We start from the raw sequence: 56,196 nt of genomic DNA, 5'->3' as shown, positions 1-56,196 counted from the left end.
GCGACGCCCGCCCCGACCTCTACGCCCGCGAGGCCGCGACCGGCAAGCTCTGGCTCTACCCGGGCCGCACCGCCGCCCTCGGCGCGCGCACCCTGGTCGGCTCCACCGGCTGGAAGGTCGTCTCCGAGTTCGTCGGCGTCGGCGACGTCACCGGCGACGCCCGCGCCGACCTCGTCACCACCAGCACCTCCGGCTACATCGGAGAGACCTGCCGAGGCGTCGGCTGCCAGATCACCCGCCCGGGCCGCGGCGACGGCACCCTCGACCCCGGCGAGGTCTCCGACCCGTACTGGTTCGGCCTGAACGGCACGTTCTGACCCCGAGACCGGGTCACCTTCACCGGAGCGGGCCTTCCGCACCAGCGGGGGCCCGCTCAGGCGGGTGTGGACTCTCCGCCGCCGTGCCGGGCCGCTGACACTCAGGCATCCGGCGCCACGGCCGTCAGTACCGCCAGCATTTCCTTATGGCGTCGTATACTGGCTGATTTTCCGTACATGTACAGGAAGGGCCATTGCGGGCCGGTGTAATGGGCCGGGGTGAGGCCGACCATCTTGCTGAGGCCGCTGGCCATGGTGAGAGCCGAGATCGCCAGCCCGGCAAGTCCCAAGGCATTGGCAGGATCGACGGCGGTCGACGCCACGGTCACAGCGAGACCGCCGGCACTCATGGAGGTGGCCGCCGGATGGCTGATCCATTCCTTCACCCCGACCGGGAATTCGCCGTCCATGACCTGCTTCCTGATCTTTTCGACGATGATGCCGTCTACCTTCTGCAGCCCTCTTTCCTCGATGTCGTCCCGTACGGTTCTGAGCCATTTAACCAGGTCGGAACGACCACTGCTCCCCATGAATTGATTCAGATTCTGCGGCCCGCCCCTGAAGTCCATCCGCCGCAGCATGTCCAGCACCTGGAGCGTGGTCTCCTCCAGGCGGCGCTGTGAAGCGGCGGAGCGTTTGGAGGGCTCAGCCGCATTCTGTCCCGACGGCTGGAAGCCGCCCAGCGTCCTTTCGGCCAGCCGGGCGCTTCCCAAAGTCTTGGCGAACACCCTGTCCGCCGGGCTCATGAGAAACGTGATGCTGTCCTGATGGGCGAATCTGGCGGCCTGCCCGTGGTTGTAGGCGTCGCGGAGCACGCTGATCGCGGCCATTCGCGGATCACCCGCAAATCTCCTGGCCGTCTCCAGGGTGCCAAGAGGTATTTTCCGATGGGCATCGTTCCTCGCGATGATGCGATCCCATTTCTGGATCTGATCGGGATGCTCGTCCACATACCGCGTGGCCCAGTCGCGACCTTCCTCCGGTGGCGCCAGCAGCACCCTCCTGTCCAGCGGATCGCTCGCCGCGTCCTCGACGCAGATCGACTTGATGACCCCGTCGATCTCATCGTTCCACTGGGCACCGCCCCACGGATGCCGATCCCGGAGCGGCCGGGACAGCAGCCAGTCCTCTCGCGCAACTACCCTGATGTTGCCCTTCTCCAGATACTTGATGAACTCCTTGGGCGTGATCGAGCACCGAGGGTCTTTCAGGAGGGCGCTCGAGGGACCCCAAAGATAGAGGGGATCACTCGAAGCGACCATGCAACGCAGGTCCTTGTAGCCTTTGATCTCGTATTCATTGATATGACAGAAGGTCGGAAGAACGGGAGAATCACTCACTGCCCGCCCCCTTCTTCGTCGATCACGATCCGCCTGAAGGCATCGGGGTTCTCCGGGTCGTACGGCCCGTCGGTGACAGCGAAAATAAACAATTCCGCTTCCCCGTCGTTCCTCACGGCATGAGAGACGGACGGAGGGACAGCAACCGCCACCGCCCCGGGCCCAGGAAAGGTCCGCCGACTTCTCTCCGATCCCGGACCGGAGTCCCAGTGCAGCGACCATCGATCCCTGGCGACGATGACGAGCAGTTCGTTGCGCGCCAGATGGTAATGATTCCCGCGAACGTGATGCGGCCGGAGCGATGTGACGTGTATGTCCTCGGCAGAGCTCAGGGACCGCAACAACTCACCACCCACCGAGAAACTGTTCCCTCGCTCATCCCCTCGGTCCGGCATCTCGCTGATGATCAAGAGAGAGTCGCTCCGCATCGACGCGTTCACCTTCCGGGAAATCCCACTCCGAGCCGCCCTGCCCACCGGACCAGGCCGCGGGCCGGCCGGACCAGTGACCAGGCTAGGAGTTCGGCCGGATGCTCGTTGCAGAAGGCGCCAAGTCGGCGACCAGAGGAGCCCGTTCTCACCAGCCCAAGCGTCCCGGGCAGGCCGCACACCAGTCCCACGAGAGCGGCATCCGCGCCCCGCCGGACCTACGCGTCGGCGGCGCCGACGACACCGAAGGGCCGGTGGCGCACCGGGTCACCGCCGCGAGCCCGTGGACACTTCGATGCCCGCTAAATCTCGTTGAGCCCGCACCTTGCATTCGTGTTGGCTAGCGGCACCGAACTGTCCGTACCGCAGGTGTCCGCTGGGCTGTAGCAGGGAGTCAAACGTGCAGGACGATGGTGTCGACCCCGTTGCTCACAATCGGGCAGCCTGGGACAAATATGTCCAGGAGGGCATCGAGTGGTCGAGGCCGGTGAGTGCCGAGGATGTGGCGCGCGCCCGCATGGGCGACTGGTCGATCGTTCTCATCGGCCGTGAGCCCGTCGACCGCTCCTGGCTGTCGACGGACCTGACCGGCAAGGACGTGCTGTGCCTGGCCTCCGGCGGTGGCCAGCAGGGCCCGATCCTCGCCGCCGCGGGGGCGCGGGTCACCGTATTCGACAACTCACCCCGCCAGCTGGGCCAGGACCGGATGGTGGCGGCGCGCGACGGACTCGAGCTGCGCACCGTCCTGGGTGACATGCGCGACCTCAGCGCCTTCGGTGACGCAACATTCGACGTCGTATTCCATCCGGTCTCCAACCTGTTCGTACCGGACTTGGCACCGGTGTGGCGTGAGTGCTTCCGCGTCCTGCGACCGGGTGGAACTCTGCTCGCGGGCTTCATCAACCCTGATGTGTACTTGTTCGACCACGAGGCGCTCGACGAGCGCGGCGAGCTGATCGTCGTGCACAGGCTGCCCTACAGCGATGTCACGCAGTACTCCGCCGAGGAACGCGCCACGAAGTTCGGCGCGGATGCCGCTCTCGAATACAGCCACACCCTCACCGACCAGATCGGCGGGCAACTCGCCGAGGGGTTCGTCCTCACCGGCTTCGCGGAAGCGCCGCACCAATCCGACGCATCCGCTCACTACATGTCGAACTATTTCGCGACGCTGGCGGTCAAGCCGGGCTGACCCAGCCGTCGGGCCGGCCGGGACGGCCGTGTCTCCGAACGGCCGGGGAGCGCTGTGCCGGCTCGCCCCCACCAGCTTCGCCGAGCCGGTATGCCTCGTGCTGAGTCCAGGCACGTCGGCGTGGGTCTTCAACCGTCCGTTGAAAGCTCTGCGGCTTGGGCATGTCCTACAGGGGCAAGAGGTCCGGAGCACGAAAATGCCTCCCATCCGCGCTGTATGCGCAGGTGAGAGGCATGATCACAAACCTTACTTCTTCTTGCCCTGGTTCTTGACCGCCTCGATCGCCGCCGCGGCCGCCTCGGGGTCGAGGTACGTGCCGCCGGGGACGACCGGCTTGAAGTCGGCGTCGAGCTCGTAGGCGAGCGGGATGCCCGTGGGGATGTTCAGGCCCGCGATGTCGGCGTCGGAGACGCCGTCCAGGTGCTTGACCAGGGCGCGCAGCGAGTTGCCGTGGGCGGCGACCAGGACCGTGCGGCCGGCCAGCAGGTCCGGGACGATGCCGTCGTACCAGTACGGGAGCATCCGCTGGACGACGTCCTTCAGGCACTCCGTGCGCGGGCGCAGCTCCGGCGGGATCGTCGCGTAGCGCGGGTCGCCGGACTGGGAGAACTCGGTGCCGTCCTCGAGCGGCGGCGGCGGGGTGTCGTACGAGCGGCGCCACAGCATGAACTGCTCCTCGCCGAACTCGGCGAGGGTCTGGGCCTTGTCCTTGCCCTGCAGGGCACCGTAGTGGCGCTCGTTCAGGCGCCAGGAGCGGTGGACCGGGATCCAGTGGCGGTCCGCGGACTCCAGGGCGAGCTGCGCCGTGCGGATCGCGCGCTTCTGGAGGGACGTGTGGACCACGTCGGGGAGAAGGTCGGCGTCCTTCAGGAGCTCGCCACCGCGGACTGCCTCCTTCTCGCCCTTCTCGTTGAGGTTCACGTCCACCCAGCCGGTGAACAGGTTCTTCGCGTTCCACTCGCTCTCGCCGTGGCGGAGGAGGATCAGCTTGTACGGTGCGTCGGCCATGGCCTTGAGCCTACCTAACGAAACCGGGGCCGGTCCGAGTGTGGCCTTGGCCCCATCGGGCCGTCCGGTGGGTGGTGGGAGAGGCGGCCGGGCGCTTGTCTAAATTAAGGTGAACTCTTCCACAACCTATTGCCACATCCACCTGTCCCATCAGCGCAGGTGTAGCGGTTCAGATGAGGAGCACAGAAACGTGACCGTGCGTTCCTTTGCGCGGCGGATGCGTCCGCGAGTCGAGCGGAAGGCCGCCGAGCGAGTCTGGCAGCTGCGGACGATGCGGCGACGCCGCAGAGCAGCGGTCACGGACCCCGTGCTGCGTCCCATCGACGTGCGCGGCCAGCAGCTCTACGGGCGGGTCGTGACGGAGTTCACGGCCGCCGGTGCCGCCGCCTCCAACCTCGACCTGGTGGTCGCCGCGCTGGAGAAGGCGAACATCTCCTTCTTCCTGGTGCCGACCGCCCGGACCCGCCACATCGTCGGCGTCAACTCCGTGGACCGCGCGCGCTTCATCGCGGCACTCGAGAAGCTGTACGAGGGCAAGGCCGTGTTCATCGGCCGGCCGGTGCCCGGCGGGCAGCTCAAGCACCCCGCGATGTTCCTGGACGGTGTTCTGCCCTCCGGACTGCGCACGGCACCCGTGCTGCGCGTCGGAGAGAACCTCCTCGGCCCTAAGGGCCAGCTGCTGGCCGGCCCCGAGCTGGCCTGCGACGTGGAGTTCTGGGAGGACGGCGGCCGCCTGCTGGCCACCGAGGCGGGCGAGGCCCGGCTCGCCAAGGTGCAGCCGCAGGCCTCCGAGGACATATTCGGTGAGTCCCTGATCGCGCCGCGCAACAACGGCATCACCGACGTTCTGCCCGCCTCCGAGCAGAAGCCGGTCATGGTGAAGGTCGGCGAGCGGGAGCTGCCGAGCTTCGCCCCGCTGACCCTGGACCCTGTGAATCGCGTCACGTTCCCCGTCGACGTCGTCTACACCTGGGTCGACGGCGAGGAGCCCGCGATGCGGGCCAAGCGCGCCAAGTACCAGGACCGCGGCACCGCCGAGATCCTGGACAAGGAGACCAACGCCTCCCGCTACACCAGCCACGACGAGCTGAAGTACTCGCTGCGCTCGCTCGCGATGTACGCCGACTTCGTGCGGCACATCTACATCGTCACCGACGGCCAGAAGCCGCACTGGCTGGACGACACCGCCGAGGGCATCACGGTCGTCGACCACCGCGACATCTTCCCCGCGGACGTCCTGCCGGTGTTCAACTCGCACGCGATCGAGACCCGGCTGCACCACATCCCGGGCCTGTCCGAGCACTACCTGTACTTCAACGACGACGTGTTCGCCGGCCGCCGGATCACCCCGGAGCACTTCTTCCACGGCAGCGGCCTGCTGCGCGTCCCGGTGTCCCCGCTCAAGATCGGTGTCGGCAAGCCGCACGCCGAGGAGACGGCCACCAACTCCGCCAGCAAGAACGTGCGCGCGCTGCTGATGGAGAAGTTCGGGAAGATGACCACGAACAACTTCATGCACACCCCGCTCCCGCAGCACCGCGGCACGCTCCTGGAGCTGGAGGAGCTGTTCCCCGAGGACATGCAGCGCACCACGGCGTCCCGCTTCCGCTCCCCGTCGGACATCGCCGTGACGGCTCCGATGCTCTACAACTACTCGCTGATCAAGGGCAGCGGTGTGCCGGGCAAGTTCGGCTTCCGCTACGTCAACATCAGCCGCCCCGACGCCGAGAAGCGGCTGGAGGACCTGAAGGCGACCCGCCGGTTCGACTTCTTCTGCCTCAACGACGTCGACGTGGCACCGGAGGAGCGCGAGCAGGTGCACGTGCGGATGTCCGAGTTCCTGGAGAACTACTTCCCGTTCCCCAGCCCCTTCGAGAAGCGGAACTGACGGACCGAGACCATGGAGATACGTCACCGCCTGCCGGCACCCGCGGGCATGCGGGCCGCCCGGGACCTGCTGCTCCGCCTCCGGCTGTGGCTGGCCGCCCGGCTGTGGGTGCTGCGCGGGTCCCGCTCGCGCCGCCGCCTGCGGCGCACGGTCCCCGGGCTGCGCAAGGTCGCCTTCGGACCGTCGCGGCTGTACGGGTCCATGGTCACGGGCTACACCGCCGCCGACGCCGCCGAGGCGGACCTGGAACAGGTCTGCACGCTGCTGGAGGCGGCCGGTGTGCCGTACTTCCTGGTCCCCTCCGGCCACGGCGGCGGCGCCCCGCGCCAGGTGGTCGGGGTCGCGCAGGAGCACCGCGGCGCCGTCCTGGCCCGCGCCCTGCAGAGCTTCGCGGGCACGGCGGCCTACGTCGCTGCCGTCGCGGCCGACGGCAGCGTGTCGAGCGCGGTGCTGTGGGCCGACGGCAGGCTGCCGCGGGCGCTGCGCGGCGCCTCGGTCCTGCGGACCGGCCTGGTGCGGCTCGGCCCGGCCGGGCAGGTGCTCAGCGGGCTGGAGTCGGGCTGCGACATCGAGTTCTGGCGGCACGGCCGGGACCTGGGCGGCGAGCCCGCCCATCTGACCGTGCCCGGCGACCGGCTGGAGGACGTCTACGGCGCAGCCCTGGTCGCCCCGCGCCGCAACCCGGTCTCCGAGGTCCTCCCGGAGTCCGCGCAGAAGCCGGCCGAGGCGGAGGGGCACCGCCGCGCCGTGCCGACGTTCGCCGCGTTCGCCGAGCCGGGCATCGACGACGTGCTGTTCCCCGTCGACGCCGTCTACACCTGGGTCGACGGCAACGACCCGGCGATGGCCGCCAAGCGCCGCGCCCACCAGGAGCGGTCCGACAACGTCATCGCCGCGCGCGAGACCGGCGACTCCCGCTACACCAGCCACGACGAGCTGAAGTACGCCCTGCGCTCGCTGGAGATGTACGCCGGCTTCGTCCGGCACGTGTACCTGGTGACCGACTCCCAGGTGCCGGCCTGGCTGGACCCGGAGGCCGAGGGCATCACGGTCGTCGACCACCGGGACATCCTCCCGGCGGACGCGCTGCCGGTGTTCAACTCGCACGCGATCGAGAGCCGCCTGCACCACATAGCGGGCCTGTCGGACCAGTTCCTGTACTTCAACGACGACGTGTTCATCAACCGCCCCGTGGGAGCCGAGCACTTCTTCCACGGCAGCGGTATCGCGCGGATCCCGTTCTCGCCGCTGAAGCTCGGGGTGGGCGCTCCGCATCCCCTGGAGCCCGCGCCGAACTCGGCGGGCAAGAACACCCGTGAGGTGATCAAGCGGTTCCACGGGCGGCAGATCACCCAGAAGTCCCTGCACACCCCGCATCCCCAACTGCTTTCGGTGATGCGGGAGATGGAGGGCCTCGGCATCGAGGAGCTGGAGCGCACCTCGTACTCCCGGTTCCGCTCCACCTCGGACGTCGCGCCCGCGTCGACCCTTCACCACCACTGGGCGATCGCGACCGGGCGGGCCGTGCCGGCGGAGTACCTCTTCCGCTATGTGCAGCTGGGCTCGCCCGACATGAAGCAGCGGCTGGCGCGGCTCGCGGCGGGCGAGGACGTCGACTTCTTCTGTCTGAACGACGTGGACACGCCTCCGGCGGCCCGTGCGGCGGCCCAGAAGGCGATCCGGTCCTTCCTCGAGCGCAAGTACCCGTTCCCCAGCCGGTTCGAGAAGAAGCCGGTGGTGGGAGCGCAGGCGCTGCCGCGCGACAGGGCGGCGAGGGTCAGGCGCTGAGGGGGGCGTCCCCCCAGCTGCCCCTGAGGGGCGGTTGGTCTGCGGGCCGCCCCGCCGCCGTTCGCGCAGTTCCCCGCGCCCCTGTTTGGGGTGGCTGGTCTGCGTGGTTCGCCTGCGGGGCGTGCGTGGCTGGTCGCGCAGTTCCTCGCGCCCCTGTTTGGGGTGGCTGACCTGCGTGGTTCGCCTGCGGGGCGTGCGTGGCCGTTCGCGCAGTTCCCCGCGCCCCTTATGGGGTGGCTGGTCTGCGTCGTTTGGCTGCCGGCCCGCCTGTTGCTGGTCGCGCAGTTCCTCGCGCCCCTTATGGGGTGGCTGGTCGCGCTCACGCGGCGGAGCCGCACATCGATACAGCCCCGCGCCCCATGGGCGGCACGGGTGGGCGCTGGGGGTCCCCTCCAGGGGAGGCACCTTGCAGCGCCGGGTGCGGATGACGATCTGACCTCAGCCGTGACGCCCGCCCCACGATTGACGCCCCCCGTCAATTCGGTGGCATTCGCGGCAGCCGAATTCGTAAGTTGTGGCTGCTGCTTGAGCCGCTTACAGCCGTGGGGGATACGCAATGTCACCAGCCTCGTTGAGACGTGCCGTGCGGGAGTCGGTCTCCGGCCTCCCACCCGCGTTCTGGTGGCTGTGGACCAGCACGCTGGTCAACCGGCTGGGCGCGTTCGTCGCCACGTACATGGCGCTCTACCTCACGCTCGACCGCGGCTACTCCGCCTCGTACGCCGGTCTGGCCGCCGCCCTGCACGGGCTCGGCGGTGTGATCTCCTCGCTGGGCGCGGGCGTGATGACGGACCGGCTGGGCCGCAGGCCCACACTGCTGATCGCCCAGACCTCCACCGCCTTCTCGGTCGCCCTGCTCGGCTTCATGCACCACCCCGCCGCCATCGCCGCCGTGGCCTTCCTGGTCGGCATGGCCTCCAACGCCTCCCGGCCCGCCGTGCAGGCGATGATGGCGGACATCGTGCGTCCCGAGGACCGGGTCCGCGCGTTCTCCCTCAACTACTGGGCGATCAACCTCGGCTTCGCCGTCTCCTCGGCGGGCGCGGGCTTCATCGCCGAGGTCAGCTATCTCGCCGGTTTCCTCATCGAGGGGGCCATGACCCTGGCCTGCGCGATCGTGGTCTTCCTGAAGCTGCCGGAGTCACGGCCCGCGAGGACGGCCGGGGAGCAGGGCAAGGACGACGAGGTCGGCCTCGGCACGGTGCTGCGCGACGGCCGTTTCATGGGCGTCGTCGGGCTGTCCTTCCTGGTCGCGCTGATCTTCCAGCAGGGCGCGGTCGGCCTGCCCGTCGCCATGGGCGAGGCCGGCTTCACGCCCGCCGACTACGGCCTGGCCATCGCCGTGAACGGCGTGCTGATCGTCGCCCTCCAGATCCCGGTCACCCGCTTCATCGAACACCGCGACCCGCAGTGGCTGCTGGTGGTGTCGTCGCTGCTCGCGGGCTACGGCTTCGCGCTGACGGCCTTCGCTGGCTCGGTGGCCGCCTTCGCCCTGACGGTGTGCGTCTGGACCCTCGCCGAGATCGTCAACGCGCCCACCCAGACCGGCGTCGTCGTCCGTCTCTCCCCGGTGCACGGCCGCGGCCGCTACCAGGGCATGTACACGATGTCCTGGTCCGTCGCCGCGCTGGTCGCCCCGCTGATGTCCGGTGTCTTCCTCGACCACCTCGGCGCGGAGTGGCTCTGGGGCGCCTGCGCGGTGATCGGCACGATCGCGGCGGCGGGCTACTGGCTCCTGATGCGCTCGCTGCCCCAGGAGCCCGCCTCGGCGGAGCCGAAGCCCGTGGCCGTACGCCCGCTGCCGGACACCCTCCCGGACGGCGAGCCGAGCACCACGCCTAGCTGAGCCCCCACACCCGGCCGAGCCCCCTCACCCGGCGCCGGGAAGGCGGACATGACGAGGCCCCCGGTGCCGCACACCGGGGGCCTCGCGTTTCTCGACGCTGGTCAGCCGCACTGGCAGGGATTGCCCGACTGGCAGCCGCAGCCGCAGCCCGAGCCGCAGCCGCAGGCGCCGATCACCATGAGGTTCCGGATCTCGGCGGGCTGCTCGGTCGCGCGTTCCTGCGTGGGGTCGGGCGTGCCACTGGACGTACCGGGGGCTTCGGCCATGGTCCCTCCTATGGGCTGGTGGCTTTACCCATTGCATGCCCGCGCCACCGGGCGCATCAACGGCGCACGGAGGCGAAACCGCCGGGCCGCGTCCCCGCCCGCCGGCTAGGCCGCGTCCCCGCCCGCCGGCTGGATCTCCGGCTGGCTGTCCTGCTGGAACTCGTCCGCGTGCTCACCCGTCACCAGGAACACCACGCGCTTGGCCACGGACACCGCGTGGTCGGCGAACCGCTCGTAGTAGCGGCCGAGCAGGGTGACGTCGACGGCCGTCTCGATGCCGTGCTTCCAGCGGTCGTCCATCAGGTGCTGGAAGAGCGTGCGGTGCAGCAGGTCCATCGCGTCGTCGTCCTGCTCCAGCTGCAGCGCCAGGTCGATGTCCTTGGTGACGATGACCTCGGCCGCCTTCGCCATCAGGCGCTGCGCGAGCTGGCCCATCTCCAGAATCGTGGCGTGCAGGTCCTGCGGCACGGCCCGCTCGGGGAAGCGCAGCCGGGCCAGCTTCGCCACGTGCTGGGCGAGGTCGCCGGAGCGCTCCAGATCGGCGGACATGCGCAGCGAGGTCACCACGATCCGCAGGTCCGTCGCCACCGGCTGCTGGCGAGCCAGCAGCGCTATGGCGCGGGCCTCCAGGTCGTGCTGGAGCTCGTCGACCTTCTTGTCGGCCTCGATCACATGCTCGGCCAGCTTCAGGTCGGCGTCGAGCATGGCCGTGGTGGCGCGTCCGATCGCCGACCCGACCAGCCGGGCCATCTCGACCAGACCGTCGCCGATCGAGTCCAGTTCCTCGTGGTACGCGTCCCGCATCAGGGTTCCCTCTCGTGCGTCTTCCAGGGGGTGGCGCCCCCGCGGCCACCCGGGGCCCGGCCCCGGGTGGCCGCGAGCACCGGCCCCGCGATCTCATGGGGGCTCGCCCCCGCGGTCGCTCAACAGTTCCCAGGGGGTTCCGCCCCTACGTTCCCACGTTCGGCCCTGTACGCGTCCGTTTCGGCCACCCCAAATGAATCAGCACTGGCTCCAAGGTGAACTCTGGGCGACGAGTGTTCGAGGTCGCATATCCATGGCTGTGGCCATACCGTTCGCCATGCCTAACCTGGACGCATGGACGTGAACGCGGCGGTCGCCGCAGCGGCAGCGATCGCCGGGGTGCTCACCGGCGTCATCGCCATGCTGGCGTTCCGCTGGAGCGAACGCGACCTGAGCCGGCCCACCAGGACCTCTCTGCACACCGACCCCGTGCTCCCGCCGGGCGTCGACACCGTGCTGTCGGTGCTGCGCTCCTCGGCCGTCGTCCTCGACGAGGCGGACGCCGTGGTCAAGGCGAGCTCCGCGGCGTACGCCCTCGGTCTGGTGCGCGGCGGCAAGCTCGCGGTGGAGCCGATGCTCCAGATGGCCCGCGACACCCGCAGGGACGGCGAGATACGGCAGGTGGAGCTGGACCTCCCCAAGCGCGGCAGCGGCCGCGGCGAGGCACTCGCGGTCTCCGCCCGGGTCGCCCCGCTCGGCTCCCGTCTGGTGCTGCTGCTCGTCGAGGACCTCACCGAGGCCCGGCGCATAGAAGCGGTCCGGCGGGACTTCGTCGCGAACGTCAGCCATGAGCTCAAGACCCCGGTCGGTGCGCTCTCCCTGCTCTCCGAGGCCGTCATGGACGCCTCCGACGACCCCGAGGCCGTCCAGCGCTTCGCGGGCCGTATGCAGATCGAGGCGACCCGGCTGACCAACCTGGTCCAGGAACTGATCGACCTCTCCCGGGTGCAGAACGACGACCCGCTGGAGGACGCCGAGCCGGTCCGGGTGGACGAACTGGTCGCCGAGGCCATCGACCGCTGCCGCCACCAGGCGGGCACCAAGCAGATCACCATGGCCGCCGGCGGCCACGCGGACCTGCATGTGTGGGGTCATCGCGGCCAGCTCGCGGCCGCCCTCGGCAACCTCGTGGAGAACGCCGTCAACTACTCGCCCGCCCGTACCCGCGTCGGCATAGCCGCCCGCCGGGTGAACGGGGTCGGCGGCGAATCGATCGAGATCGCCGTGACCGACCAGGGCATCGGCATCTCCGACAAGGACAAGGAGCGCATCTTCGAGCGCTTCTATCGCGTGGACCCCGCCCGCTCCCGCGCCACCGGCGGTACGGGTCTGGGCCTCGCGATCGTCAAACACGTGGCCGCCTCACACGGCGGGGAGGTCACGGTGTGGAGCTCGGAGGGACAGGGCTCCACGTTCACCCTGCGACTGCCGGAGGCGGGCGCCGCCCGCGACCGCGCGCACCAGCACCCCGCCCTCGACGACGAGAGCGACCCGGGCGCGCCGGGACACACGGCCCACACGTCCCGCACCACGTCTTCCCCTTCCCCCGAGTCAACCGCGTACCAGACGCTTTCCGCCCCGGAGGTCCTTCCGTGACCCGAGTGCTCGTCGTCGAGGACGAGGAGTCCTTCTCCGACGCCCTGTCGTACATGCTCCGCAAGGAGGGCTTCGAGGTCGCAGTCGCGACCACGGGCCCCGACGGACTCGACGAGTTCGAGCGCAACGGCGCCGACCTCGTCCTCCTCGACCTGATGCTGCCCGGCCTGCCGGGCACGGAGGTGTGCCGTCAGTTGCGCGGCCGCTCCAACGTCCCCGTGATCATGGTGACCGCCAAGGACAGCGAGATCGACAAGGTCGTCGGCCTGGAGATAGGGGCCGACGACTACGTCACCAAGCCCTTCTCCTCCCGCGAGCTGGTCGCCCGCATCCGCGCGGTGCTGCGCCGCCGCGGCGAGCCGGAGGAGGTGGCCCCGGCCGCCCTGGAGGCCGGCCCGGTCCGCATGGACGTCGACCGCCACGTGGTGACGGTGTCGGGCTCCAAGGTCGACCTCCCGCTGAAGGAGTTCGACCTGCTGGAGATGCTGCTGCGCAACGCCGGCCGGGTGCTGACCCGTATGCAGCTGATCGACCGCGTCTGGGGCGCCGACTACGTCGGTGACACCAAGACCCTCGACGTCCACGTCAAGCGCCTGCGCGCCAAGATCGAACCGGACCCGGGCGCCCCGCGCTACCTGGTGACGGTGCGTGGCCTGGGGTACAAGTTCGAGCCGTAGGCCGTAGCCATGCGCCTGTCGCGCGGCCGGCGTCCCTGACGACGACGAAGGGCGGGACCTCCTCGGAGGTCCCGCCCTTCGTCGTACGGCTGCGGCAGGTCAGTGACCGGCCTCGCCCTCCGCGGTCTCGGAGGCGGACGCCTGGTCGGTCGGCGTGCCCGAGGGGGACTCCGTGGTGCCCTCGGCGGGCTCGCCGGACTCCGCGGGGCTGGCCGCCGGGGCGGACGGGACCTGGGTCGGGCCCCAGCCGGAGAAGTAGCTCTGGGACGGCACCACGAAGGCGGTCAGGCTCACGTCGCCGGTCTCGCTGAAGGCGAAGGTGACGTTCTGGTTGGCACCGTCGACGAGGGCGCTGCCGTCGGCCAGCACGGCGGAGGCGTTGCCCTCGCCGCCGATGACGACGGAGCCGCCGGCCGGGACGGTCAGGGAGCCGCCCGCGGCGGGCTTGATCTCGGTGGGGCCGACGCCGTCCACGGTGATGGAGTCCACCGTCTGGGCGGAGTCGCCGGAGTTGAACAGGGTTGCGGAGACCGCGGCCGGGCCCTCGGCGTCGCGCTCGGGCTGGATGATCACCACGGCGTTCTGGATCTTGATGTCGCCGACGCTGGTCGCCGCGTTGTCCGGCTTGATGCCGAGGGTCTGAGCGTCGTTGCCGGCACCGCAGGCGGCGAGCGAGGCGATCGAGAACGCGATGACGGAGGCGGCGAGGGCGCCGCGTCGAAGGCTGCTGCTCACGGCGGCGGAATCTCCTTGAACGCAGGGGCGGCTCTCCTGAACAAAGCCGCTCTAAGTGTCTGTCAGCGGCCCCAGGTTACCGAGTCGTTCCCGCGCGGCCGCACCCGACCCTCCCCCCGGCCGGTCGCGTCGCCCGGCGGGAGGTACATGGCGACTTCACGCACCCGTGAAGGTGACTCCGGAGTCACTTCGGGCGGGGCCCGTCCGGCATTCACACAAACCACTGCCGCAATGCACGGCGACCCGCTCGCAAATTTTCCGTGAAGGAATGTGCCAAGGCCCCGGAAATTGATCACCGGAGGCCGGGCCGGACGACTGAGCGGATCAATTCCGGATTCGTCTGGTACCCGACTCGTCGCACCGAACGGAGTAGCGGAAGTCGATCACTTGGAAGCGGACATATCGGGATGTTCGGCCGCGCGGAGGAGTCTCCGGGCTTGTGTGACGTGCTCGTTTCAGCCCGTACGGAGAGCCGCTCCGACCTGCGAATACCTGGTTCCGCCACCCCGCCGCAGCACGTCCGTGTTGCTGTTGTCAAGCCCCGAGATATGCCCTGACCTGCGAAAACGCCATTCAGGAACCGTCGTTTCCGTGTTACTCTGGATAGCCACGGAAGGGGTACCTGTCACATGACGTTCAAGGTTGGCGACACCGTGGTCTATCCCCATCACGGGGCCGCGCTGATCGAGGCCATCGAAACTCGCCAGATCAAAGGCGTGGACAAGACCTACTTGGTGCTGAAGGTCGCCCAGGGTGACCTGACGGTACGTGTGCCAGCGGACAATGCGGAGTTCGTCGGCGTGCGTGATGTGGTCGGGCAGGACGGGCTCGACCGGGTCTTCGAGGTGCTGCGCGCGCCGTACGCCGAGGAGCCCACGAACTGGTCCCGTCGCTACAAGGCAAACCTGGAGAAGCTCGCCTCCGGCGATGTCATCAAGGTCGCTGAAGTCGTGCGTGACCTGTGGCGTCGCGAGCGCGAGCGCGGACTGTCCGCGGGTGAGAAGCGCATGCTCGCCAAGGCCCGCCAGATCCTGGTGAGCGAGCTCGCCCTCGCGGAGAACACCAACGAGGACAAGGCCGAGGCCCTGCTCGACGAGGTTCTCGCCTCCTAGAGGCGGCGCGAGCCCCGTTGACCCGGGCGCGAGTCCGGTCGGCTCAGCACACCGATATGCCGCGGTGCCCGATGACACTTTCCCTGTCGCCGGGCGCTGCGGCATGTCCGTGTCCGGACTCGGAAATCCGGACGCGGAACGAAGGAACGGCGGAACGCCGAAGGTGCGCCGACTCCGTACGCCGGAGGGTGTCCCCCGGTACTGTGCGGGCCCGGGGCACCGGCTCGACCGGAAGTCACGGAAGGGTCCGGCCGACCCGTGCCCAGCAGGCACCGCTGAGGCCATACCCACCAAGGCCGAGCACACAAACCTGACAGGAACCGATGTCTGACGTTTCGCGTCCCTCGCCCTCGGACACCGCCTCCGAGGCCCGTGCGGCACGTACCGCCGCCGTCATCCCGGCCGCCGGCCGGGGCGTACGTCTGGGCCCGGGTGCCCCGAAGGCGCTCCGCACGCTGAACGGCACGCCGATGCTCATCCACGCGGTGCGCGCGATGGCCGCCTCCCGCGCGGTCTCCCTGGTGCTCGTCGTGGCCCCGCCCGACGGCACCGCCGAGGTGAAGTCGATGCTCGACGCGCACGCGCTGCCCGACCGCACCGACTTCCTCGTCGTGCCCGGCGGCGAGTCCCGCCAGGAATCGGTCCGGCTCGGCCTGGACGCCCTGCCGCCCGGCTACGACATCGTCCTCGTGCACGACGCGGCCCGCCCCCTGGTGCCGGTCGACACCGTGGACGCCGTGATCGAGGCCGTCCGCGAGGGCGCCCCCGCCGTGGTGCCCGCGCTGCCGCTCGCCGACACCGTGAAGGAGGTCGAGCCGGCCGCCGCCCCGGGCGCGCCCGAGCCCGTCCTCGCCACCCCGGAACGCGCCCGGCTGCGCGCGGTGCAGACCCCCCAGGGCTTCGACCGCGCCACGCTGGAGCGCGCCCACGCGTCGGTCACCGAGAACGTCACCGACGACGCGAGCATGATCGAGCAGCTCGGTCTCCCCGTCGTGGTCGTCCCCGGCCACGAGGAGGCCTTCAAGGTCACCCGCCCCCTCGACCTCGTCCTCGCCGAGGCGGTCCTGGCCCGCAGGAGGCTCAACGATGGCTTCTGAGGCACCGCTGCTCCCGCAGGTCGGCATCGGCACCGACATCCACGCCTTCGAGGACGGCCGCGAGCTCTGGTGCGCCGGGCTGAAGTGGGAGGGCGAGGGCCCCGGCCTGGCCGGCCACTCCGACGCCGACGTCGTCGCCCACGCCGCCTGCAACGCGCTCTTCTCCGCCGCAGGGCTCGGCGACCTGGGACAGCACTTCGGCACCGGCCGCCCCGAGTGGTCGGGCGCGTCGGGCGTCACCCTGCTGACGGAGGCGGCCCGCATCGTCCGCGAGGCGGGCTTCGTCATCGGCAACATCGCCGTACAGGTTGTGGGCCCCCGCCCGAAGATCGGCAAGCGGCGGGACGAGGCGCAGAAGATCCTGTCGGAGGCGGCGGGAGCACGCGTGTCCGTGTCCGGCGCGACGACGGACGGCCTCGGCTTCCCCGGCCGCGACGAGGGCCTGATGGCGATCGCCACCGCCCTCGTGGCGCGGGTGGCCTGACGGCAGCGACGGCACGACGGAGATGCCCGCGCCGGAGCAGGTCCGGCGGCACGACGGGGGTGCCCGCGGCGAGGCCGCCCCGGGTCGACCGTAGGGAACATTTGTCCTACCCGGGTGTTCGGGGCGGCACCGGTGCCGCGTTCCACCGCAGGTGCCTCGGCGGCCCCGCGTCGCCCCGCGGACGAAATCGGCGATACACCACTACGGCGCCCCGCACTACTCCACGCCCACTACCCTGGACCCGTGACTATTCGCCTGTACGACACCAGCGCCCGGCAGATCCGTGACTTCACCCCGCTCACGCCGGGCTGTGTCTCGATCTACCTGTGTGGCGCCACCGTGCAGGCGGCCCCGCACATCGGGCACATCCGCTCGGGCCTGAACTTCGACATCATGCGCCGCTGGTTCGCCTACCGCGGCTACGACGTCACGTTCATCCGCAACGTGACCGACATCGACGACAAGATCATCGCCAAGTCGGCCGACCAGGGCCGCCCCTGGTGGGCGATCGGCTACGAGAACGAGCGCGCCTTCAACGACGGCTACACCGCCCTCGGTTGCCTTCCGCCCACCTACGAGCCCCGCGCCACCGGCCATGTCACCGAGATGGTCGAGATGATGCGCGGTCTCATCGAGCGCGGCCACGCCTACGAGGCCGACGGCAACGTCTACTTCGACGTGCGGTCGTTCCCCGAGTACCTGAGGCTGTCCAACCAGGAGCTGGACAACCTGCTCCAGCCCTCCGGTGAGGGCGAGACCGGCAAGCGGGACTCGCGCGACTTCGCGATGTGGAAGGCCGTCAAGCCGGGCGAGCCGAGCTGGGAGACGCCGTGGGGCCGCGGCCGTCCCGGCTGGCACCTGGAGTGCTCGGCGATGGCGCACAAGTACCTGGGCTCCGCCTTCGACATCCACGGCGGCGGCCTGGACCTGATCTTCCCGCACCACGAGAACGAGATCGCCCAGGCCAAGGCCTTCGGTGACGAGTTCGCCCGGTACTGGGTGCACAACGCCTGGGTCACCATGAGCGGCGAGAAGATGTCCAAGTCGCTCGGCAACAGCGTGCTGGTGTCGGAGATGGTCAAGCAGTGGCGCCCCGTCGTCCTGCGCTACTACCTCGGCACCCCGCACTACCGCTCGATGATCGAGTACAGCGAGGACGCCCTGCGTGAGGCCGAGGCGGCGTACGGCCGGATCGAGGGCTTCGTGCAGCGCGTGACGGAGCTGGCCGGGAGACCGGTCGAGCCCGCCGCCGAGGTGCCGCTGGCCTTCGCCGAGGCCATGGACGACGACCTCGGTGTGCCGGGGGCCCTCGCGATCGTGCACACCACGGTCCGGCAGGGCAACAGCGCCCTGGCGGCCGACGACAAGGAAGCCGCCGTCGCCCGCCTCGCCGAGGTCCGGGCCATGCTCGGCGTCCTCGGCCTGGACCCGCTCGACCCGCACTGGGCGGGCGAGGCCGACGGCGGCGAGGACCTGCACGGCGTGGTCGACACCCTGGTGCGCATGGTGCTTGACCAGCGGGAGGCGGCCCGCGCCCGCAAGGACTGGGCCACCGCCGACGCCATCCGCGACCAGCTGAACCAGTCCGGTCTCGTCATCGAGGACAGCCCCCAGGGCCCGCGCTGGAGCATCGGCCAGCGCTGAGGCCCTGACCACCGTGAATGTGCCGCCCGGACACTCGGGCGGCACACTTGCACTGACGTACGTATCGAGCAACACGAAAAGAACAGGTAGGTCATGGCCGGGAACAACCGCCGCATGTCCGGCAAGAAGGGCGCCCAGGTCGGCAGCGGCGGCCAGCGGCGCCGGGGCCTGGAGGGCAAGGGCCCCACGCCCCCCGCCGAGATGCGCAAGGGACACAAGAAGAACCGCATCGCCAACGCGAAGACCAAGCAGGTCCAGCGCCGCCCGGTGGCGCGCGGCCGAGGCGGCAAGGGCACGTCCGAGCTGGTCGTCGGGCGCAACCCGGTCGTCGAGGCGCTGCGCGAGGGCGTGCCCGCCAACACGCTGTACGTCCAGCAGTTCATCGACAACGACGAGCGGGTGCGCGAGGCGCTCCAGCTCGCGGGCGAGCGCGGCGGCATCAACCTCATGGAGGCCCCGCGTCCCGAGCTGGACCGGATGACCAACGGCCTCAACCACCAGGGCCTGGTCCTCCAGGTCCCGCCGTACGAGTACGCCCACCCCGAGGACCTGCTCGACGCCGCCGCCGACGGTGGCGAGGACCCGCTGGTCGTCGCGCTGGACGGGGTGACCGACCCGCGCAACCTCGGTGCCGTGGTGCGGTCCGTCTCCGCCTTCGGCGGGCACGGCGTGGTCGTGCCCGAGCGCCGCGCGGCCGGCATGACCGCCGGTGCCTGGAAGACCTCCGCCGGTACGGCCGCCCGTACGCCGGTGGCGCGTGCGACGAACCTGACCCGGGCGCTGGAGCAGTACAAGAAGGCCGGTGTCACCGTGGTCGGTCTGGCCGCCGACGGCGAGGCCGAGCTGGGCGAGCTGGAGGCGCTCGGGGGCCCGGTCGTGATCGTGGTCGGCAGCGAGGGCAAGGGCCTGTCCCGACTGGTCGGCGAGACCTGCGACTTCCGGGTGCGCATCCCGATGCCGGGTGGCGCGGAGTCGCTGAACGCCGGTGTGGCGGCGGGCATCGTGCTGTACGAGGCGGCACGCCGACGGGGCTGAACACACGTCCGCAGGATCACCCGTACGGGGTAATCCTGGCGTTCAGGACAAGCTTGACGGGGTCCGGACAGATCCGGCAGGTCAAAGCAGTGTCCTAACCTCGCGTCACTCGGTTAGATGAGTGTGGACACCAGAACACCCCGCACACCGACGGGGGACCGCTCGTCGGGATTCGCTTCCGGGCTCGATGACGCTCCCGCGCTGAGCATGGTGAAGGTGCCGAGCGATCCGGCGCAGATCATCGTCAACCATGCGAGCTTCCGCGTGCAGTTGGGTGCCTCCTCGCGACGCGCCCAATCCGTGCGGGTCGCACGGCACTCGGGCGCCGTCCCCGTGGCCGGTGGCGCCGCGGCGGCCCGCCCCGCCGCGGCCCGCCGCCGACCCGTCGTCTGGAGCGGCCGCTCGGCACCCGACGACACCGGCGCCCACCGCCTGCTCCAGGCCGTGCGCACGGCGGGCGTCCGCGCCCCCGAGGAGACGGCCGACGCCGGGGCCACCCAGGTCATCCCGCGCGTCGGCGTGGGCGGCCCCGGCTACGACGACGTCTACGACGAGCTCGACCAGACCGTCGAGACCCCCGTCCTCGGCGCCCAGCGCACCCCCGAGGGCGCCGGCACCCGCCTGCTGCCCCATATGCGCACCGTCGGCAGCGCCTACGACGAACCCGCCTACGACGGACCCGAATACGGCGAACCGGCCTACGACGACGAGCGGTTCGACTTCGACGACCCCGAACCGGCCGACGCCGAACGGCGCTCCGGACGGCACGCCGACGAGGCCGCGCGGCACGCCTACTACCCCGGCCGCCGGATGAACCTCGGCGTCGTCCTGCTCCCGCTGCGCGTCTTCCTCGGCTTCATCTCCATCTACGCCGGCATGGGCAAGCTGTGCGACCCCGTCTACTTCGACGGCGGCACCCGCGGCTCGATGGTGAAGTGGCTCAACACCCTGCACCCGTGGGAGGTCGCCGAGCCGCTGCGCCAGTTCGCCCTGGCCCACCCGGTCGGCTCGGGCCTCGTGATCGCCTTCCTCCAGGTGGTCGTCGGCGTCCTCACGGTGCTGGGCTGCTGGCAGCGGGTCGCCGCGGTGGGCGGCGCGCTGCTGTCGGCCGCGCTGCTGGTCACCGTCAGCTGGAAGAGCGTCCCCGTCTACGACGCCCCCGACATCATCTACCTCGCCGCCTGGTCGCCCCTGATCATCGCGGGCGCTCCCGTCTACTCCATCGACGGCCGGCTGGCGGGCATGGCCTGGCGCAGGCTCGGTCCCCGCTCCGACATCTGGGAGCTGCGCCGCTACGTGCTGCGCCGCGGCGCCCTGGTGAGCGCCGTCGTCATCGGGCTCACCCTGCTCCTCGGCTCCCTGCTCGGCGGCGCGGTCCGTGACGCCGACCGGATCGTGGTGCCCGGCCCCGGTGACGCCCCGCGCAACGAGCTGCCCGGTTCGCCGCTGCCCCAGAAGCCCGGCGAGCGCGAGAAGAAGAGCAGCAGCCCCTCGGCGGCCGCCACGCCGACCGAGGACGCGCCGTCGGCCGCGCCGACCGAAGGCGCCGCGACCACACCCGACGCGACCCAGGACACCTCCACGGGCAGCTCGCCCAGCCAGACCCAGGGCACCGTCGGCGAGGCCCCGCCGCAGCAGTCCTCCCCGGAGGAGCAGCCCCCGAGCACCGGCTCCGGACCCAGCTCCGGCGGCGCCACCTCCTCCGGCGGCACGGGAACCGGCGGCGGCGAGCCCACCGAGGAGCAGCAGCCCGGACTGGTGGGCGGCCTCCTGGGCTGACGGCCCCGCCCCCTGGCTCACACGACGACGGGGTCCCGCACGGTCGCACCGTGCGGGACCCCGTCGTCGTACGCCGTGCAGCGGCTCTCAGCGGCTGCTAGGGGCTTTCTCGGCGGCCGTCAGCGGCCCAGGCCGGCGAGCTCCTTCGCCGCCTCCGTGAGGTCCTTGGCGGTGTCGATGGCACGCCAGTAGGAGCCCTGGGGGAGCGGGAAGCCGGCCAGGCGGCGTTCACGGGCCAGGTGCGGGAACGTGGTGCGCTCGTGGTCGCCGCGCTCGGGGAGCAGACCGGCGAACTCGGGGGAGAAGACGTAGACGCCCGCGTTGATCTCGAAGGTCGACGGCGGGGCCTCGATGAAGTCCGTGATGTGGCCGAAGCCGTCGGTCTTGACGGCGCCCCACGGGATGCGGGGGCGGGCCAGCGCGAGGGTCGCTATCGCGTCGCGCTCGGCGTGGAAGTCGGCCATGTCCCGCAGGGAGAAGCGGGTCCAGATGTCGCCGTTGGTGGCGTACCAGGCGCGGTCCGGGTGCGGCAGGTGCGCCGCGGCGAACTTCAGGCCGCCGCCGCGGCCGAGCGGCTCCGTCTCGACGACCGTGGTGACCGTCAGCGAGAGGTTCGCGGTGCGCAGCCACTGCTGGAGCACCTCGGCGAGGTGGCCGCAGCTGACGACCACGTCGGTGACGCCCTCCTCGGCGAGCCAGTTCAGCTGGTGGCCGATGATCGGCGTGCCCGTGCCGGGGATCTCGACCATCGGCTTCGGGCGGTCGTCGGTGTACGGGCGCAGGCGTGAGCCCTGGCCTCCGGCGAGGATGACGGCCTGGGTGGGGCGTACGGCGGCGTGCGGGTCGGTCATGCCCGCACTGTACGCGGTGCGTGTTGCGGGGTTACCGGGCGGTTGGCGGGACGGATCCCGGTGTGTCGGCCCAGGGCGGGGCGGTGCGCCCGCGGGGGCGCGGGGGCTGTGCTCCGACGGCCCCGGGCCGTCCGTGCGGCTCGCGCCCGCGTGGCGGGAGCCGTCCGTCGACACAGCCCCGCGCCCCTGCGGGCGTCGCCCGGCCGCGGGGCGGTACGGCCTCGCGCCCCTCCCGGGGCGCCGCTCAGCCGGTGGCCGCGAGGACGCCCGAGGCGAAGGCCGTGTCGCAGACCGGGCGGGAGAACGACTGGGCCCGCTTGGGACCGTAGACGCGGACCGCCGCCCGGCCCAGGGAACGGGCGATCGAGACGCAGTGGGAGGCGAGGGACGGGCGCTCGTCGACGGCCTGCTGGAGGTGGGTCAGGGCGATGCCCGGATCCTTCTCCTGGAGCTCGGTCAGGAGCTGGTCGCGCAGCACCTCGTGCGGGGCGCGCGGGGCGGCCGGCTTGGCGTCGTCGGACAGGGCGGTGTCCGAGGCGGTGAGCACCGAGGTCGACGGGTCGCCCGACCAGTTGACTCGGGTGACCGCGAGGGTCCCGGAGAGCACCAGGACGACGGGCAGGACGAGGGCGAGGCTGCGGCCGACCCGGCGGGCGGGGCCCTGGCCGCGTCGCGTCTCTTGGATGGTGGAGTGCTTCACGCGAGTGAGGGTAGCGCCTGGTAATGATTTGGCGACATTTAGTCACCGGTTCGGGGGATGAGAAGGTGGCGATTTCGGGGTAGAGGGTTGACGCTCACTGCTCGAAATGGGTTGTTCTGCCGTGGTATCCCGCGACAGCGAGAAGGGCCCCGCAGCGGTCTGCGGGGCCCTCTTCGTCAACCCGTGGAGAACGTCCGGGTTTCTCCGTCCTGCGTCAGTCGGACAGACGCGCGCCGGAGGAGGTGGAGAACACGTGGGTCTCGCCGGAGCGCGGGACGACGTGCAGCACGCTGCCCTTCTCCGGGACGTCACGGCCGTTCACCCGGACCACCAGGTCCTTGGAGGTGTCGCCGACGGTGGCGGTGCCGTAGACGTAGGCGTCGGCGCCCAGCTCCTCGACGACGTTCACGGTGACCGCGAGGCCCTGGTCGGAGCCCGCGCCCGCCACGTCGAAGTGCTCGGGGCGGACACCGACGGTGACCGTCTTGTCGGTGGTGGCGGACAGCGCGTCGCGCTCGACCGGGACGACCGAGTTGCCGAACTTCACGCCGCCGTCGGTGATCGGGACCTCGACCAGGTTCATGGCCGGGGAGCCGATGAAGCCGGCGACGAAGAGGTTCGCGGGCTTGTCGTACATGTTGCGCGGGGTGTCGACCTGCTGGAGCAGACCGTCCTTGAGGACCGCGACACGGTCGCCCATCGTCATGGCCTCGACCTGGTCGTGGGTGACGTAGACGGTGGTGATGCCCAGACGGCGCTGGAGCGACGCGATCTGCGTACGGGTCGACACACGGAGCTTGGCGTCCAGGTTGGACAGCGGCTCGTCCATGAGGAAGACCTGGGGCTCACGCACGATGGCGCGGCCCATCGCGACACGCTGGCGCTGACCGCCGGAGAGGGCCTTCGGCTTGCGGTCCAGGTACTCGGTGAGGTCGAGGATCTTCGCGGCCTCCTCGACCTTCTGCCGGATCTCCGCCTTGTTGACACCGGCGATCTTGAGCGCGAAGCCCATGTTGTCGGCGACGCTCATGTGCGGGTACAGCGCGTAGTTCTGGAACACCATGGCGATGTCCCGGTCCTTCGGCGGCAGGTGGGTCACGTCGCGGTCGCCGATGCGGATCGCGCCGCCGTTGACGTCCTCCAGGCCGGCGAGCATGCGCAGGGAGGTGGACTTGCCGCAGCCGGACGGACCGACCAGGACGAGGAACTCGCCGTCCGCGATCTCGATGTCCAGGGCGTCGACGGCGGGCTTGGTGCCACCCGGGTAGATGCGGGTCGCCTTGTCGAACGTAACAGTGGCCATGGTGATGGGCCCCCTTCTACCGGCAGGAACGTGCCGGACGATCCGTTGTAGGAAGGTGGTTGGTGTAGTCCACGCGAGTGAACCGACTCAGGACGGTACCTGCCGTTCACCCTGCCTGTCAGTACCTGGACCTCTGTGAACTTCGCGGAAATTTTCGACGGGCCCCCACCGGAGCCTGGGTACACTGCACGGGCGCACGCGTGCCGTGCGCAGGCCTCCTTAGCTCAGTGGTAGAGCACCGCTCTTGTAAAGCGAAGGTCGTCGGTTCGAATCCGACAGGGGGCTCTTCGGCTGAGCCGCGCCTCTACGCCCCCGTGATCCCGGATCGCGGGGGCGTCGGTGTGTCGGGGGTCAGGGCGTGCCGAGCTGCGTCAGGGCCTCGTCGGTCAGGCGGTACACGGTCCACTCGTCCTGGGGCAGGGCGCCGAGGGAGCGGTAGAAGCCGATCGCGGGCTCGTTCCAGTTCAGGACGGACCACTCCAGGCGCTGGTAGCCGCGCTCGACGCAGACGCGGGCCAGTTCGGTGAGCAGGGCGCGGCCGTGGCCGGCGCCGCGGGCGGTCGGGCGGACGAAGAGGTCCTCCAGGTAGATGCCGTGGGTGCCGCGCCAGGTGGAGAAGTTCAGGAACCACAGGGCGAAGCCGACCGGCTCGCCCGTCTCGTCGTCCTCGGCGATGTGGGCGTACGCCGCCGGGCGCTCGCCGAAGAGGGCCTCGTGGAGCTGTTCCCGGGTCGCCCTGGCCTCGTCCGGGGCCTTCTCGTACTCGGCGAGCTCACGGACCAGGGTGTGGATGACGGGGATGTCGTCTGGGGTCGCGGTACGGATCATGGTGCGAGGCTAGGCGTTCGGCCGCGCAGTGCGCGGGCGATCTCCAGGTTCCGGGGGCTCGGCTGCTCGCCCTCCTCCGTGGACCGGACGGCGTTCTGGAGGAGGCGGGCCAGGGGTCGATGGCCGGCCAGGGGGCGCGGTCGGCGGCCAGGGCGTTGCCGTGGTGCAGGTGCCAGTGCAGCAGGCGGTCGACGGGCTCGGCGGCGACCTCGCGCAGGGCCGCGGCGCCGTCCCGGGCGAGGCCACCGGCGGGTGCTCGCGCTGTGTTCGGCGTACGGCCGGAGGGCGGTCCCCGATCGGGGGCATTTCGTCGTGCCGGTGTGCGGAACGGCGGGCTATCCGCTGGTCAGCGGCGTGCGAAAGTACGAAATCCGAAGGAGACAGAGGCCGCCGGGAGGGGTTAGCGTCCCCGGCATGAGCAGCGGTGCGGTCAGCGGTGTGGTCAATGGCGGCGTCTCCTTCTGGTTCGCGGACGACGGGCTTCCGGCGGTGCGGGAGCCGCTCGCGGGTGACGAGACCGCAGACGTGGTGATCGTGGGCGGCGGATACACAGGCCTGTGGACGGCGTACTACCTGAAGAAGGCCGCGCCCTTCCTGCGGGTCACCGTGCTGGAACAGAGGTTCTGCGGCTACGGCGCCTCCGGGCGCAACGGCGGCTGGCTCTACAACGGCGTAGCCGGACGCGACCGCTACGCGAAGCTGCACGGCCGGGAGGCCGCCGTCAGGCTGCAGCGGGCCATGAACGACACCGTCGACGAGGTGGTGTCCGTACTGGCCGCCGAGGGCGTGGACGCCGACGTCCACCGCGGTGGAGTACTGGAGGTGGCCACCACCCCCGCGCAACTGGCCCGGCTCAAGGCGTTCCACGAGCACGAGCTGTCGTACGGCGAGAAGGACCGCGAGCTGTACGGCGCGCGGGAGACGGCCGGGCGCGTGAGGGTCGCGGGCGCGGTCGGCTCGTCCTGGACGCCGCACGGCGCGCGCGTGCACCCGGTGAAGCTGGTCAAGGGGCTCGCCGAGGCCGTCGAGGCGCTCGGCGTGACGATCTACGAGGCGACCCCCGTGACGGAGATCCGCCCGAAGCACGCCGTGACGCCTTACGGCACGGTCCGGGCGCCCTATGTGCTGCGCTGCACCGAGGGGTTCACCGCCTCGCTGAAGGGCCAGCGGCGCACCTGGCTGCCGATGAACTCCTCGATGGTGGTGACCGAGCCGCTCACCGACGAGCAGTGGGCGTCGGTGGGGTGGGAGGGCCGCGAGACCCTCGGCGACATGGCGCACGCCTACATGTACGCGCAGCGCACCGCCGACGGACGGATCGCGCTGGGCGGGCGCGGGGTGCCGTACCGCTTCGGATCGAGGACCGACAACGACGGGCGCACGCGCGCGGAGACCGTCGAGGCGCTGCGGGAGCTCCTCGTGCGCTTCTTCCCGTCGCTGGCCGGGGTGGGCGTCGAGCACGCCTGGTCGGGCGTGCTGGGCGTGCCGCGCGACTGGTGCGCGACGGTGACCCTGGACCGGGCGACGGGGCTGGGCTGGGCGGGCGGGTACGTCGGCTCGGGCGTGGCCACCACGAACCTCGCTGCCCGCACCCTGCGGGACCTGGTCCAGCAGGACTCCGGGCAGGGCGGGCCGACGGAACTCACCGAACTGCCGTGGGTCGGGCACAAGGTGCGCAAGTGGGAGCCGGAGCCGCTGCGCTGGCTCGGCGTGCACGGCATGTACGCGACCTATCGCGCGGCGGACCGCCGTGAACTGCGCACCCACAGCACGGGGTCGTCCCGGCTGGCCCGCGTGGCGGACCGGGTGGCGGGGCGGGGCTGAGGCTGTCGGGCCCCCGAGGCCCCCTGGAGGGACACGGACCGTCAGGTCACCGATTCCCGTACCGCTGTCCTCGGTGCGTGCTGCGGGGGTCGGGCCGTGACCATCAGGCCCGCGACCAGGCCGGCGAGCAGCATGATGCCGGTGGCCCACCAGATGGCGACCGTGTAGCCGTGGACCGTGCCCTCGGCAACCACCTGGGCTCGGCCGGCGGGGCCGGTGAGGTGGGCGGCGACGTAGGCCGTGCTGCTGGTGGTGGCGATGGTGTTGAGGAGGGCGGTGCCTATGGAGCCGCCGACCTGCTGGGAGGTGTTGACGGTGGCCGAGGTGACGCCGGAGTCCTGGGGTGCCACACCCGCCGTGGCGGTGGCGAAGACCGGCATGAAGATCATGCCCATGCCGAGGCCCATCAGGAGCAGGGCGGGCAGGATGTCGCTCGCGTAGGCGGAGTGGACCGTCAGCCGGGTGAGGATCATCATGCCGCCCGCCGCGAGTACGGCACCCGGGACCATCAGCGCGCGCGGCTGCACCCGGGGCAGCAGCCGGGCGGATATCTGGGTCGAGCCGGTGATGATCGCGACGGTCAGCGGCAGGAACGCCAGACCGGTCTTGACCGGGGAGTACCCGAGGATGACCTGGAGGTAGTAGGTCATGAACAGGAACAGGCCGAACATGCCGATGACGGCCAGGCCCATCGTGAGGAAGCAGCCCGCGCGGTCGCGGTCCTTGATGATGTGCAGCGGCAGCAGCGGCATCGGTGCCCGGGACTGCCACCACACGAAGGCGATCAGGAGCACGACGCCGAACGCGAGCAGGCCCAGCACCAGCGGGTCGGCCCAGCCGCGCGGCTCGGCCTCGCTGAAGCCGTAGACGATCGCCACCAGGCCGCCGCAGCCGAGGACTGCGCCCGGCACGTCCAGTCGGGCGCCCGCCTGGCCGGGGCGGTCGTGCAGCAGGGAGAGCGCGCCGAGGACGGCGACGATCGCGATGGGCACGTTCACGTACAGGCACCAGCGCCAGTCCAGGTACTCGGTGAGCAGGCCGCCGACGATGAACCCGATCGCGGCTCCGCTGCCCGCGAGGGCGCCGTAGATGCCGAACGCCTTGCCGCGTTCCTTGGGGTCGGTGAACGTGGTGGTGAGCAGGCTCAGCGCGGAGGGCGCCAGGACGGCGGCGAACGCGCCCTGGAGCGCGCGGGCGCCGAACAGCATCCCCGCGGTGGTCGCGGCGCCGCCCAGCGCGGAGGCCGCGGCGAAGCCGATCAGGCCGATGACGAAGGTGCGTTTGCGGCCCACCAGGTCCGCGATCCGTCCGCCGAGCAGCAGCAGACCGCCGAAGGCCAGCGTGTAGGCGGTGATGACCCACTGGCGGTTGCCGTCGGAGATGCCCAGATCGTGCTGGGCGGAGGGGAGCGCGATGTTCACGATGGTCGCGTCCAGGACGACCATCAGCTGCGCGAGGGCGATGATCACAAGGCCCCACCAGCGGCGCGGGTCGGCGTCCGCGGTGTGCTCCATCCGGGTGACGCTCACCCGGCCAGAAGACCACGGATGGCGGTGGGCCGCATCTGGGGCGTGCTTCCTGCCGGTCATGGTTCCAGGACCACCTTTCCGGTCGTGCCGCGGGTCTCCAGGGCCCGGTGGGCGTCCGCCGCCCCGGCGAGCGGGAAGCGGTGGACGGCGGGGGTGAGGCGGCCGGCCGCGGCCTCGGCCAGCGCGCGCAGTTCGAGGGTGCGCAGGGGTTCGGGGCCGCCGGCCCTGGCGAGCATCACCGGGCCGAGCACCTCCTCGGAGACGCCGTCGACGAGGTACGGCCCGCCGTCCTTGACGCCCTCGGAGGACCAGCCGAAGACGATGTGGCGGCCGCCGGGGCCGAGGAGGGCGACGGCCTCGCGGGCCACGTCGCCGCCGACACCGTCGAGGACGACCGTGGCGGTGCGGCCGCCCAGCCAGGCGCGGACCTCGGCCGGCCACTGCGGGTCGCGGTAGTCGACGGCGAGGTCGGCGCCGTTCGCGGCGACCCGGGCCGTCTTCTCGCGCCCGCCAGCGAGGCCGACGACGGTGGCGCCGGCGTGCCGGGCGTACTGCACGAGCAGGGTGCCGATGCCGCCGGCCGCGGCCGGGACGACGGCCACCGAGTGGGGGCCGAGCTCGGCGAACTGGAGGATGCCCATCGTGGTGCGGCCGGTGCCGATCATCGCGACGGCCCCGGCGAAGTCGAGGCCCGCCGGGATCTCGTGCAGCCGCTCCACCTCGGTGACGGCCAGCTCGGCATAGCCTCCCGGCACGAAGCCCAGGTGGGCGACCACACGCCTGCCGAGCCACAGCGGTGCGACGCCCTCGCCGAGCGACTCCACGACGCCCGCGACCTCACGGCCCGGGACCGTGGGCAGTTCGGGGGCCGGGGCCGGGCCCGCCTTGCCCTCGCGCAGGGCGGTGTCCAGCAGATGGACACCCGCGGCCCGTACGGCGACACGGACCTGGCCGGGGCCGGGGCGCGGGGCCTCGGTCTCCTCGTAGACCAGGTTCTCGGCGGGGCCGAAGGCGTGCAGGCGGACGGCGTGCATGGGATCCCCCAGGGTGTGGTCCGTTCGACACGGTTCACTTTTCTTCCTCAAGCGCGCTTGAGGTCAAGCCGCCCCGGAGCCCTCAGGCGTGCTTGCCGCCTCGAGCCCGCTCAGGCCGCTCGGCGCCCCGGAGCCCCCTCAGGCGTGCTTGCGGTCGGCGGCGTCGCGGCCCAGCACGAGCGAGACCGCGGTCAGGGCGCTGTTGAAGGACACCTCGGACAGCACCCCGGGCGCGGCGACCTGGTCGCCGGCGAGATAGACGCCGTCGCCCCGGTCCACGGCCGGCCGGTCGCGCCAGCTGGTGCCGGGCAGGTCGACGGCGCCGGTCCGGCCCTGCGCGAGGGCCTCGCGGCGCCAGGTCACACGCTCGCGCCAGCCCGGGAAACCGAGGTCGAGCAGTTCCTCGGCGCGGGCCACGCCCTGGGCGCGCGGGACACCCGGGGCGATGGGGATCTGACCCTGGATCAGCTGCTCACCGGCCGGGGCGAGGGTGCGGTCCTGCGCGGTGAACCGCTCCAGCCAGCCCGGCGCGTCCAGGTCCGACACGGCGAACGCGTCGCCGCGCCGGGTCCGTACGGCGAGGTCCACCAGCGCGGTACGGCCGCTCGGCCAGGTCAGCGAGTCGTCGCCGAGCAGCCGCCGCGCGGAGTCGAGGGAGGTGGCGACGACGACGGGGGTGTCGGTGGGCAGGGTGTCGACGCGCGAGAGGGTCTCCATCCGTACGCCGAGGTTCCAGGCCCGCCCGGCCATCCGGTCGATGACGCTGGCCCAGCCGCCGCGCGGGTAGTGCGCCTCCGGGGGCAGCTTGGTGGCCCGGCGCAGCCGCTCCTGCACGAACGCGGCGGAGAGCGAGCCGGGGTCGTCGTGGAACAGGGCGACGGCGGAGTAGTGGGCGGCGGCCCGCGCGCCCTCCTCGCCCGCCTCCCGGGTGGCCCAGGTGAGGAAGTCCTCGTCCACGGGCGCCTGGCGGGCGCTGCGGCGCAGCAGCTTGAGCATCGCGAAGGGCGGGGTGCGGCGCAGTGCGCCGTGGTGGCGCAGCCGCAGCCGGGCGGCCTCCAGAGGCGGCAGCGGCGCGAGCGGCCCGATCAGGTCGCGGCTGCGCAGCCAGGCCCAGTGCGGGCCGCCGTTGTACAGGGCGTGCGGTCCCTCGTTGGTCCGGTACGGGCCCTCGGAGGTGCGGGCCCGCCCGCCGAGGGTGTGGTGCGCCTCGTACACGGTGACCCGGGCGCCCGCCTCGGCGGCGGTGATGGCCGCGGTGAGTCCGGCGAAGCCGCCGCCGACGACGGTGATGCGGTGCATGGTGAGGTCTCCCTCTCTTCGGGTTCGCCTGTCACCGGATATGACTGTCCGGCCCGCCGAAATGTGACAGCGAACCGGGACGGCCCACGTCTGCGCAGGTCAGGGTGATTGTCAGTGGCGGCGTGCAGGATGGGGGCATGGCAAGCGGACGGCCCGGGGCGACGGGTGTGAAGGCGGCACGGCGGCCGGAGGTGCGGCTGCCCGCGCTGGAGCGGTGGGACGGCGGCTCCCTGGAGCCGGACGGCGACTACGACGGGCTGGAGCTGAGAGAGGCCGACCTGAGCGGCCAGGACGGGGCGGGCGCCCGCTTCCTGGACTGCGCGCTGACGGGCTGCTCGCTGGACGAGACCGGTCTGCACCACGCCCGTTTCCTCGACTCGGTCCTCAGAGAGGTCCGCGGTGTCGGCACCGACCTGGCGGGGGCCACGCTGCGGGACAGCGAGGTGCTGGACGCCCGTCTCGGCGGGGTGCAGCTGCACGGGGCGGTGCTGGAGCGGGTGGTCGTCCGCGGCGGCAAGCTGGACTTCCTCAACTTCCGTACGGCACGGCTCAGAGACGTCGTCTTCGAGGGCTGCGTCCTGGTCGAGCCGGACTTCGGCGGGGCCCTTCTGGAGCGGGTGGAGTTCGTCGACTGCGCCGTGAAGTCGGCCGACCTCACCTCGGCGACGCTGAAGGACGTGGACCTGCGCGGGGCGGCTCCGCTGGAGATCGCGCGGGGGGTGGACCGGCTCACGGGGGCGGTGATCAGCACCGCCCAGCTGCTGGACCTGGCACCGGTGCTGGCGGCGGAGCTGGGGGTACGGGTGGAGGACCGAGGGGGGCGCGATGCCCGCTTTCCGGCGGACGCGGGCTGAGGGGGCGGCTGCCCGCTTCCCGGCGGACGCTTTCGGGCGGTGGGCGGGTGCCGGGGCCGGGAGCTGACGGAGGAGCCCCCAGGGGCCCGGGGACGGTCACCCCACGCGGGGGAAGCGCGCCTGGAGCGTCCAGATCGCCGGGTTCTCCGCGAGGTCCTCGTGCAGATCGCACAGGTCGGCGATCAGGTCGTGCAGAAAGTCCCGGGCCTCACGCCGCAGCGCGGAGTGGGAGAAGGTCAGGGGCTCCTCGTCGCCCGGCATCCAGTCCGCCTCGATGTCCACCCAGCCGAACCGCCGCTCGAACATCATGCGGTCCGTGGACTCGGTGAAGTCCAGCTCGGCGTACTGCGGCCGGGACGCGCGCGAGCCCGCCGGGTCCTGGTCGATCCGCTCGACGATGTCGCACAGCGCCCACGCGAAGTCGAGCACCGGAACCCATCCCCAGGCTGTGGACAGCTCCCGGTCGGCCTTGGTGTCGGCGAGGTAGACGTCCCCGCAGAACAGGTCGTGCCGCAGGGCGCGGACGTCCGCGCGCCGGTAGTCCGTTTGCGGCGGGTCGGGGAAGCGGTTGGAGAGGGCGTAGCCGATGTCGAGCACGTAGCCGATGGTGTCACGGCCCGCCCCGCGGACGGCCCCCGCGGGGGGTCGGGCGACGGCGCCCGCGATCTCCCCCTCGGGCCGCCATAGGATCGACGGCGTGCCCCGGTTCGTGCCTGTTGTCCCCGCCGCCCTCGCCGTATGCCTCGCGCTCACGCTCGGCGCGTGCGAGGACCGCGGAGGGGTGAGCGGCACCCCGGGCGCGGCGGGCCTGCGCGACCCGTACTTCCCCAAGGCGGGCAACGGCGGCTACGACGTCACGCACTACGGCCTCGACCTCGCCTACGACCCCGGCGACGGCGTCCTGACCGGCACGGCGGTGATCACGGCCCGCGCCACCCAGGACCTGTCCTCGTTCAACCTGGACCTCAAGGGCCTGGACGTCGAGAGGGTCACCGTCGACGGCGAGGAGGCCCGCTGGAACCGGGCCGGGCAGGAGCTCACGGTCCGCCCGGACGAGGAGCCGGCCGAGGGCGGCACCTTCGAGGTCACCGTCCGCTACGAGGGCCGGCCCGAGACGATCACCGACCCCGACGGCAGCGAGGAGGGCTGGCTGCTCACCGCCGACGGCGCGCTCGGCCTCGGCGAACCGGTCGGCTCGGCCGCCTGGTTCCCCGGCAACCACCACCCCTCCGACAAGGCCTCGTACGACATCCGGGTCACCGTGCCGCGCGGTCTGACGGCCGTCTCCAACGGAGAACTGCTCCGGCAGCGCCCCGCCCGGGGCGGCGGGACGGCCTTCGCATGGCGGGCCACCGAGCCCGTGCCCAGCCATGCCGCCACGGTCGCGATCGGCCGCTACGACATCAGCCGGACACGGACACGGGACGGGCTGCCGGTGTACACGGCGGTGGACCCGGTCGAGGCGGAGGCGAGCCGGGCCGTGCTGGCACGGCTGCCGGAGGTGATGACCTGGGCGCAGGAGACCTTCGGTCCGTACCCGTTCTCCTCCACGGGCGCGATCGTCGAACGCGGCGTGGACGTGGGCTACGCCCTGGAGACCCAGAACCGTCCGGTCTTCCCCGGCGCCCCGGACGTGGTGCTGCTCGTGCACGAGCTGGCCCACCAGTGGTACGGCGACTCGGTCACCCCGAGGACCTGGCAGGACCTGTGGCTGAGCGAAGGCTTCGCGACGTACGCGGAGTGGCTGTGGGAGGAGGAGCACGGCGGCGACAGCGCGCAGGAGTCCTTCGACTGGCTGTACGAGGAGGGCGAGGAGACCTATACGGACCTGTGGGCGTTCCCGCCCGCCCGCCAGGACGATGCCGCCGGGCTGACCGGCGACCCGGTGTACCAGCGCGGCGCGATGGTGCTGCACAAGATCCGGCAGCGGATCGGTGACGAACGGTTCGCCGCCCTGCTGCACGGCTGGGCCGCAGCCCACCGGCATGGCACGGCCGACACCGCCGACTTCACGGCGTACGTGGAGAGGCAGGCCCCGGACGAGGACTTCTCCGGGATCTGGCGGGACTGGCTGTACGGGGACGGGAAACCGGACCGCCCCTGAGTCGGGCGGCCCGGCCGGTGTGCCGTGTGCGCGGGGTCAGTTGACGTTGACGGCCTTCCAGGCGGCCGCCACCGCGGTGTACTCGGCGCTGCTCGCGCCGTACAGGTCGCGTGCCGCGTTCAGGGTGCCCGCGCGGGCACCCTTGTAGTCGGTGGACGTGGTGAAGTAGGTGGTCAGCGCCTTGTACCAGATCTGCTCGGCCTTGGCGCGGCCGATGCCGGTGACCGTCGAGCCGTCGTAGGTGGGCGAGTTGTAGCTCACGCCGTTGATGGTCTTCGCGCCGCTGCCCTCGGCCAGCAGGTAGAAGAAGTGGTTGGCGACGCCGGAGGAGTAGTGCACGTCGAGGCGGCCGACCGTGCGTGACCAGTAGTCGGCCGAGTTGCCGTCCCTGCTGGGCCGGTCCATGTAGCGCAGCGGGGTGCCGTTGCCGCGGATGTCGATCTTCTCGCCGATCAGGTAGTCGCCCTGGTCGGAGGCGTTGTTCGTGAAGAACTCCACCGAGGTGCCGAAGATGTCAGAGGTGGCCTCGTTCAGGCCGCCGGACTCCTTGCTGTAGCGCAGCCCGGCGGTGTTGGAGGTGACGCCGTGGGTCATCTCGTGCCCGGCCACGTCGAGCGAGGTGAGCGGCTTGAGGTTGCCGGCGCCGTCGCCGTACGTCATGCAGAAGCACTGGTCGGACCAGAAGGCGTTGACGTAGGCGTTGCCGTAGTGGACGCGCGAGTAGGCGGCGACGCCGTCGTTGCGGATGCCGCTGCGGTTGAAGTTGTTCTTGTAGAAGTCCCAGGTGGCCTGGGCGCCGTAGGCGGCGTCGACGGCGGCGGTCTGGCGGTTGGCCGGCGTGCCGTCGCCCCAGACGTCGTCGGCGTCGTGGAAGAGGGTGCCGGTGCCGTTCGTGGCGCCGTTGAGGTCGTACGTCTTGTGGCCGCCGCGTCCGGCGTCGGTGAGGTCGAAGCCGCCGGCGGCCGCGGTGGTGCCGAGGGTGACCGTGCCGCTGTACTGGCTGGTGCCGGAGCCGGTCTCGATGGCCTCGAAGGAGTGCAGTTCCCGGCCGGTGGCCGCGTCGGTGATGACGTGCAGTTCGCTCGGGGTGCCGTCGTGCTGCAGGCCCTTGACGACCGTCTCGTGGGCGAGGACCGGCTTGGCGCCCGCCGCCCAGACGACCTTGCGGGTGGTGGCGGAGCTGCCGTCGGCGGCCGCGAGGGCCGACTTCCTGGCCCGGTCGCCGGATATCGCGGCGTCCGTGGATGCCACGGCGATACGGGACTTGGTGGCCTTGGTGACGCTCTTGAGGGCGCCGCCCCTGGCGCGGTGCGTGACGAGGTCGCCGCCGAGGACCGGCAGACCGGCGTAGGTGCGCTCGTAGCGGGTGTGGACCGTGCCGTCGGCGTCCTTGACGACGTCGCGGACGACGAGCTTCTCCTGGGCGCCGAGGCCGAGTTCGCGGGCGGCCGCCGGGGCCGTGTCCTGGGCCGAGGCGATGGCGGCGGCGCGCGCGGAGGCGCCGAGCGGGGCGGCGGCGGACGCGGGAGCGGGCTCGGGGGAGGCCGCGGTGGCGGCCCCGCTCTGCGTCGCGAGCACGACCGCCGCGGCCGACCCGATCAGGGCGGCGGCGCGCAGGACGGTCGTACGGGAGGTACGGGAGTGCAGTGTCACTCGATCTCCTTGATCACCGGCCTCCGGGGAAGAGGCGCAGGACTGTGGGCCGTGCCTCATGGGGTGAGGCACAGGTGGGGCACAGGTTGCGGCGAGCCAGGAGAGAGTGACACCGGCCAGGGGGTGATTGACAGGGCGCGGTCAAGACTTTACGTGTTCGTATCCGAAAGCCGTGGCCATGGCTCCGCTATCCGGACGGAGGTCGAGAGGTAAACGCGCTGGTCTCAGGCTTGGTTGGGCCCGTGGTCCGGGTTGGTCCGGTCCAAGTCGTCCAGCAGCTTGGCCAGTTCCGGCGGCCACACCGGCTCCGCCTCCTCGGCCAGTTCCTCGCGGGTCCACCAGCGCCAGGTGAGGATCTTGTCCTCGGCGTGGGCCGCGGCGACCTGCGCACCGGCGGCCGGCTCCCGGCGGGGCCCGCGGGTGACGTAGACGTGCTCGTGCTGCCGTACGGGGCCCACGGCGTGGGTGAAGTCGTGCTCCCAGGTGGTCAGCAGCGACCCCGGCTCCAGGTCGGTCCAGCCGGTCTCCTCGCGCAGTTCGCGCAGGGCGCCCTCGCGCGGCGACTCGCCGGGTTCGAGCCCGCCGCCGGGCAGCGCCCAGTGGACGCCGACCTCGACGTTGTCGTACCGGAACAGGAACACCGCGCCCTCCGGGTCCACCACCGCGACCCGGGCCGCGGTGCGGGGTGTGCGCAGCGGCTTGCGCAGGACCGTGCAGGGGCGGCCGCGCTCACGGTCGGGCCGGTGGGCGAGGACCTCGTAGCCGAGCGCGGTCCAGAAGGCCAGGCCGGCCGGGTTGGCGTCGAGCACGGCGAGCCGTACGCCCGTCCGCCCCGCCGCGCGGAACCGGTCCTCCACCTCCTCCGCCAGTCGTCTGCCGTGCCCCTGGCCGCCGACGCTCGCGTCGACCATCAGCAGTCCGATCCACGGGTCCGGGTCGGCCGGGTCGGGATGGTGCGCCAGCGTGATCGCGATCCCCACGAGCAGCCCCTCGCTGCGGGCGAGCAGCACCTCCGCGTCCGGGTGGGCCAGTTCGCCGGCCAGCTCGGCGGCCACCTGCTCGGGGCGGATGTCCCGCGGGTCCGGGAAGTCGCCGCTCAGGGCGTGGAACTCGTGCCGCGAGGCGTAGAGGGCGGTGAGTTCCGTCAGGAGCGGGGCCGGGATGTCGTGGTCGGGGGTGAGGGGGAGCGGGCTGAGGATCATCCGGGCAAGGTATCGCGGGGGCGGTGCGGCCTCGCGGGGTTCACGGCGGGTCGGTTCCCCGCCGCCGAACGACGGGAGCCCCGGCCGCGCGTGGGCGCGGGCCGGGGCTCCCGTACGGGGCGGGGACCGTCAGACGTTGACGCCGAAGTCCTGCGCGATGCCCGAGAGGCCGGAGGCGTAGCCCTGGCCGACGGCGCGGAACTTCCACTCGGCGCCGTTGCGGTACAGCTCGCCGAAGACCATGGCCGTCTCGGTGGCCGCGTCCTCGGAGAGGTCGTAGCGGGCGATCTCGGTGCCGCCGGCCTGGTTGATGATGCGGATGTAGGCGTTGCGCACCTGGCCGAAGTTCTGCGAGCGGGACTCCGCGTCGTAGATCGAGACCGGGAAGACGATCTTGTCGACGTCGGCCGGGAGACCGGCCAGGTTGACGTTGATCGCCTCGTCGTCGCCCGCGCCCTCGCCGGTGAGGTTGTCACCGGTGTGGACGATGGTGTTGTCCGGGGTCTGCTTGTTGTTGAAGAAGACGAAGTGGGCGTCCGAGTAGACCTTGCCCTGAGGGTTGACCGCGATCGCCGAGGCGTCGAGGTCGAAGTCCGTGCCGGTGGTGGTGCGGACGTCCCAGCCGAGGCCCACGGTGACGGCGGTCAGGCCCGGAGCTTCCTTGGTGAGCGAGACGTTGCCGCCCTTGGACAGGCTTACAGCCATTGTTGGGAGTCCCTTCCCTCGTTGCGTACGACGAACCTACAGCTACCCCAATGAACGCCCGGAGACATGCCATAGGTTCCAGGTGTCTTTACTTTCTTTACCGGGAACCGCCCGTCCGGGATATTCGCGTGACGTGAACAGGTCGGAAACGGGAACATGGAGGGCATGTCCGGTCCCTATGTCATCCGCGGTTCCGTCTCGCTGCCCGAGGGCGAGCTCATGTGGCGTTTCTCGCGGTCCTCCGGGCCGGGCGGGCAGCATGTCAACACCACTGACTCCCAGGTCGAGTTGCGCTTCGATCTCGCGGGGACATCGGCGCTGCCCGAGGTGTGGAAGGCGAGGGCGCTGGAGCGGCTGGCCGGGCGGCTGGTCGACGGGGTCGTCGCCGTGCGGGCGTCCGAGCACCGGTCGCAGTGGCGGAACCGGGAGGCCGCCGCGGTGCGGCTGGCGGCGCTGCTGGCGGAGGCGGTGGCTCCGCCGCCCCGGGCGCGGCGGGCCACGCGGATTCCCCGGGGGATCAATGAGCGGCGGCTGCGGGAGAAGAAGCAGCGGGCCGAGACCAAGCGGGGGCGGTCGGGGCGGGACTGGTCCTGACGGGGTCCTCGGCAGCGGCTTTCTTGCCGCTTCGCGGCTTCTTCTGCTCGCCCACGCACCGCCCGCAACCGTTGCTCGGAGCCGCTGAGCTCTCCCTCTGTGGCTGATCGCCGTCGGCGGCCTGTCGGTCGGTGGGCCGGCGGTGAGTACGTCGGTGCGCGGCCTGCCGGTCGGTGGGGCGTCAGTGGTCCAGTTGGCGGTATCTGCCGCGGAAGTACGTCAGGGGGCCGCCGTCCGCGCTCGGGACGCGGGCCGTGAGCACGCGGCCCACCACCAGCGTGTGGTCCCCGGCCGGCATGCGCTGCTCGGTCCGGCACTCCAGCGTGGCCAGCGCGCCGCCGACCAGGAGCGCGCCGGACGCCTCGCCGCGGGCGTAGGCGATGTCCTCGAACAGCAGTCGGTCGCTGATGCGGCCCTTCATGGAGAAGCGGCCCGCGATGTGCCGCTGGCTCTCGGAGAGCACGGAGACGGCCCACAGGGGCTGCTCGGCGAGCAGATCGTCCATCCGGGAGCCCTCGCGCAGGCTGACCAGCACCAGCGGCGGGTCCAGGGACACCGACACGAAGGCGGTGGCCGTCATGCCGACGTCCTCGCCGCGCGGCGCCATCGGGTCGTCCGGATCGAGCGGCGGCTCCTGGGCGGTCACCAGGACCACACCTGCGGCCAGCCGCGACATCGCGGCCCGGAACTCGTCGTTGCTCACCCCCACAGCATGCCCGCCTGCGAGGGCCGCGGCGGGCGTGGGCTGGGCGGGGAGCGTGACGGGAGGATGGTTCAGCACGGAAGAGACGCTAGTCTGCGCGGCACGGGCACGGCATCGGACCTCCGTCCGAGCCCGGACCTAGGACTCCCGGCGGAGCCGGGGACTACGCTGGGGCTTCTGCCGTCCCATGGGACGCTCGGCGAGTTGTGGCGGAGTTGTGGTGCTTCTCGCCTATCTCTGACAGGTTTGCGCTCGGTGAACACACAGGGAAAAAGCAGAAACTTCACGCAATTGTTCACCTTCGCCTGTGACTTGAGTCACAAGCAGCACTAATTGTTGACCCTGTGTACCGAGTGGGCAGCGCGCTGTGATTCAGTGGCGTGGAAGAGGCAAAGGGCACCACCCAGAAATGGCGCCGAAGACAACCCTTGATTCGCTGCGAGGTCGTCGGGGGGAGGGCGAGCATGGAGACCGAGTCGGAGCCCTACGTCCGTCTGGCGTCCCTGCGACAGCTGCACCAGGTCATGGCCGACATGAACACCGCGCGCAGCCTCGCCGACACCCTTCAGACCGTGGCCGACGGTGTCGTCGGCGCCCTCGGCTACGAACTCGCCTGTGTGAACCTCGTCCGTTCCGACGGTGACCTGGTCGTCGCCGCCTTCTCCGGGAACCCCGCCGCCGAGGCCCTGATCACCGGCCGGGTCGGCTCCCGCACCTCCTGGGAGCGGCGGCTGAACATGGGCGAGGCCTGGGGCGACCTGATCTTCATACCCCACACCGAGGGCTGGGTCCTCGACGACGACGACGTCCCGCAGTGGTTCACCGAGGGCCCCGCCCCCCGCTTCGAGGACGAGTGGCACCCCGCCGACCGTCTCTTCGCCCCGATGTACGCGCCCGGCTCCCAGGGCGGCCCGCACGGCGAGCTGCTGGGCGTGCTGTCCGTGGACCGCCCGCGCAACGGCCGCCGGCCCGGCGCCTGGGGCCGCGAGGCCCTCCAGATGTACGCGTTCCAGGCCGCGATCGCCATCAGCAACGCGCGTCTACGTTCGAATATGCAGCGCGCCCTGGTCCGTCTGGAGCGCGAGCAGCAGGCCCTGCGCGCCAGTGAGGAATCCTTCCGTCAGGCGTTCGAGTACGCCCCCTCCGGCATGGCCATCGCCGAGATGGGCGGCGACCAGCACGGCCGGATCCTGCGCACCAACGACGCCCTGTGCCGGCTGCTGGGCCGCCCGGCCGCCGCGATGCGCCGCTACTCCTTCTCCGACCTGGTCCACCCCGAGGACATCGGCACCCTGCTGCGGACCTCGGCCGAGGGCGGCCGGGCCGAGCTGCGGCTGGGCCGCCGCGACGGGACGTACGTCTGGGTCAGCCTGCGCAACTCCGTCGTCGCCGACGCCGCCGACGGGCCCCGGTTCCTGCTGACCCACGTCGAGGACATAGAGGAACGCAAGCGCCGCGAGCTCCAGCTCGCCCACCGCGCCTCCCACGACTCGCTCACCGGTCTGCCGAACTCCGCGGAGCTGCGCGCGCGCCTGTCCTCGCGGCTGTGCCGGCGTCCGCAGTCCGCCCACGCGGGTGAGCTGGAGTCGGTCGACGCGGCCTACGGCCACCCGGCGTACGACACGCACGGCCACGGCTTCGACTTCCGGCCGGGCGCGGAGTCCATCGAGGGCTACGACCACCATGTGCACACCGTCGCCCCGCAGAACGAGCACGACGACGGCACCAAGGGCCTCGCGGTGCTCTTCTGCGACCTCGACGGCTTCAAGTCGATCAACGACCGGTTCGGTCACAACGCGGGCGACGCGGTGCTGATCGAGGTCGCGCGGCGGCTGTCGCGCGGGGTGCGCGACGGGGACACGGTCGCGCGGCTCGGCGGCGACGAGTTCGTGATACTCGCCGACGGGCTCGGCCGGGCCGACGCGCAGGACCTCGCGGTCCGTCTGCGCAACGAGATCATCCAGCCGATCAGGGCCGAGGGACGGGCCGTGCGGGTGGGCGCCAGCTTCGGTATCGGATGGGCGCACTGCGGCATGACGGCCGACGAAGTGCTGAAGTCCGCCGACGAGCGTATGTACGTCGAGAAACGATCTCGTCCCAAACAGCACAGACGTGCGGGCTGATCCGCAGGTCAGCGGTTCGATGCGGCCGGAGTCACCCGTTTGGGGCAGCCGGACCGGGTAGGCTCGCCCTGCTGACCCCTGTATCGCATCTGTACCGCACCTGTTGAGGAGTACCTAGGGATGACGCCCGGCGACAACGGCGCGAGCACGCCCGAGGACGACGACCCGTTCGGCTATCTGTACGCCGACGGGCAGGCCAACGGCGCCCAGCCGCCCTCCGGCGGCTATGGCTACCCGAACTCCGTGAGCAGGGTGCGGACGGTCGGCGAACGCCAGTACGGGCAGCAGCAGGGCGCCACGTACGGCCAGCAGGTCCCGCAGCAGGGCACCTACGGCCGTCCCAGCGCCCACTACGCGGCGCCCGAGACGCTGCCCGGCGGCGCGCCGACGGCTCCGCAGCAGTCGTACGGCGGCCCGGGCGGCGGCGGGCGCGGCCGGGGCCCCAACACCAAGGGCCTGCTGATCGGCGCGATCGCGGTGGTCGCCGCGGTCGTCATCGGCATCGGCGTCGCGATCATCGGCGGCGACGACTCCAAGGACAAGGACACCGGCAACCAGGCCGGCTCCTCCCCGACGGCCACCGAGAGCAGCGAGCCGAGCCCCTCGGCCAGCGCCAGCTCGGAGGACAAGACGATGGAGCCGATGGAGGCCGAGGGCAAGACGCTGCTGCTGTCGCCCGGCGTGGTCACCGCCACCGACGTCCCCGGCGCCCAGTCCGGCGGCGGCGTGTACATCAACGGCCTGAACCAGCCCGGCGCGTCGGTCACCTGGACCGTCAACGGCGTCCCCGAGGACGGCGTCTACACGCTGTTCGCCCTGTACAGCACCGCCGGCGAGGACCAGTCGATGACGCTCACCGTCAACGGCAAGGTGTTCGGCAGCAAGCTGAGCATGGAGAACTACGCCCACGCGGCCGACGGTGACTTCGCCAAGGGCTGGACCAAGACCTACGCCTGGCCGTCGCTCACCAAGGGCACCAACACGATCTCCGTCTCCTGCGGCGACGGCGACAAGTGCAACGTCCTGCTGGACAAGCTGGAGCTGAAGCAGGGTCAGGTCAAGGACTGAGCCCGCCGGGCGAGCCGACGGGCCCCGGGGCCCGTCGTCCGTCCCGCGGCGCTGCTAGGCGGCCGTGACCTCGGGTGACACCGTCACCTGGGCCAGCAGCTCGTCGTACGCCCTCGTGTCGAACTCGCCCGCCACCGGCGCCAGTACGGTCGCCGCCGACAGGGCGACCGCGCGGGCCAGGCGGTCCGGCCAGGGGAGGTTCTCGGCCAGGGCCGAGAGCAGGCCCGCCACGGCGGAGTCGCCCGCGCCGGTCGGGTTGCCGTGCACCCGGGCGGGCGGGGTGGCGCGCCAGCGGCCCTCCGGGGTCGACGCCAGCAGTCCCAGCGGGCCCAGCGAGGCCACCACCGCGGCCGCGCCGCGTCTGCGGGCGTCCTGGGTGGCGCGCAACGGCTCGTGGGAGCCCGTCAGTTCGGCCAGTTCTCCGGCGTTCGGCTTCACGATGTCCGGGCGGGCCGCGATCCCACGGCGCAGCGGCTCCCCGCCGGTGTCCAGCAGTACCGGCACACCGGCCGCGCGGGCGGTCCGTACGAGCCCCGCGTACGCCCCCACCGGCACGCCCGGCGGCAGGCTGCCGCACAGCGCCACCGCGGAGGCCGGTCCCAGCAGGTCCGTGTAGGCCTCCTGGAAGGCCGACCACTCCGCCGGGGTGATCACCGGTCCGGGCTCGTTGAGCTGGGTGGTGTCGCCGGTCGTGGCGTCCACCACGGCGACCGTGCGGCGGGTCGTGCCGGCCACCGGGACGAGCGCGTCCACGACGCCCGGTGTGGCGGTCAGGCCCTCCTGGACCGCGCGGCCCGTGCCGCCGCCCGCGAACCCGGTGACCGTCACCGGGTGCCCGAGCGCGGCGAGCACCCGGGCCACGTTGACGCCCTTGCCGCCGGGCCGTTCCACGACCTCCGACACCCGGTGGGACGCGTGCGGCCGCAGGGACCGCACGCGATAGGTGATGTCGAGAGCGGTGTTCAGCGTGACCGTGAGGATCACCTGGTCCGACCTCCCCCACAGCGTGCCGACTGACTGTTCGAAGGCACGATCATGCCAAACGGAGGGCGACCGGCCCAGACCCAGGACCGGCCACCCTGCCGCGGTCGGCGGAGGAATCAGCCCAGTTGGGGATCGACCACCCATTCACCTCGGCGCATGACGCCCTTCACACCGAATTCGGCGTCCAGTACCACCAGGTCGGCGTACTTGCCGGGCTCCAGCGAGCCGATGGAGTCGTACAGGCCCAGCAGACGGGCCGGGTTGGCGGACAGCGCCGCGACCGCGTCGCCGACCGTCAGCCGGTCGACGGTCACGGCCCGCCGGAACGCGCGGTCCAGGGTGAGCGTGGAGCCCGCGATCGAGCCGCCCTCCACCAGCCGGGCCACACCGTCCGCGACCTCGACCTCCAGCGGGCCGAGCATGTAGCGGCCGTCGCCGAAACCGGCCGCGTCCATCGCGTCGGTGATGAACGCGACCCGGTCCGCGCCCTTGTGGTGGAACGCCAGCTCCAGCGCGGCCGGATGCAGATGCGTGCCGTCGTTGATCAGCTCGACGGTGACCCGCTCGTCCTCCAGCAGCGCCGCGATCGGTCCCGGCGCGCGGTGGCCGAGCGCGGGCATCGCGTTGAACAGGTGCGTGGCGACCGTCGCGCCCGCGTCGATCGCCTCGACCGTCTGCTCGTACGTCGCGTCCGTGTGGCCGATCGCCGCGATCACCCCGTGCTCGGCGAGCAGCCGCACGGAGTCGATGCCGCCCGGCAGTTCGGTGGCGAGGGTGACCATCCGGGCGTGCCCGCGCGCCGCGTCGACCAGCTTGCGCACGTCCGCCGGGTCCGGGTCGCGCAGCAGCTCCTCGGAGTGCGCGCCCTTGCGGCAGGGCGAGATGAACGGGCCCTCGAAGTGGATGCCGGCGATGTCGCCCTGCTCGGCCAGCTCGCTGAGCAGCCCGGCGCGCCGCACCAGGAAGTCCATGTCGCCGGTGACCGTGGAGGCGACCAGGGTGGTGGTGCCGTGCCGGCGGTGGGTGCGAATGCCGGTGAGGACGTCCTCGACCGAGCCGGAGGTGAAGGAGGCCCCGCCGCCGCCGTGGTTGTGGATGTCGACGAAGCCGGGCACCACATGGCAGCCGGGGAGGTCCAGGACCCGGGCGTGCTCGGGTGCCCTGGCCGCGATGCGGGTGCCCTCGACGGCCAGCTCGCCCTTCTCGACCGTGCCGGTGGGCAGGACCACGTCGGCTCCGGTGATGAGCAGCGGGGTGCTCGCCGTTGCGGGGTGCTCGTGCGTCGTGGCCTGTCGCGCCCGCGCGGCGGTAGCCGCGGATTCGACAGGGCCCCGTGCCCCATGAGGGTCGGCTGCCATCAGGTCGTTTCCTCCGTACGGTCCGGTCGGTTGAGGAGATCCCAGGCCAGCAGGCCCGCGCCCAGGCAGCCCGCCGTGTCGCCCAGGGCCGCGGGGACGATCGAGGGCAGCTTCTGGAAGGTCACGCGCTCGCGGACCGCGTCCCGCAGCGGTGAGAACAAGGTTTCCCCCGCCTCGGCGAGGCCGCCACCGATGATCAGTGTGCGGGGGTCCAGCAGAGTGAGCGCGGTGACGAGGCCGTCCGCGAGCGCGTCGACCGCCTGCCGCCACACTCGTACGGCGTTCGGGTCCCCGGACGCGACGGCCCGCGCGCAGTCGGCGGCGTCCGCGCTCGCAGCGCCCGCGGCGGCGGCCCACGCCTCGCTCACCGCGGACGCGGACGCGTACCGCTCCAGACAGCCACGCTGCCCGCACGGACAGGGCGTGCCGCCGGGCCGTACGACGATGTGGCCGATCTCGCCCGCGAAGCCGTGGGCGCCCGCCTCGACGCGGCCGTCGATGCCGATCGCGCCCGCGATGCCGGTGCCCAGCGGGACGAACAGGAACCGGTCGGCTCCCCGGCCCGCGCCGATACGGCCCTCCGCGAGGCCGCCGGTGCGCACGTCGTGGCCGAGCGCCACGGGGATGCCGTCCAGGCGCCCGGTGAGCCGGTCGCGCAGCGGGACGTCCCGCCAGCCGAGGTTGGCCGCGTAGGCGGCGACGCCGTTCGCCTCGTCGACGATGCCGGGTACGGCCACGCCCGCCGCGCTCGCCGGCTCGCCGAAGTGCTTCTCGCCGTGCGCGTGCAGCTCGGCGGCGAAGTCGAGGATGCCGTCGACGACCGCGTCCGCGCCGCGCTCGCGGCCGGTGGCGCGGCGTGCCTGGTGGAGCAGCTCGCCGTCCGCCCCGACCAGTGCGGCCTTCATCCCGGTGCCGCCCACATCGAGGGCGATGACATGTCTCACGGGGGCTAGTGTGGCCCGAGCACCCACGAGAGGTCTAGTCCACTTGCGTGGTGTAGACCTTATTTCGGATAGCGGACACCCGGTGAAGGGTGTTCGACGGCCACGTGAACAGGGATGGGGTTGGAGCGCGCAGTGCAGCGGCGAAGGACAGGAATGGTCGCGGTGCTCACCGCGCTCGGTATGACGGCGACCCTCGGCGGCTGCGGCGCGCTCGGCGGCTCCGAGGACGTCACCCTGAAACTGGTCGCCGCCGACTACGGCGACAGCGCGGGCAACAGCTCCCAGAAGTACTGGGACAAGGTCGTCGCCGCGTACGAGGACGAGCACCCCGGCGTCCACGTCGACGTCTCCGTCTACTCCTGGAACGACGTCGACCGCAAGGTCAAGGAGATGGTCGACTCCGGCGACGCGCCCGACCTGGCCCAGATCGGCGCCTACGCCGAATACGCCGCCGCCGGCCGGCTCTACACCGCCGACGAACTGCTCTCCATCACCACCCAGGCCGACTTCGCCGGGCAGCTCGCCGACGCCGGGAAGGTCGGCGGGCGGCAGTACGGCATGCCCTTCGCCGCCTCCACCCGCGTCCTGTTCTACAACAAGGACCTCTTCGACGCGGCCGGGCTCACCCCGCCCACCACCTGGGCCGAGCTGGCCTCCGACGCCGAGGCGCTCGAGGACGACGGCGTCAGCTACCCGTACGCGCTGCCCCTCGGGCCCGAGGAGGCACAGGCCGAGACCATGCAGTGGCTGCTCAGCGGAGGCGGCGGCTACACCGACACGGTGGGCTCCTACGGCATCGACTCCGCCGAGAACGTCGAGACGCTCACCTGGCTGCGCGACCAGCTGGTCGGCAAGGGGCTGACCGGGCCCGTCGCGCCCGCCGAGCTCAACCGGGCCGACGCGTTCGCGGCGTTCGCCGCGGGGAAGGTCGGCATGCTCAACGGGCATCCCTCGCTGATGAAGATCGCCGAGAAGAAGGGCGTGAAGTTCGGCATGGTGCCGATGCCCGGGGCGGACGGGGAGAGCAAGTCCACGATGGGGGTCGCGGACTGGATGCTCGCCTTCAAGCAGAACGGGCACCGGGACGAGGCCGGAAAGTTCCTCGACTTCGTCTACAGCGAGAAGAACGTCCTCGACTTCTCCCGCGAGTACGACCTGCTGCCCGTCACCAACTCCGCCTCGCGGGCCATGGCCGCGGCGCCGGAGGACCAGGAGCTGCGGCCCTTCCTCGACGAGCTGGCCTTCGCGGAGTTCTATCCCGTGGGGCACACGTCCTGGGCGGAGGTCAGCGCCGCGGTGAAGACCGGCATCGGCAAGGCCGTCGCCGCCGGGGGGAGCCCCTTGGGCGTGCTGAGTGGGCTGCAGACTCGGGCTGTGCGGGCGGAGTCCGGCTCCGACTCCCTGGGGTGACTCCGTCGGTCCGTCGGTCCGTCGGTTCGGCGGGGGGTGGGGGGTCGGGGCTTGAGGTTCGGGTGCGGCTTTTTCAGCGTTCGGTTCTGCGGGCCTCTCGTACTCGGCGCAGGCGGTTCACCGTGACGGGGTCGTGGGCCAGGGCTCTGGTGTCGTCCAGCAGGGCGTTCAGCAGCTGGTAGTAGCGGATCGGGGCCAGGCCCAGTTCCTCCCGTATCGCCCGTTCCTTCGCGCCGGGGCCGGTGAAGCCGCGCCGCTCCAGCGCGAGGATGTCCCTCTCCCGCTGTCCCAGCTCCTCTGTGTCCATGTCCGCACGGTAGACCCCGGCACCGACAACGGCCCGGTGTGAGGACCCCCTCCGCGCCGGTGAGCCATGAGTGCGCAGGGGCGGGCGTGGATAGGGTCGCTGGTATGGGCATCCATGAGCACGATGCGAACGAACGTCACGAAAGTGCGGACGCCGGGCTGCCGAGGCCTGCCACCGCGGCCGGGCGCGAGGGCCTCGACGCGCTGCTCGCCCGGCCGGACAAGGCCGTGATCGCCCTCGACTTCGACGGCACCCTCGCGCCGATCGTGCCCGACCCCGACGAGGCGCGGGCCCATGCCGGTGCCGTGCCCGCGCTGGCCGCGCTCGCCCCCCGGGTGGCGTCCGTCGCCGTGATCACGGGGCGGCCTGCCGCGGTCGCGGTGCGGTACGGGGGGTTCGACGGGGTCGAGGGGCTGGAGGGGCTCGTGGTGCTCGGCCACTACGGGGCCGAGCGGTGGGACGCCGTGAGCGGGCGGGTGGACGCGCCCCCGGCGCATCCCGGGGTCGCCGCGGTGCGCGCGGAGCTGCCCGGAGTGCTCGACGGGGTGGGGGCGTGGCAGGGCACGTGGGTCGAGGAGAAGGGGCGGGCGGTCGCGGTGCACACGCGGCGGGCCGAGGACCCTCAGGCGGCCTTCGAGGCGCTGCGGGAGCCGTTGGGGCGGCTGGCTTCCCGGCACGGGCTGATCGTCGAGCCGGGGCGGATGGTGCTGGAGCTGCGGCCGCCGGGCATGGACAAGGGGGTCGCCCTGACGGAGTACGTGCGGTCGGTGGGGGCCGGGTGTGTGGTGTACGCCGGTGACGACCTCGGTGATCTGCCGGCCTACGCGGCGGTCGACAAGCTGCGCTCGGACGGGGTGCCGGGGTTGCTGGTGTGCAGTGGCAGCGACGAGGTGACGGAGCTGCGGGAGCGGGCCGATCTGGTGGTCGACGGTCCCGAGGGCGTGGTCGGTCTTCTCTCCCGCCTGGCGGCGCGGCTGCGGTGACGCCTGCGGTGGGTGGGGGTGCGGTGACGCCTGCGGTGGGTGGGGGTGCGGTGACGCCTGCGGTTTGTGGGGGGTGCGGGGCCGGGTCGGGGGGTGTCCGTCCTCGGTCCGCCGGGCTGGTTTCCTACGGGGGTTCTGGTGTTTGACGGCGGCCGCTGCAGGCGGACACCCCCCGCCCCGTCCCCTTGCCGCCGTACGCGTCTTTCCGCCGCCGCTGCGGGCATGCGTGCCGCTAGGGGCGGCACGGGTGGGCGCTGCGGCACCTCGTCGCGCCGAGTTGCGCACCGCCCCGTCCTCAGCCACCGCCGGGCGGTACCTCGCTGACGCCGAGTTGCGAAACGTCCCTGCCTCAGCCGGGACGCCGCAGCAGTCGGCAGACTCGTCCCGCTGGGCTCAGGCGCGCGTGGGGGTTTCGCGGAGGGCGTTGAGTTGGTCGAGGAACCACTGGGCCGGGGGGAGGGCGGTGGCGGCCGCGGCCAGTCTCTTCGTGCGCTCGGCCCGCTCCGAGGCCGGCATCGTGAGCGCCTCGTGGAGCGCCCGGGCGGTGGCCAGGACGTCATAGGGGTTGACGACCAGCGCGTCCTCGCCGAGCTCCCAGAAGGCGCCCGCCTCGCGGGACAGGACCAGCACGCAGCCCTCGTCGGAGACGACCGGCATCTCCTTGGCGACGAGGTTCATGCCGTCGCGGATGGGGTTGACCAGGGCCACGTCGGCGAGACGGTACGCGGCCAGGGAGCGGGCGAAGTCGTCCTTGAGGTTGAGCAGGACAGGCGTCCAGTCCGCCGTGCCGTAGCGGGCGTTGATCTCCTCCGAGAGCCGCTGCACCTCGGCCGTGTAGTCGCGGTAGACCGCGAGGTCCTGGCGGGAGGGGTAGGCGAAGGCGACGTGGACGACCTGGCCGCGCCACTCGGGGTGGTCGTCGAGGAGCTGGCGGTAGGCCAGGAGGCCTCGGACGATGTTCTTGGAGAGTTCCGTGCGGTCGACGCGGACGATCGTCCTGCGGCCCTCGCCGATCTCGGCGCGCAGTGCCCTCAGACGTTCCTCGACATCGGGGCGGTGGGAGCGCTCGCGGAGGAACTCCGCGTCGGCGCCGAGGCCGTGGACGCCGAGATGGGTGGTCGCCAGCGGGGGCGTGCCCGTCGGGGTGTGCTCGATGTAGCGGGCCGGGGTGCCCGTCGGGGACATGGGGTGGATGCGCTCGGCGTCCACCGAGCCCGCGCAGTTCATGAACGCGAAGGCCCAGCGCCAGGTCAGGAAGCCGAGCCGGTCCGCGCCGAGCATGCCCCACACGAGCTGGGCGCGGATGTCCTCGGGGAGCATCTCGAAGTACTCGTAGGGTGCCCAGGGCGTGTGCGAGAAGTGGCCGATGCGCAGGTCGGGGCGGAGTTCGCGGAGCATGCCGGGGACCAGGCACAGGTGGTAGTCCTGGACCAGCACCGCCGCGCCGGGGGCGGCCTCCTCGGCGAGGGCCTCGGCGAAGGCGCGGTTGTAGGCCTCGTAGGAAGCCCACTGGCGGCGGAACTCGGCGTCGAAGACCGGCTCCAGCGGGGTCTGGTAGAGCATGTGGTGGACGAACCAGAGCACCGAGTTGGCGATGCCGTTGTACGCGTCGGAGTGCACGTCCGGAGCGATGGCGAGCATGCGCACGCCCGGCTCGCCCTCGCCACGGGCCACCGCCTCGCGGTCGCCGTCGGACAGGGCCGAGCAGACCCAGAGCGCGCCGGCGTCCGGGCCGATCGCCGAGAGACCGGAGACCAGGCCCCCGCCGCCCCTTCTGGAGTGCAGCGAGCCGTCGTCCCGCAGTTCGTAGGAGACCGGGCCGCGGTTGGACGCGACCAGCACCTGTGCACCTCGCGTGGAAACCATGTGCCTCAACCTAGCCCGGCCCGGAAACGCTCAAACGTGCGGTTCGGCTGTATACGGACGGTGTCTCACGTTTACGCCACCTTCCTGGCAGCGTATTCCGCGATCTCCGCCATCGGCGGACGCTCCTCCGTGTCGACCGAAAACGTACGGGCCTCGAAGCCGCTCTCGCCCCGCTCGAACTGGGTCAGGGCCGGGCGGATCAGATGGCCCCGGGCCAGCCGCAGCTGGGCGGTGCGGTAGATCGCCGCGGCCATCCGGCCGAGTGCCTGGCCGTCCTGGTGGCGGTGCTTGCGCACACCCACGTCGACCTGGGCGAGGGCGTCGAGACCCACCAGGTGCAGGGAGTCGACGAGCATCCCGATCTCCACGCCGTAGCCGACGGGGAACGGGAGCTGTTCGAGGAGGGTGCGGCGGGCCGCGTACTCCCCGCCGAGGGGCTGGACGAAGCCGGCGAGCTGCGGCCAGTGCATGTTCAGCAGCGGGCGGGCCATCAGTTCCGTGACCCGGCCGCCCTGGCCCGCCGCGCCGGCCAGCGGGCGGTCGTACATGCCCTTGACCAGGTCCACGCCGGGCTCGGTGAGCAGCGGGCCGACGATGCCCGAGACGAAGTCGGAGGAGAACTCCCTGAGGTCTGCGTCGATGAAACAGACGATGTCACCGGTGGTGACCAGCAGGGAGCGCCACAGGACCTCGCCCTTGCCGGGGACCGCGGGGATACGCGGCAGGATCGTGTCGCGGTGGACGACGGTGGCACCCGCGGCGGCTGCCACCTCCGCGGTGCGGTCGGTCGAGCCCGAGTCGACGACGACGAGTTCGTCGACGAGGGGGACCTGTTGCATGAGGTCGTGGCGGATGATCGCGACGATGTCGCCGACCGTCTCCTCCTCGTCGAGCGCGGGCAGGACGACGGAGACCGTCTGGCCGGTGCTGCGCTTCGCGGCCAGGATCTTGTGGAGCGGGCGGTCGGCTACGGACCAGGAGCGGGTGGTCAGCCAGCGCTCGACTTCTTCCAGCACAGCCTGCGGCTCCTCTGCGTTTCGTCGGCGAGAGGGGTAGTTTGTGATCCATCTCGCGGTTCGGACGGCTATCTCAACTGTCCTGGCCTTCGGTTACAGTCTTGAACAACGCTGATGACCATCGCATGTCGGGGGCCGTCCGCGCGGACAACAACCACATACAGCTCATCCAGAGGGGCAGAGGGATACGGCCCGATGAAGCCCCGGCAACCCTCCAGTCGGCACTCCTGACATTCGTGCAGCGAGGCTCCCGGCTAGGGAAGGTGCCAAATCCGTCTCACGGCGAGATGCGTCGTGAGGAAGATGAGGAGAAAGGGCCTCGCCTCACATGGCTGTGCAGACTGTTGCAAGCAGCACCGATTCCTCCGTCGACCTCGGCCCCGCCGCAGCCCTGAGCTGCCGCGAGTGCGGCCACCGGGTCCCGCTCGGCCCCCTCTTCGCCTGCGAGGAGTGTTTCGGGCCGCTGGAGATCGCCTACGACTTCTCCGCGTACGACGCCGAGGAGCTCCGCAAGCGGATCGAGAGCGGTCCCGCGAACATCTGGCGCTACGCGCCGCTTCTTCCGGTCCCGGCCGACGTCGCCGAGAAGCCGAACCTCAACCCGGGCTGGACCGCGCTGGTCAAGGCCGACAACCTGGCGCGCGAGCTGGGCGTGACCGGTGGGCTGTTCGTCAAGGACGACTCCGGCAACCCCACGCACTCCTTCAAGGACCGTGTCGTCGCGCAGGCCCTGGAGGCCGCGCGCGCCTTCGGGTTCACCACGCTGTCCTGCTCCTCCACCGGCAACCTCGCCGGTGCCGTGGGCGCCGCGGCGGCCCGCGCCGGCTTCCGGTCCTGTGTGTTCATCCCGCACGACCTGGAGCAGGGCAAGGTCGTCATGGCCGCGGTCTACGGCGGCGAGCTGGTCGGCATCGAGGGCAACTACGACGACGTCAACCGCTTCTGCTCCGAGCTGATCGGCGACCCGGCCGGCGAGGGCTGGGGCTTCGTCAACGTCAACCTGCGGCCCTACTACGCCGAGGGCTCCAAGACGCTGGCGTACGAGATCTGCGAGCAGCTGGGGTGGCGGCTGCCCGACCAGATCGTCGTGCCGATCGCGTCCGGCTCCCAGCTCACCAAGATCGACAAGGGCCTCCAGGAACTGGTGAAGCTGGGCCTGGTCGAGGACCGGCCGTACAAGATCTTCGGTGCCCAGGCCGAGGGCTGCTCGCCGGTGTCCACCGCCTTCAAGGCCGGGCACGACGTGGTGCGGCCGCAGAAGCCGGACACCATCGCCAAGTCGCTGGCCATCGGCAACCCGGCCGACGGGCCCTACGTCCTCGACATCGCCCGCCGCACCGGCGGCGCGGTGGAGGACGTGACGGACGAGCAGATCGTGGACGCGATCAAGCTGCTCGCCCGGACCGAGGGCATCTTCGCCGAGACGGCCGGCGGCGTGACCGTCGGTGTGACCAAGAAGCTGATCGAGAGCGGTGTCCTCGACCCCTCGCTGACGACCGTGGTCCTGAACACCGGTGACGGTCTGAAGACCCTCGACGCGGTGGCCGGCACCGGTCTGACCGCCACCATCCGCCCCAACCTGGACTCCTTCCGAGAGGCTGGCCTTTCATGAGCGTGACCGTCCGCATCCCCACCATCCTGCGCACCTACACCGGTGGTCAGGCGGAGGTTCCCGCCGAGGGCGCGAACCTCTCCGAAGTCATCGCCGACCTGGAGAAGAACCACACGGGCATCGCCGCCCGGGTCCTGGACGACCAGGGCAAGCTGCGCCGGTTCGTGAACGTGTACGTCAACGACGACGACGTGCGCTTCGAGCAGGGCCTGGAGACCGCCACCCCGGACGGTGCCGGCGTCTCCATCATTCCCGCGGTCGCCGGCGGCTGATCCCGCCCGCAATTACCGTCGGTAACGGTGGTAACTGAGAGTTCATCGAATTGCCCCCTCCGCGAGAGAAGCGGAGGGGGCAATTCTGCATGGTTGAGCACGGTAGAGTTGGGGAAGCCGCCCCTTTCGTATGCCGGACGCATATGAGTTCCGCCAGGCGTTCCGTCGGAGAACCGACGAGAAGTGGCCAAACTGTGCGGCGGTTTTGCGACGTTCATCCCCTTTGTATGACCCGACTTGCCCGGAATTCGGGTGAATTCTCGGTAAACTCCCGACCGGTCGCGTCCTGAATTCTCGTCCGATTGACCTGTTGCAGACGGCAGTTGGACAGATACATTCAGCCGCGGTCGACGCGTTCCGGCGCACGCCCCCGGGTATGGGGGGTGAGGTCTGACCCGGGTCCGCGAAGTGTGGATCTGTGCAAGGGCCAGTAATAGGGGAGTTAGGCATGGCTCAGGGCACCGTCAAGTGGTTCAACGCGGAGAAGGGGTACGGCTTCATCGCGGTCGACGGTGGTGCGGACGTCTTCGTCCACTACAGCGCGATTCAGATGGACGGCTACCGCACCCTGGAAGAGGGCCAGCGGGTCGAGTTCGAGATCTCGCAGGGTCAGAAGGGCCCGCAGGCCGACATGGTTCGCGTCACCGCCTGAACGTTCTTTCTTTGTGAAGGGCCCGCACCCGTGAGGTGCGGGCCCTTCGCTCGTGTGCGCCCGCTCGCGCGCCCGCTCGTGTGCGCCCGTTTGTGTTCGCGCGGGGCTGAGAGCCGCTTCCGATCCCCTGGAGCCGCTTGCACTCGGCAGGGGCGAGTGCTAATCATTGGCGTTAGCACTCTGAAGGTGAGAGTGACAACGAGGACCGGGTCGGTGAGGCCCGCAGGCCGGGTGGGGCAAGGAACCACGAGGCTTGCGAGCCGTCCGTCGCGGGCGCGGGCGCGGTCCGAAGGAATCACCCCCAGTCCTGGAGGGACCACTTCACATGGCCAAGATCATCGCGTTCGACGAGGAGGCGCGGCGCGGCCTCGAGCGCGGCATGAACCAGCTCGCGGACGCCGTCAAGGTGACGCTCGGCCCCAAGGGTCGCAACGTCGTCCTCGAGAAGAAGTGGGGCGCCCCCACGATCACCAACGATGGTGTCTCCATCGCCAAGGAGATCGAGCTCGAGGACCCGTACGAGAAGATCGGCGCCGAGCTGGTCAAGGAAGTCGCCAAGAAGACGGACGACGTCGCCGGCGACGGTACGACCACCGCCACCGTCCTCGCCCAGGCGCTCGTCCGCGAGGGTCTGCGCAACGTGGCCGCGGGTGCCAACCCGATGGCCCTCAAGCGCGGTATCGAGAAGGCCGTCGAGGCCGTCTCCGGCGCCCTGCTCGACCAGGCCAAGGAGGTCGAGACCAAGGAGCAGATCGCCTCCACCGCCTCCATCTCCGCCGCCGACACGCAGATCGGCGAGCTCATCGCCGAGGCGATGGACAAGGTCGGCAAGGAAGGCGTCATCACGGTCGAGGAGTCGCAGACCTTCGGTCTGGAGCTCGAGCTCACCGAGGGCATGCGCTTCGACAAGGGCTACATCTCCGCCTACTTCGCGACCGACATGGAGCGCATGGAGGCGGTGCTCGAGGACCCGTACATCCTCATCGCCAACTCCAAGATCTCCTCGGTCAAGGACCTGCTCCCGCTGCTGGAGAAGGTCATGCAGTCGGGCAAGCCGCTGCTGATCATCGCCGAGGACGTCGAGGGCGAGGCCCTGTCGACCCTGGTCGTCAACAAGATCCGCGGCACCTTCAAGTCCGTCGCCGTCAAGGCCCCGGGCTTCGGTGACCGCCGCAAGGCCATGCTCGGCGACATCGCCATCCTCACGGGCGGCGAGGTCATCTCCGAGGAGGTCGGCCTCAAGCTGGAGAACGCGTCCCTGGACCTCCTGGGCCGCGCCCGCAAGGTCGTCATCACCAAGGACGAGACCACCGTCGTCGACGGCGCCGGCTCCTCGGAGCAGGTGGGCGGCCGCGTGAACCAGATCCGCGCCGAGATCGAGAACAGCGACTCCGACTACGACCGCGAGAAGCTCCAGGAGCGCCTGGCCAAGCTCGCGGGCGGCGTCGCGGTCATCAAGGCCGGTGCCGCCACCGAGGTGGAGCTCAAGGAGCGCAAGCACCGCATCGAGGACGCGGTGCGCAACGCCAAGGCGGCCGTCGAGGAGGGCATCGTCGCCGGTGGCGGCGTGGCCCTGCTCCAGGCCTCCCAGGTGTTCGAGAAGCTGGACCTGGAGGGCGACGAGGCGACCGGCGCCAACGCCGTGAAGCTCGCGCTCGAGGCCCCGCTGAAGCAGATCGCCGTCAACGGTGGTCTCGAGGGCGGCGTCGTCGTGGAGAAGGTGCGCAACCTGGCCGTCGGCCACGGTCTGAATGCCGCCACGGGTGAGTACGTCGACATGATCGCCGAGGGCATCATCGACCCGGCGAAGGTGACGCGTTCCGCGCTGCAGAACGCCGCGTCGATCGCCGCGCTGTTCCTCACCACCGAGGCCGTCATCGCCGACAAGCCGGAGAAGGCCGCCGCGCCCGCCGGCGGCGGCATGCCGGGCGGTGACATGGACTTCTGATCGGCCCACGGGTTCGATCGACCGTCCTGCGGACCGAGGGCGGCACTCCCCGAGAGGGGGGTGCCGCCCTCGGGCGTGTCCGGCGTCACAGCGGGACGGGACTGGGAATGCGCGGACCGGCGTGAGAACTTACTTAAGGCAGTGCAACGATGCACGCGCACATACCAACCGGTTAGCCGAGCACGTCCCGAGGAGCCACCGCATGACCGCCACCGCCACCGAGTCCGCCGCCTCCCGCGCGGCCGAGATCCTCTCCCGGCCCGTCTCGATCAACGGCCTGACCGTCCCGAACCGCATCGCCATGGCGCCGATGACCCGTATGTTCTCGCCCGGCGGTGTGCCCGGCGAGGACGTGGCCTCCTACTACGGCCGCCGGGCCGCGGCCGGGGTCGGCCTGGTCGTCACCGAGGGGACGTACGTCGGCCACGACTCGGCGGGGCAGAGCAGCCGGATCCCGCGGTTCCACGGCGAGGAGCAGCTGGCCGGGTGGGCGAAGGTCGCCGAGGCCGTGCACGCGGCGGGCGGGCGGATCGTGCCGCAGCTGTGGCACATCGGCATGGTCCGCAAGGACGGGCAGCCGCCGTTCGCGGGCGCCCCCGCCGTCGGCCCCTCCGGGCTGCGCATCGGCGAGACCGAGCCCACCGGCAGGGCGATGACCCAGGGCGACCTCGACGACGTGATCGCCGCGTTCGCCGAGGCCGCCGCCGCGGCCGAGCGCATCGGCTTCGACGGTGTCGAGCTGCACGGCGCCCATGGCTACCTCATCGACCAGTTCCTGTGGGCCGGCACCAACCGCCGTACCGACGCCTACGGCGGCGACCCGGTGGCCCGTACGAAGTTCGGGGCGGAGATCGTGGCGGCGGTCCGGGCGGCCGTGTCGCCGGACTTCCCGGTCATCTTCCGCTACTCGCAGTGGAAGCAGGAGGCGTACGACGCGCGGCTCGCCGAGACCCCCGAGGAGCTGGAGGCCATTCTGACCCCGCTCGCGGCGGCCGGTGTCGACGCCTTCCACGCCTCCACGCGCCGCTACTGGGTGCCGGAGTTCGAGGGCTCCGACCTCAACCTGGCCGGCTGGACCAAGAAGCTCACCGGCAAGCAGGCCATCACCGTCGGCTCGGTCGGCCTCGACGGCGACTTCATCCGCGCCTTCGCGGGCGAGGGCGCGCCGGTCGGCAGCCTCGACAACCTGCTGGACCGGATGGAGCGCGACGAGTTCGACATGGTCGCGGTCGGCCGGGCGATCCTCCAGGACCCCCAGTGGGCCGCCAAGGTGCTGGCCGGCCGCTTCGAGGAGCTGCTGCCCTACGACGGCGCCGCGGTGCAGACCCTGAGCTGAGCGTCTGGTTGGGCTGCTAGGTCCTGGGGGGGGGGGGGGGGGGGCTACCGACATGGGAGGAGGGGGGTGGGCGCAGGGGAGCGGGGGGGTCGTGGCGG

50 protein-coding genes, 1 tRNA gene and 1 riboswitch (1 of these 52 cut by a window edge) are annotated in these 56,196 nt (G+C 71.4%); of the genes, 27 read left to right on the top strand and 24 right to left on the bottom strand.

Features of this window, described 5'->3' with window-relative positions:
- Positions 1–317, top strand: the 3' end of a protein-coding gene (locus ACZ6SQ_RS26390; protein ID WP_469566226.1) for an FG-GAP-like repeat-containing protein. Its footprint begins 904 nt before the window's first position; 317 of the gene's 1,221 nt are visible here — the last part of the coding sequence; its start codon lies beyond the left edge, outside the window; it ends in the stop codon at positions 315–317.
- 101 nt (positions 318–418) lie between these two features.
- On the opposite strand, the gene ACZ6SQ_RS26385 is transcribed toward ACZ6SQ_RS26390, so the two are convergent.
- Positions 419–1,657: a hypothetical protein gene (locus ACZ6SQ_RS26385; RefSeq protein WP_469566224.1), complete on the bottom strand. Its 1,239-nt coding sequence runs from the start codon at positions 1,655–1,657 to the stop codon at positions 419–421.
- Positions 1,654–2,052 (bottom strand): polysaccharide biosynthesis C-terminal domain-containing protein, encoded by a 399-nt coding sequence (locus ACZ6SQ_RS26380; protein WP_469566265.1) that lies wholly within the window; start codon positions 2,050–2,052, stop codon positions 1,654–1,656. Before ACZ6SQ_RS26380 ends, ACZ6SQ_RS26385 begins: the two co-directional genes overlap by 4 nt.
- Positions 2,053–2,485: 433 nt before the next feature.
- Between ACZ6SQ_RS26380 and ACZ6SQ_RS26375 the strand changes: the two genes are divergently transcribed.
- Positions 2,486–3,277: a class I SAM-dependent methyltransferase gene (locus tag ACZ6SQ_RS26375; RefSeq protein WP_469566222.1), complete on the top strand. Its 792-nt coding sequence runs from the start codon at positions 2,486–2,488 to the stop codon at positions 3,275–3,277.
- Between the two features lie 246 nt (positions 3,278–3,523).
- Here the strand turns inward: ACZ6SQ_RS26375 and ACZ6SQ_RS26370 are convergent, their stop codons facing one another.
- Complete coding sequence (locus ACZ6SQ_RS26370; protein ID WP_469566220.1) at positions 3,524–4,285, bottom strand: phosphoglyceromutase; 762 nt, start codon at positions 4,283–4,285, stop codon at positions 3,524–3,526.
- Between the two features lie 190 nt (positions 4,286–4,475).
- On the opposite strand from ACZ6SQ_RS26370, the gene ACZ6SQ_RS26365 reads away from it, so the two are divergent.
- From ACZ6SQ_RS26365 to ACZ6SQ_RS26355, 3 genes are all read left to right on the top strand, one after another.
- Positions 4,476–6,173, top strand: a complete 1,698-nt coding sequence (locus tag ACZ6SQ_RS26365; RefSeq protein ID WP_469566218.1) for a stealth family protein — start codon at positions 4,476–4,478, stop codon at positions 6,171–6,173.
- Between the two features lie 12 nt (positions 6,174–6,185).
- Positions 6,186–7,961, top strand: coding sequence for a stealth family protein (locus ACZ6SQ_RS26360; RefSeq protein ID WP_469566216.1), 1,776 nt, complete (start codon positions 6,186–6,188; stop codon positions 7,959–7,961).
- Positions 7,962–8,517: 556 nt separating this feature from the next.
- Positions 8,518–9,807, top strand: a complete 1,290-nt coding sequence (locus tag ACZ6SQ_RS26355; protein ID WP_469566214.1) for an MDR family MFS transporter — start codon at positions 8,518–8,520, stop codon at positions 9,805–9,807.
- Between the two features lie 101 nt (positions 9,808–9,908).
- On the opposite strand, the gene ACZ6SQ_RS26350 is transcribed toward ACZ6SQ_RS26355, so the two are convergent.
- Together ACZ6SQ_RS26350 and phoU are read right to left on the bottom strand one after the other, a co-directional pair.
- Positions 9,909–10,073 (bottom strand): hypothetical protein, encoded by a 165-nt coding sequence (locus ACZ6SQ_RS26350; protein WP_389327980.1) that lies wholly within the window; start codon positions 10,071–10,073, stop codon positions 9,909–9,911.
- Positions 10,074–10,178: 105 nt separating this feature from the next.
- A complete protein-coding gene (gene phoU / locus ACZ6SQ_RS26345) occupies positions 10,179–10,877 on the bottom strand; it encodes a phosphate signaling complex protein PhoU (protein ID WP_469566212.1) in 699 nt (232 codons plus the stop codon).
- A gap of 294 nt (positions 10,878–11,171) precedes the next feature.
- Between phoU and phoR the strand changes: the two genes are divergently transcribed.
- Positions 11,172–12,473 carry a two-component system sensor histidine kinase PhoR gene (gene phoR / locus ACZ6SQ_RS26340; protein ID WP_469566210.1) on the top strand — a complete coding sequence of 434 codons (1,302 nt, stop codon included), beginning with the start codon at positions 11,172–11,174 and terminating at the stop codon, positions 12,471–12,473.
- 5 nt (positions 12,474–12,478) lie between these two features.
- Positions 12,479–13,150 carry a two-component system response regulator PhoP gene (gene phoP / locus ACZ6SQ_RS26335; RefSeq protein ID WP_466214042.1) on the top strand — a complete coding sequence of 224 codons (672 nt, stop codon included), beginning with the start codon at positions 12,479–12,481 and terminating at the stop codon, positions 13,148–13,150.
- A gap of 99 nt (positions 13,151–13,249) precedes the next feature.
- On the opposite strand, the gene ACZ6SQ_RS26330 is transcribed toward phoP, so the two are convergent.
- Positions 13,250–13,885 (bottom strand): copper chaperone PCu(A)C domain-containing protein, encoded by a 636-nt coding sequence (locus ACZ6SQ_RS26330; RefSeq protein ID WP_469566208.1) that lies wholly within the window; start codon positions 13,883–13,885, stop codon positions 13,250–13,252.
- A 629-nt stretch (positions 13,886–14,514) separates the two neighbouring features.
- Here ACZ6SQ_RS26330 and ACZ6SQ_RS26325 point away from each other — a divergent pair.
- The 6 genes from ACZ6SQ_RS26325 to ACZ6SQ_RS26300 all read left to right on the top strand — a co-directional run bounded on the left by ACZ6SQ_RS26325 (position 14,515) and on the right by ACZ6SQ_RS26300 (position 21,036).
- Positions 14,515–14,997, top strand: coding sequence for a CarD family transcriptional regulator (locus ACZ6SQ_RS26325; protein WP_003953493.1), 483 nt, complete (start codon positions 14,515–14,517; stop codon positions 14,995–14,997).
- Between the two features lie 323 nt (positions 14,998–15,320).
- Positions 15,321–16,094, top strand: coding sequence for a 2-C-methyl-D-erythritol 4-phosphate cytidylyltransferase (gene ispD / locus ACZ6SQ_RS26320; protein ID WP_469566206.1), 774 nt, complete (start codon positions 15,321–15,323; stop codon positions 16,092–16,094).
- A complete protein-coding gene (gene ispF / locus ACZ6SQ_RS26315) occupies positions 16,084–16,578 on the top strand; it encodes a 2-C-methyl-D-erythritol 2,4-cyclodiphosphate synthase (RefSeq protein WP_469566202.1) in 495 nt (164 codons plus the stop codon). The genes ispD and ispF overlap by 11 nt, the downstream gene beginning before the upstream one ends.
- A gap of 243 nt (positions 16,579–16,821) precedes the next feature.
- Positions 16,822–18,222 carry a cysteine--tRNA ligase gene (cysS, locus tag ACZ6SQ_RS26310; protein WP_469566201.1) on the top strand — a complete coding sequence of 467 codons (1,401 nt, stop codon included), beginning with the start codon at positions 16,822–16,824 and terminating at the stop codon, positions 18,220–18,222.
- A 267-nt stretch (positions 18,223–18,489) separates the two neighbouring features.
- On the top strand, positions 18,490–19,257 hold the full coding sequence (gene rlmB / locus ACZ6SQ_RS26305) for a 23S rRNA (guanosine(2251)-2'-O)-methyltransferase RlmB (RefSeq protein WP_469566262.1): 768 nt from the start codon (positions 18,490–18,492) through the stop codon (positions 19,255–19,257).
- Between the two features lie 117 nt (positions 19,258–19,374).
- Entirely contained in the window at positions 19,375–21,036 is a 1,662-nt protein-coding gene (locus tag ACZ6SQ_RS26300) for a DoxX family membrane protein (RefSeq protein ID WP_469566199.1), read from the top strand.
- A gap of 119 nt (positions 21,037–21,155) precedes the next feature.
- On the opposite strand, the gene ACZ6SQ_RS26295 is transcribed toward ACZ6SQ_RS26300, so the two are convergent.
- The 3 genes from ACZ6SQ_RS26295 to ACZ6SQ_RS26285 form a co-directional block, all read right to left on the bottom strand.
- Positions 21,156–21,887 (bottom strand): nucleotidyltransferase family protein, encoded by a 732-nt coding sequence (locus tag ACZ6SQ_RS26295; RefSeq protein ID WP_469566198.1) that lies wholly within the window; start codon positions 21,885–21,887, stop codon positions 21,156–21,158.
- Positions 21,888–22,131: 244 nt separating this feature from the next.
- The gene (locus tag ACZ6SQ_RS26290) at positions 22,132–22,587 is read right to left on the bottom strand and encodes a hypothetical protein (protein WP_469566196.1); all 456 of its coding nucleotides are present in this window, start codon (positions 22,585–22,587) and stop codon (positions 22,132–22,134) included.
- A gap of 214 nt (positions 22,588–22,801) precedes the next feature.
- The gene (locus tag ACZ6SQ_RS26285) at positions 22,802–23,890 is read right to left on the bottom strand and encodes an ABC transporter ATP-binding protein (RefSeq protein ID WP_386377753.1); all 1,089 of its coding nucleotides are present in this window, start codon (positions 23,888–23,890) and stop codon (positions 22,802–22,804) included.
- Positions 23,891–24,103: 213 nt separating this feature from the next.
- Between ACZ6SQ_RS26285 and ACZ6SQ_RS26280 the strand changes: the two genes are divergently transcribed.
- Positions 24,104–24,175, top strand: a tRNA-Thr gene (locus ACZ6SQ_RS26280).
- A gap of 66 nt (positions 24,176–24,241) precedes the next feature.
- Here the strand turns inward: ACZ6SQ_RS26280 and ACZ6SQ_RS26275 are convergent.
- Positions 24,242–24,718 carry a GNAT family N-acetyltransferase gene (locus tag ACZ6SQ_RS26275; protein WP_469566194.1) on the bottom strand — a complete coding sequence of 159 codons (477 nt, stop codon included), beginning with the start codon at positions 24,716–24,718 and terminating at the stop codon, positions 24,242–24,244.
- Positions 24,719–25,132: 414 nt separating this feature from the next.
- Here ACZ6SQ_RS26275 and ACZ6SQ_RS26270 point away from each other — a divergent pair, with 414 nt between their 5' ends.
- Positions 25,133–26,542 carry an NAD(P)/FAD-dependent oxidoreductase gene (locus ACZ6SQ_RS26270; RefSeq protein WP_469566192.1) on the top strand — a complete coding sequence of 470 codons (1,410 nt, stop codon included), beginning with the start codon at positions 25,133–25,135 and terminating at the stop codon, positions 26,540–26,542.
- Positions 26,543–26,583: 41 nt separating this feature from the next.
- Here the strand turns inward: ACZ6SQ_RS26270 and ACZ6SQ_RS26265 are convergent, their stop codons facing one another.
- From ACZ6SQ_RS26265 to ACZ6SQ_RS26255, 3 genes are all read right to left on the bottom strand, one after another.
- On the bottom strand, positions 26,584–28,056 hold the full coding sequence (locus ACZ6SQ_RS26265; RefSeq protein ID WP_469566189.1) for an MFS transporter: 1,473 nt from the start codon (positions 28,054–28,056) through the stop codon (positions 26,584–26,586).
- Between the two features lie 71 nt (positions 28,057–28,127).
- Positions 28,128–29,105: a zinc-binding dehydrogenase gene (locus ACZ6SQ_RS26260; protein WP_469566187.1), complete on the bottom strand. Its 978-nt coding sequence runs from the start codon at positions 29,103–29,105 to the stop codon at positions 28,128–28,130.
- Positions 29,106–29,243: 138 nt separating this feature from the next.
- Positions 29,244–30,404, bottom strand: a complete 1,161-nt coding sequence (locus ACZ6SQ_RS26255; protein ID WP_469566185.1) for an FAD-dependent oxidoreductase — start codon at positions 30,402–30,404, stop codon at positions 29,244–29,246.
- A gap of 137 nt (positions 30,405–30,541) precedes the next feature.
- Here ACZ6SQ_RS26255 and ACZ6SQ_RS26250 point away from each other — a divergent pair, with 137 nt between their 5' ends.
- Positions 30,542–31,258, top strand: a complete 717-nt coding sequence (locus tag ACZ6SQ_RS26250) for a pentapeptide repeat-containing protein (RefSeq protein WP_469566183.1) — start codon at positions 30,542–30,544, stop codon at positions 31,256–31,258.
- Positions 31,259–31,354: 96 nt separating this feature from the next.
- Here ACZ6SQ_RS26250 and ACZ6SQ_RS26245 read toward each other — a convergent pair whose 3' ends face one another.
- Positions 31,355–31,855, bottom strand: a complete 501-nt coding sequence (locus ACZ6SQ_RS26245; RefSeq protein WP_386377747.1) for a hypothetical protein — start codon at positions 31,853–31,855, stop codon at positions 31,355–31,357.
- A gap of 100 nt (positions 31,856–31,955) precedes the next feature.
- On the opposite strand from ACZ6SQ_RS26245, the gene ACZ6SQ_RS26240 reads away from it, so the two are divergent.
- Positions 31,956–33,362: a M1 family metallopeptidase gene (locus tag ACZ6SQ_RS26240; protein ID WP_469566180.1), complete on the top strand. Its 1,407-nt coding sequence runs from the start codon at positions 31,956–31,958 to the stop codon at positions 33,360–33,362.
- 36 nt (positions 33,363–33,398) lie between these two features.
- Here ACZ6SQ_RS26240 and ACZ6SQ_RS26235 read toward each other — a convergent pair whose 3' ends face one another.
- The 3 genes from ACZ6SQ_RS26235 to ACZ6SQ_RS26225 form a co-directional block, all read right to left on the bottom strand.
- Entirely contained in the window at positions 33,399–35,075 is a 1,677-nt protein-coding gene (locus tag ACZ6SQ_RS26235; protein ID WP_469566178.1) for a M4 family metallopeptidase, read from the bottom strand.
- Between the two features lie 164 nt (positions 35,076–35,239).
- Entirely contained in the window at positions 35,240–36,217 is a 978-nt protein-coding gene (locus ACZ6SQ_RS26230) for a bifunctional GNAT family N-acetyltransferase/NUDIX hydrolase (protein WP_469566176.1), read from the bottom strand.
- A gap of 129 nt (positions 36,218–36,346) precedes the next feature.
- Positions 36,347–36,922, bottom strand: coding sequence for a TerD family protein (locus ACZ6SQ_RS26225; protein ID WP_386377743.1), 576 nt, complete (start codon positions 36,920–36,922; stop codon positions 36,347–36,349).
- A 156-nt stretch (positions 36,923–37,078) separates the two neighbouring features.
- Between ACZ6SQ_RS26225 and arfB the strand changes: the two genes are divergently transcribed.
- Positions 37,079–37,516 (top strand): alternative ribosome rescue aminoacyl-tRNA hydrolase ArfB, encoded by a 438-nt coding sequence (gene arfB, locus ACZ6SQ_RS26220; protein ID WP_386377741.1) that lies wholly within the window; start codon positions 37,079–37,081, stop codon positions 37,514–37,516.
- A 181-nt stretch (positions 37,517–37,697) separates the two neighbouring features.
- On the opposite strand, the gene ACZ6SQ_RS26215 is transcribed toward arfB, so the two are convergent.
- Entirely contained in the window at positions 37,698–38,297 is a 600-nt protein-coding gene (locus ACZ6SQ_RS26215; RefSeq protein ID WP_469566174.1) for a flavin reductase family protein, read from the bottom strand.
- Positions 38,298–38,683: 386 nt separating this feature from the next.
- Here ACZ6SQ_RS26215 and cdgB point away from each other — a divergent pair, with 386 nt between their 5' ends.
- Positions 38,684–40,342, top strand: a complete 1,659-nt coding sequence (gene cdgB / locus ACZ6SQ_RS26210; RefSeq protein WP_469566172.1) for a diguanylate cyclase CdgB — start codon at positions 38,684–38,686, stop codon at positions 40,340–40,342.
- A gap of 120 nt (positions 40,343–40,462) precedes the next feature.
- Positions 40,463–41,410: a carbohydrate-binding protein gene (locus ACZ6SQ_RS26205; protein WP_469566170.1), complete on the top strand. Its 948-nt coding sequence runs from the start codon at positions 40,463–40,465 to the stop codon at positions 41,408–41,410.
- Positions 41,411–41,464: 54 nt separating this feature from the next.
- On the opposite strand, the gene ACZ6SQ_RS26200 is transcribed toward ACZ6SQ_RS26205, so the two are convergent.
- From ACZ6SQ_RS26200 to ACZ6SQ_RS26190, 3 genes are all read right to left on the bottom strand, one after another.
- Positions 41,465–42,394, bottom strand: a complete 930-nt coding sequence (locus ACZ6SQ_RS26200; protein WP_469566169.1) for a 1-phosphofructokinase family hexose kinase — start codon at positions 42,392–42,394, stop codon at positions 41,465–41,467.
- A gap of 116 nt (positions 42,395–42,510) precedes the next feature.
- Positions 42,511–43,752, bottom strand: coding sequence for an N-acetylglucosamine-6-phosphate deacetylase (nagA, locus tag ACZ6SQ_RS26195; RefSeq protein ID WP_469566167.1), 1,242 nt, complete (start codon positions 43,750–43,752; stop codon positions 42,511–42,513).
- On the bottom strand, positions 43,752–44,696 hold the full coding sequence (locus tag ACZ6SQ_RS26190; protein WP_469566165.1) for an ROK family protein: 945 nt from the start codon (positions 44,694–44,696) through the stop codon (positions 43,752–43,754). Before ACZ6SQ_RS26190 ends, nagA begins: the two co-directional genes overlap by 1 nt.
- Before the next feature lie 132 nt (positions 44,697–44,828).
- Here ACZ6SQ_RS26190 and ACZ6SQ_RS26185 point away from each other — a divergent pair, with 132 nt between their 5' ends.
- Positions 44,829–46,106 (top strand): ABC transporter substrate-binding protein, encoded by a 1,278-nt coding sequence (locus tag ACZ6SQ_RS26185; RefSeq protein ID WP_469566163.1) that lies wholly within the window; start codon positions 44,829–44,831, stop codon positions 46,104–46,106.
- Between the two features lie 73 nt (positions 46,107–46,179).
- On the opposite strand, the gene ACZ6SQ_RS26180 is transcribed toward ACZ6SQ_RS26185, so the two are convergent.
- Positions 46,180–46,413: a DUF3263 domain-containing protein gene (locus tag ACZ6SQ_RS26180; RefSeq protein ID WP_386377731.1), complete on the bottom strand. Its 234-nt coding sequence runs from the start codon at positions 46,411–46,413 to the stop codon at positions 46,180–46,182.
- Positions 46,414–46,517: 104 nt separating this feature from the next.
- Between ACZ6SQ_RS26180 and otsB the strand changes: the two genes are divergently transcribed.
- Positions 46,518–47,396 (top strand): trehalose-phosphatase, encoded by an 879-nt coding sequence (otsB, locus tag ACZ6SQ_RS26175; RefSeq protein WP_469566160.1) that lies wholly within the window; start codon positions 46,518–46,520, stop codon positions 47,394–47,396.
- A gap of 393 nt (positions 47,397–47,789) precedes the next feature.
- Here otsB and ACZ6SQ_RS26170 read toward each other — a convergent pair whose 3' ends face one another.
- Complete coding sequence (locus ACZ6SQ_RS26170) at positions 47,790–49,262, bottom strand: alpha,alpha-trehalose-phosphate synthase (UDP-forming) (RefSeq protein WP_469566158.1); 1,473 nt, start codon at positions 49,260–49,262, stop codon at positions 47,790–47,792.
- Between the two features lie 71 nt (positions 49,263–49,333).
- Complete coding sequence (locus tag ACZ6SQ_RS26165) at positions 49,334–50,278, bottom strand: glucosyl-3-phosphoglycerate synthase (RefSeq protein ID WP_386377728.1); 945 nt, start codon at positions 50,276–50,278, stop codon at positions 49,334–49,336.
- 162 nt (positions 50,279–50,440) lie between these two features.
- Positions 50,441–50,588, top strand: a riboswitch (SAM riboswitch).
- Positions 50,589–50,606: 18 nt separating this feature from the next.
- Here ACZ6SQ_RS26165 and thrC point away from each other — a divergent pair.
- The 5 genes from thrC to ACZ6SQ_RS26140 all read left to right on the top strand — a co-directional run bounded on the left by thrC (position 50,607) and on the right by ACZ6SQ_RS26140 (position 56,098).
- On the top strand, positions 50,607–51,890 hold the full coding sequence (thrC, locus tag ACZ6SQ_RS26160; RefSeq protein WP_469566156.1) for a threonine synthase: 1,284 nt from the start codon (positions 50,607–50,609) through the stop codon (positions 51,888–51,890).
- On the top strand, positions 51,887–52,162 hold the full coding sequence (locus tag ACZ6SQ_RS26155; RefSeq protein WP_386377726.1) for a MoaD/ThiS family protein: 276 nt from the start codon (positions 51,887–51,889) through the stop codon (positions 52,160–52,162). Before thrC ends, ACZ6SQ_RS26155 begins: the two co-directional genes overlap by 4 nt.
- A 448-nt stretch (positions 52,163–52,610) precedes the next feature.
- On the top strand, positions 52,611–52,814 hold the full coding sequence (locus ACZ6SQ_RS26150) for a cold-shock protein (protein WP_004986573.1): 204 nt from the start codon (positions 52,611–52,613) through the stop codon (positions 52,812–52,814).
- 325 nt (positions 52,815–53,139) lie between these two features.
- Positions 53,140–54,762 (top strand): chaperonin GroEL, encoded by a 1,623-nt coding sequence (groL, locus tag ACZ6SQ_RS26145; RefSeq protein ID WP_386377725.1) that lies wholly within the window; start codon positions 53,140–53,142, stop codon positions 54,760–54,762.
- 202 nt (positions 54,763–54,964) lie between these two features.
- Positions 54,965–56,098: an NADH:flavin oxidoreductase gene (locus ACZ6SQ_RS26140; RefSeq protein WP_469566153.1), complete on the top strand. Its 1,134-nt coding sequence runs from the start codon at positions 54,965–54,967 to the stop codon at positions 56,096–56,098.
- The last annotated feature ends 98 nt before the right edge of the window (positions 56,099–56,196 follow it).

This window comes from Streptomyces sp. NPDC048600, from assembly GCF_055587025.1.
This window is presented reverse-complemented; position numbering and strand designations above follow the sequence as displayed.

Coding starts and splice junctions, on each gene's coding strand:
- ACZ6SQ_RS26235 (WP_469566178.1), bottom strand. CDS start 35,075: ATGAGGCACGGCCCACAGTCCTGCGCCTCTTCCCCGGAGGCCGGTGAT.
- ACZ6SQ_RS26270 (WP_469566192.1), top strand. CDS start 25,133: ATGAGCAGCGGTGCGGTCAGCGGTGTGGTCAATGGCGGCGTCTCCTTC.
- thrC (WP_469566156.1), top strand. CDS start 50,607: ATGGCTGTGCAGACTGTTGCAAGCAGCACCGATTCCTCCGTCGACCTC.
- ACZ6SQ_RS26350 (WP_389327980.1), bottom strand. CDS start 10,073: ATGGCCGAAGCCCCCGGTACGTCCAGTGGCACGCCCGACCCCACGCAG.
- ispF (WP_469566202.1), top strand. CDS start 16,084: ATGGCTTCTGAGGCACCGCTGCTCCCGCAGGTCGGCATCGGCACCGAC.
- ACZ6SQ_RS26325 (WP_003953493.1), top strand. CDS start 14,515: ATGACGTTCAAGGTTGGCGACACCGTGGTCTATCCCCATCACGGGGCC.
- groL (WP_386377725.1), top strand. CDS start 53,140: ATGGCCAAGATCATCGCGTTCGACGAGGAGGCGCGGCGCGGCCTCGAG.
- ACZ6SQ_RS26170 (WP_469566158.1), bottom strand. CDS start 49,262: ATGGTTTCCACGCGAGGTGCACAGGTGCTGGTCGCGTCCAACCGCGGC.
- otsB (WP_469566160.1), top strand. CDS start 46,518: ATGGGCATCCATGAGCACGATGCGAACGAACGTCACGAAAGTGCGGAC.
- ACZ6SQ_RS26370 (WP_469566220.1), bottom strand. CDS start 4,285: ATGGCCGACGCACCGTACAAGCTGATCCTCCTCCGCCACGGCGAGAGC.
- ACZ6SQ_RS26230 (WP_469566176.1), bottom strand. CDS start 36,217: ATGATCCTCAGCCCGCTCCCCCTCACCCCCGACCACGACATCCCGGCC.
- phoR (WP_469566210.1), top strand. CDS start 11,172: ATGGACGTGAACGCGGCGGTCGCCGCAGCGGCAGCGATCGCCGGGGTG.
- ACZ6SQ_RS26260 (WP_469566187.1), bottom strand. CDS start 29,105: ATGCACGCCGTCCGCCTGCACGCCTTCGGCCCCGCCGAGAACCTGGTC.
- ACZ6SQ_RS26355 (WP_469566214.1), top strand. CDS start 8,518: ATGTCACCAGCCTCGTTGAGACGTGCCGTGCGGGAGTCGGTCTCCGGC.
- ACZ6SQ_RS26205 (WP_469566170.1), top strand. CDS start 40,463: ATGACGCCCGGCGACAACGGCGCGAGCACGCCCGAGGACGACGACCCG.
- ACZ6SQ_RS26360 (WP_469566216.1), top strand. CDS start 6,186: ATGGAGATACGTCACCGCCTGCCGGCACCCGCGGGCATGCGGGCCGCC.
- cdgB (WP_469566172.1), top strand. CDS start 38,684: ATGGAGACCGAGTCGGAGCCCTACGTCCGTCTGGCGTCCCTGCGACAG.
- ACZ6SQ_RS26155 (WP_386377726.1), top strand. CDS start 51,887: ATGAGCGTGACCGTCCGCATCCCCACCATCCTGCGCACCTACACCGGT.
- ACZ6SQ_RS26255 (WP_469566185.1), bottom strand. CDS start 30,404: ATGCACCGCATCACCGTCGTCGGCGGCGGCTTCGCCGGACTCACCGCG.
- ACZ6SQ_RS26150 (WP_004986573.1), top strand. CDS start 52,611: ATGGCTCAGGGCACCGTCAAGTGGTTCAACGCGGAGAAGGGGTACGGC.
- ACZ6SQ_RS26300 (WP_469566199.1), top strand. CDS start 19,375: ATGAGTGTGGACACCAGAACACCCCGCACACCGACGGGGGACCGCTCG.
- ACZ6SQ_RS26295 (WP_469566198.1), bottom strand. CDS start 21,887: ATGACCGACCCGCACGCCGCCGTACGCCCCACCCAGGCCGTCATCCTC.
- ACZ6SQ_RS26275 (WP_469566194.1), bottom strand. CDS start 24,718: ATGATCCGTACCGCGACCCCAGACGACATCCCCGTCATCCACACCCTG.
- ACZ6SQ_RS26380 (WP_469566265.1), bottom strand. CDS start 2,052: ATGCCGGACCGAGGGGATGAGCGAGGGAACAGTTTCTCGGTGGGTGGT.
- ispD (WP_469566206.1), top strand. CDS start 15,321: ATGTCTGACGTTTCGCGTCCCTCGCCCTCGGACACCGCCTCCGAGGCC.
- ACZ6SQ_RS26225 (WP_386377743.1), bottom strand. CDS start 36,922: ATGGCTGTAAGCCTGTCCAAGGGCGGCAACGTCTCGCTCACCAAGGAA.
- nagA (WP_469566167.1), bottom strand. CDS start 43,752: ATGGCAGCCGACCCTCATGGGGCACGGGGCCCTGTCGAATCCGCGGCT.
- ACZ6SQ_RS26180 (WP_386377731.1), bottom strand. CDS start 46,413: ATGGACACAGAGGAGCTGGGACAGCGGGAGAGGGACATCCTCGCGCTG.
- phoU (WP_469566212.1), bottom strand. CDS start 10,877: ATGCGGGACGCGTACCACGAGGAACTGGACTCGATCGGCGACGGTCTG.
- ACZ6SQ_RS26140 (WP_469566153.1), top strand. CDS start 54,965: ATGACCGCCACCGCCACCGAGTCCGCCGCCTCCCGCGCGGCCGAGATC.
- ACZ6SQ_RS26265 (WP_469566189.1), bottom strand. CDS start 28,056: ATGGAGCACACCGCGGACGCCGACCCGCGCCGCTGGTGGGGCCTTGTG.
- ACZ6SQ_RS26250 (WP_469566183.1), top strand. CDS start 30,542: ATGGCAAGCGGACGGCCCGGGGCGACGGGTGTGAAGGCGGCACGGCGG.
- arfB (WP_386377741.1), top strand. CDS start 37,079: ATGGAGGGCATGTCCGGTCCCTATGTCATCCGCGGTTCCGTCTCGCTG.
- ACZ6SQ_RS26285 (WP_386377753.1), bottom strand. CDS start 23,890: ATGGCCACTGTTACGTTCGACAAGGCGACCCGCATCTACCCGGGTGGC.